We start from the raw sequence: 54,761 nt of genomic DNA, 5'->3' as shown, positions 1-54,761 counted from the left end.
CGAACGCGCAGCAGCCCATGAAGTCCAGGCCGGTGACGTCGACGACGAGGTGCCCGGGCGGGGTCACCACGGCGCCGGCCTCGGTGACCAGGCGGCGCCAGGTGCGCTCGTTGCAGGCGTCGATCTCGCCGCCGGCGTTGATGAGCACCGCGGCGCCGAACCGATCGGTGGTGGCCCGCAGCGTGCTGTGCGGGTCGCCCAGCTCGTAGACGAGCCGCGCGCTGAGCATCAGGTGGGGGGACAGGGGTTCTGCGATGACCGGACTCATGGTGGACTCCTAATCGACCGGCGCCGCGGCGCTGGGATGGATGCCCGTCCTGCAGTCTGAAGACAGACTTTCGCGAAGTGCGAATCTCATTTGTATAACGAGACAGGGCTGTCTGTCTACTGGTCGCGGCCTATGAGTATCGTAAGTCGGGTCATGACAACACCCGATGTCGGGACACCCGCCGCGCCGGCCCGTGAACGCATCTTGAGTGCTGCATACGAGCTGTTCAGCAGGCGTGGGATCCGCGCGGTCGGCACCGAAGAGGTGATCGAGCGGGCCGGCGTCGCCAGGGCCACGCTCTACCGCCACTTCCCGACCAAGAACGACCTCGTGCTGGCCGTGCTGCAGCGCCGCGAAGAGCTCTGGACCCACGGCCTGATCGAGGCGCAGTCACGCGAGCGGGGCGCCACGCCCGAGGAACAGCTGCTGGCGATCTTCGACGTCATGCACGACTGGTTTCAGCTGCGCGACGGCTACGAGGGCTGCTCGTTCATCAACGTGCTGCTCGAGCTGGGCGCGGATCACCCGGCCGGCCGGGCCAGCGTCGCCCACATCGACAACGTCCGCGACATCGTCCGCCAGCGCGCCATCGCGGCGGGCCTGTCCGACATCGAGGACTTCGCGTGGTCCTGGCACATCTTGATGAAGGGCGCCATCATCCTCGCCGCCGTGGGTGATCCCGAGGCCGCCCGGCGCGCCCAGAAGATGGCGCGCACCCTCATCGAGGAGCACCGGCCGGCGCTGGACACCGGTGAGGCGGTCGGCTAGTCCGCGGAGGGTTCACGCGGCGTCGGCGGCGGTCTCTCGTGCCTTGCGCTCGTGCTCGGCCTCGAGTTCGGCGATCGCGCGGGATGTGCGCTCGCGCAACAGGATTGCCGCGGCGAGGCCGACGACGACGGCGACGACGAGCGCGATCCAGGAGAACCGCTCCAGCCATCGTTCGGCGGCCATCCCGGCGAAGTAGACCAGCGCGGTGGTGCCGCCGGCCCAGCAGATGGCGCCGGACACGTTGGCCGCCAGGAAGCGCTGATAGTGCATCTTCAGCGCGCCGGCCAGCGGCCCGGCGAATATCCGCAGCAGCGCGATGAAACGACCGAAGAACACCGCCCGAACGCCCCAGCGGTTGAACAGCTTTTCGGCCAGCGCGACGTGCCCGGGGCCGAAGTGTTTCGGGAAACGCCGGCCGAGCTTGTCGAACAGCGGCAGGCCGAACCGGCGCCCGATGCTGTAGCCGATCGAGTCGCCGACGACGGCGCCGATGACGGCGGCGGCGCCGACGCCGACCGGGTTGACGGCCAGGTCGTGCTGCGAGGACATCAGGGCCGCGCTGACCAGGACGATCTCGCCGGGCAGGGGAACGCCCAGGCTCTCGATCCCGACCACGCCGCCGACGACGAGGTAGACCGCGAGCGGCGGGACCGCGTGCAGCAAGGCCTGAACGTCCATTGGTCAAGGATGCCCGACGACAGGCCGATGCGCGCAGTAATGCGCTGTAGCGTGGCCCTGGCACGCGCCGCACCGACCGGCCGGCGGCAGGAGACCCCGTGGAATTCAATCTCGCCCAGGTGTTCTCGGCGGTGGCCGAGGCCAACCCCGACCGGGACTGCATCGTGTTCGGGGACCGGCGCTTCACCTTCGCCCAGACCCACGAGCGTGCCCGCCGGTTCGCCCGCGCGCTGCATTCGTGGGGGCTGGGCGTGCGCCGGGAACGCGCCGAGCTGGCGGCCCACGAATCCGGCCAGAGCCACCTGGGCCTGTACATGGCCAACTGCAACGAGTTCCTCGAGGCCATGCTCGGCGCCTACCTGGCGCGGGTCGCGCCGTTCAACGTCAACTACCGCTACGTCGCCGACGAGCTGGTGTACCTGCTCGACAACGCCTCCGCCGACGCCGTCATGTACCACGCGCGGTTCGCCCCGACGCTGGCCGCGGTGCTGGGCACGGGCCGGCTGGCGCCGATGCGGCTGATCCACGTCGACGACGGGTCCGGAAACGCCCCACTCCCCGGGGCGGTGCGCTACGAGGAGCTGCTGGCGTCGACGCCCGACGAGCCGCTCGACATCGCGGTGTCGCCCGACGACCTGTACGTGCTCTACACCGGCGGCACCACCGGGATGCCCAAGGCGGTGCTGTGGCGCCAGCACGACATCTACATGAACGCCATGGGCGGCCGGACCTACGGCACCGGCGAAATGGTGACCAGCCTGGACGAGATCGTCGAGCGGTCTCGTCCCGACGGGCCGGGATCGATGACGGCCGCACCGCTCATGCACGGCGCGGCGCAGTGGGCGGCGTTCATCAACCTGTGCGCCGGACGGCCGTTCGTGATGGCGCCGACGACCACCCACTTCGACCCGGCCGAGGTGTGGGCGCTGGCCAGCCGGGAACGCGTCGTGTCGTTGTCGATCGTCGGCGACGCGTTCGGGCGGCCGCTGGTCGACGAACTCGAGTCCGGCGACTACGACCTGTCCGGGCTGCTGGTGCTGGTCACCGGCGGCGCGGCGCTGAGCGCGCCGCTCAAGCAGCGATTCGTCGAGCTGCTGCCGAACCTGACCATCCTGGACGCGGGCGGGTCGTCGGAGTCCGGCTCCCAGATGGGGCAGGTCTCCAGCCGCGCGCAGGGCGTGACCGGGCGGTTCGCGCCGAACCCGGGCGCCGTGGTGGTCAGCGAGGATCTCACCCGGATCCTGTCGCCGGGCGACGACGAAATCGGTTGGCTGGCCCAGCAGGGCCTGATACCGCTGGGCTACCTGGGTGATCCGGACAAGACGGCGCGCACCTTCCCGGTCATCGAAGGCATTCGGCACTCGGTGCCGGGCGATCGGGCGCGCTGGCACGCCGACGGCCAGATCGAGCTGCTGGGCCGGGATTCGGTGACCATCAACTCCGGTGGCGAGAAGATCTTCGCCGAGGAGGTCGAGGCCGCGATCGCGGAGCACCCCGACGTCTACGACGTCGTGGTGACGGGCCGCCCCAGCGCGCGGTGGGGAAGCGAGGTGGTCGCGATCGTGCAGCTGGCCGACGGGTCGCCGCCCGACGCCGACGGCATCCTCGCCGAGGCCGGCCGCCACATCGCCCGCTACAAGCTGCCGAAGGAGATCGTGTTCTGCGACCGGGTGCAGCGCTCGCCGTCCGGCAAGGCCGACCACCGGTGGGCCAAAGCCCAAGTGTCGCAGGGTGGTGCGACGCGGCACCGGCTACCGTGAATCCATGCAGAAGAAGGGTCGGCCGGACCCCGGGGACGCCGGATCGGACGCCGACGCGGGCGCCGGATCGGGCGCCGATTCGCTTGCGCCGCAATATCCGATCGAATCCGTCGACAACGCGCTGAAGCTGCTGCTGCTGCTGGGCGAGCAGCCGCAGATCCGGCTGAGCGAGGCCACCCGCTACCTGGGTGTGGCGTCGTCGACCGCGCACCGGCTGCTGGCGATGCTGGCCTATCGGGGGTTCGTCCGCCAGGACCCGGTGTCCAAGGCGTATCTGCCCGGCCCGTCGCTGACCGGGGTGGCGTTCGCGATCTTCGGCCGCATCGACATTCAGCGATCCGCCACGCCGATCATGCGCGCCCTCAGCGAGCAACTGCGGGAAACGATTCATGTCGGCATGCTCGACGGCGCGGGCGTCCGTTTCGTCGCCGCGGTCGAGGGCCCGGCCGCCGTGCGGGTGGCGTCCCGGCTGGGCCGCACCCTGCCGGCCCACTGCACCTCGACGGGCAAGGTGATGCTGGCCCAGCTGCCCGAGCCGGAATTGCGTCAACTGCTGCCCGACGAGCGGTTGCAGCGCATCACCTCTCGCTCGATCGGCAGCCGCACCGAGCTGGAGGCGGAGCTGTCGCGCATCCGCGAACGGGGATATGCGGTCAACCGCGAGGAGAGCGAGGAGGGCGTCGCTTCGGTGGCGGTCCCCATACCGACGCGGGCGCCCGGGCTGCGCATCGCGCTCAACGCCGCCGCCCCGCAGAATCGCCTCGGCACCGCGCGCTACGCCTCGGTGGCCGCCGCACTTACCAAGGCGGCCAAGGAAATCGGCGATCAGCTGGGCTGAGCGCCCGAACCGCCGCCGCTCCAGTTCACCCACGCTGGAACGCTTAGCTCGCCGCGGCCGCGGCCTCGGCACATCCGCCGGGTGTCGGAAAGCGGATACGAACTTGTGACTTGGCCGCTACGCCTCGTCGCCCAGGCGGGCCACCTCGTGGCGCCAGGCCGCCTCGGCGGTGAACGCCGGCCCCAGGTCCGGCAGGTCGTCCCAATCGGAGTCGGCGATGCCGGTCAGGGTGCCGCCTGCCGAGCGCACCCGCAACGCCATCCGCGCCAGCGCGTCCAGGCTGATCGCCTGCAGCACCGCCTGCGGCACCGTCGCTGCGGCGCTGGTGATCCCGTGGCCGCGGCAGATCACCACCGGCCGCCCGCGCATGGCCGCGACCATCTCCTTGCCCAGCGCCGAGTTCCGGATCAGCACCGCGCGCTCGTAGACCGGCACGCCGCCGCGCGCCAGCCGGGCGCCGGGAATGTCGTAGGCCCCGTAGATCGGCCTCAGGGTGATGCCGGCCAGGTCGGCGGCGACGACGGCCGGCGGGTGCAGATGCGCGACGGCCCGGTGCCGCGGATCGGCGCGCATGGTCTCGACGTGGATCGGCAGCTCGTTGGGAACGCGGTAACCGTCGAGTTCGCCTGCGGCGCCGGGGGTTCCGTCGAGGGTGATCAGCCGAATGTCGGTCGGCCGGGTGAACGCCACCCCGGCGTCGGTGTCGCTGCGGCAGCGGATCAGCAGGCGCTCGTCGTCGACCCGCAGGCCGAGATGACCGAGGATGCCGTCGACCAGGCCGCGGGCCGCGGCCACCCGGCAGCCCTGGGCCACCAGCGCGCGTTGCTCGTCGAGGCTTGTCATCGCGGCGCGCCCAGCCCGAATCCGCCGTCGGGACGGATGGTTTCGCCGGTGATCCCGCGGGACCGGTCGGAGGCCAGGAACACGTAGCTCCAGGCGTGGTCGCGGCCGTCCAGCGCGACGTGCAGCGGATTGCGCGCGGCCACATCGCCGGCCCGGTCGGGGGTGTCGTCGAGGCGCACGCCGTCCAGGCCCAGGCTGGCCAGGCCGCGCAGGTCGGTGCCCAGCGTGCCGCCCGGCGCCACGCCGTTGACGCGGATCTCGGGCGCCAGCTCGTGCGCCAATGCCGTCACCAGGCCGCGGACGGCGAACTTCGACGACACGTACAGCACGCCGCCGCGCCCGGGGTAGAACGACGACGCGGATTCGGTCAGCACGATCGAGGACCCGTTTCCGGCCCGCAACGCCGGAACCGCCGCCTTGACCGACTGCAGATGGCTCAGCACGTTGGTGCGGAACATCTCGTCGAACGCCCCCGCGAGGCCGTCGGCGTCGAGATCGGTTATCCCCCTGTAGAAGTCGAAGACCCCGACGCAGTTGACCAGGACGTCGAGCCCGCCGAGGCCGTCCACGGCGGCGGTGACGGCCTGCTGGTTGGCCTCGCCGGTGACGGCGTCGCCCTCGACCACCGGCACCCCGGGCAACTCCCGCCGCAACTTCTCGCACTTGCCGGAATCACGTTCCAGCACAGCGACTTTCGCGCCCTCGGCGTCGAACGCGTCGACCACGGCCCGGCCTATCCCCGAACCGGCGCCGACGACCAATGCGCGCTTGCCTTCAAGCCAGCCCGTCATCGTCCTCCTCGGCCTCGTCGGGCAGCAGTGGGGCGTTGGGGTTGCCGACCATCGCCGCGAGCGTGCGGGGGTTCTGCCACGTCAGCGCCTCCACCTCCAGCGCGTCCAGGCTGATCGACCGCCCGGTGCGGGGCGCGCTGATCAGCAGCCGCGACCCGTTGCGGGTGTCGACGCGCTGGACGACCACCTCGGTGAATTCGTTTGCGACGGTGATGGGCTCGCCATTCACAGGAACACCGCCAGGTTTTGCATCCGCAGCACCGACTCGTCGGCAATGATGGTGCGCCGGGCCAGTTTCAGTGTCTTTTCGGGTCCGTCGCACCACCGCAAGACGTCCTGGCGCCCGCAGGACACCAGCGCGCTCTCGTTGACGTCCCCGCGGCTGCGGAACAGCAGTTCGGCCGACTCCACGAGCAGATGCTTGTCGTCCTCGCCCTCGAAGCTACGCACGTTGGTGATGAAGTGCCGCAGCCGCGACGGCGGATCCTCGGTCCAGGCGTGCTCGGTGGCAAAGCGCGCGACCCGCTGGGTCAGGGAGTACTTGTCCTCGTCGAAATGCGCCATCTCTGGTTGCGTGTCGAATCCGGCGCCGCGCGCGGTGGTCACGCGGACCGGCATGACGTAGCGGACGTCGTCGGTCAGCGTGTCCAGCCACGCCTCGTAGCTCTGGGCGTCCAACAGGTAGGCCTCGTCCACCAGGAATTGGTGGGCCCGCAGGTGCCGAACGTCATCAAAGGGCAGTGAAGACAGAGCCGTTGTCATGAGAGGTAGTCCGCCCACAGGTTCAGCAGCGCGCGCTGGTTGTGCTCGTTGTAGCCGACCTGCGCGCGGCCCGGCCCGTGGAACGACTCGGCGGTCAGCGGCTCGACGACCGGGCGGTCGTCGGGCAGCAGGCCCATGCGGCTGTTCAGCAGCAGCCGCCGCGCCATCGAACCGCCGGCGGTGGTGGTCAGCGACACCCAGTTCTCCACGTCGTCCTGTTCGAACATGCCGGTCGAGCCGAAGCACATCAAATATGCCTTGTACGAGTCTTGTTTGTACTGCGGGGGAGCGGCGGAGTCCACCGCGAACCACGAGCAGACCTCGGTCTCGTTGGCGCTGATCGGCTGCCAGAGCCGGATCGAGATGAAGGGCAGGACTTCTGTTTTCCGGTCGCCGTTGCGGATCTTGGGCCAGTTGTGCACGAAGCTCAGGTTCGGAAAGCAGGTGGCCGCCGAGATCATGAACCCGTCGTCGCCGACCACCCGCTGCTGGCGCGGCGTCCAGACCTCCTTGATCCGGCCGATCATCTCGTCGGGGTAGCCGACGTAGCGCATCCGCTCCTCGAAGCCGCCGGGCGGCAGCTTGTAGGTGGTGCCGCCGCCGCGGTGCGCCCAGTAGGTGGCGCCGTCCTTGCGCTTCTGGGCCTTCGGCTCGCGGAACAGGCCGAGCTCGACGATCGACGCGTGGGTGTGCGGCGTGTGGTACATGTCGCCGGCGAAGTTCTCGGCGCCGATCTTCCAGTTGGCCCTGATCCGCCACCGTTGCGGCCCGCGCAGCTCGACGCCGCCGGCGCTCTGCTTGGTGTAGTAGTCCAGGTAGAACTTGAAGTCGCCGAGGAAGTCCTCGAGCGGCTCGGCGTTCGGGTCCATGCTGACGAACAGCAGGCCGTTGTAGCTCGCGAAATTCGGTGCGGGCAAAAGGGTTTGGTTCTTGGCGAACCCGTCGTCGCCCCCGTAGGCCTCCCGGTGGAAGGGCAGGCCGGTGAGCCGGCCGTCGTTGCGGTAGGTCCAGCCGTGATACGGGCAGCGGAAGTTGGAGGCGTTGCCCATCTCGGCGCGACAGACCTGCATTCCGCGATGCAGGCACATGTTGAAAAGGGCGCGCACCTTGCCATCCGATCCGCGGGCGATGATGAAGGAGTCGTCGAGGACCCGGCGCACCACGTAGTCGCCCTCCTGCGGGATCTCCGACTCGTGCGCCACGAACGTCCATGCCCGGCTGAACAGCCGCTCGCGCTCCAGCGCGAACAACTCCCCGTCGTTGTAGATGTGGGCGGGGATCATCCCCCGGCGGACGTTCTCCAGAACTCCGGCCAAATCGCTGCGCTGAACTGCCATCGCTCACTCTGCTCTACAGAAATAACTTCCGCTAAGTAGAATCCCGCAGCCCGGCCCGCCGGTCAAACCGCGGCCCCCAGCCGATTCACAGGCGCCCCACAATTGACGATCCGCCGGGTGCCGCTACGGTGGTTCCGGCACCAAATCGCCGTGTTTGCGTCTTTATCGCACGCATAGATCTGTATCTGAGGAAGGACGGGTGGTCATGGCTGGTCGGTCGCGGGATGGCCGATTGCGGAACGTCGGACCGCGGGTGTTGTCCGCCATCGGGCGTCAGGCGTGGCTGGATCGGCCGAGCTATCGGCTGGAGCACCTGCTCAGCTTCGCCTACAACGGGCTCGGCCGGGCCCGCAACACGGTCACCAACGCGCTGCACGGCGTGTGGCTCGGGCACCCGGTTCATCCGCCGCTGGCGTCGCTGACGAGCGGGGCGCTCGGCACCACGGTGGCGCTGGACGCGCTCAGCCTGCTGCCGGGCCAGCCGGCCACCGAGGTCCTGGACGCGGCGCGGTTCGCCTCGCGGGCGCTCGGGGTCGGAATCCTGGCGGGCATCGGCTCGGCCGTCACCGGCGCCACCGACTGGCAGCACACCCACGAGGAGGACCGCCGGGTGGGGCTGGTGCACGGCGCGGTGAACCTGGTGGCCACCGCGCTGTACGCGCAGTCCTGGTGGGACCGCCGCCGCGGGCGTCACGGCCGCGGGATCGTGCTGACCGCGCTGGGCTACGGCCTCACGCTCGGCGGCAGCTACCTGGGCGGCGCCCTGGTGTTCGACTCCGGCATCGGCATCGACCAGTCGGGACAGCGGCTGCGCACCACCGAGTGGACGCCCGTGTTGCCGGCGAGCTCGCTGAACGGCAGGCCGGTGCGGGTCGAGGTCGACGGGGTGGGGCTGGTGGTCTGCCAGACCAGGCCCGGTGAGGTGTCGGCGTTCGGCGAGTTCTGCCCGCACCTGGCGGCCCCGATGGCCGACGGCTGGGTCGATCGCGGGCGAGTTGTGTGTCCCTGGCACGGCTCGTGGTTCGAGGCCGAGTCGGGGGAGGTGTTGCGCGGCCCGGCCGCGGCGCCGCTGCCGTGCTACGAGGCCCGGTTGGTCGACGGAATGGTCGAGGTACGTGCCGAGGAGGTAGGCAAGTGAACGCATACGACGTGTTGAAGGACCACCACGTGGTGATCAAGGGGCTCGGTCGCAAGATCAGCGAGGCCCCGCCGAACAGCGAAGAGCGGCATGCCCTTTTCGACGAGCTGCTGATCGAACTCGACATCCACTTCCGCATCGAGGACGACCTGTACTACCCGGCGCTGGGCGCGGCCAGCAAGCTGATCGCGATCGCCCACGCCGAGCACCGGCAGGTGATCGACCAGCTTTCGGTGCTGCTGAAGACCCCGCAGACCGCGCCGGGCTACGAGGACGAGTGGAACTCCTTCAAGACCGTGCTGGAGGCGCACGCCGACGAGGAGGAGCGCGACATGATCCCCGCCCCGCCGGAGGTCAAGATCACCGACGCCGAGCTCGAGGAGTTGGGCGACAAGATGGCCGCCCGGATCGACCAATACCGCGGCTCGGCGCTGCACAAGCTGCGCACGAGGGGGCGCGCCGCGCTGGTGCGCGCTCTGTAGCTGAGGGCCGAACCGCGGGTAGCCTCACGGCTCATGAACGCCGAGCGCGCCGCGTCGCAGGCCGACATCACGGCCGAGATCGCCCGCATCGCGCGCGCGGGCGGGGGACGCGGCTGCCAGCCGCGCCTGGACTACCCGCCCTACCGCAGCAGCGCGCTGCGCCACCCGAAACAGCCTCCGCTGGTTGTCGATCCCGACGAGGTCGAACGGTGGGCGCCGTGCTTCGGCGACCAAGACGTCGACCCCCACGACGCGGACCTGACGGCCGGCCATCCCGGCGAGCCGATCGGCGAGCGCGTCATCGTGGCCGGGCGGGTCCTCGACGACACCGGCGCGCCGGTGGCCGGGCAGCTGATCGAGATCTGGCAGGCCAACGCCGCCGGCCGCTACCGGCACCGGCTCGACCAGCACCCCGCGCCGCTCGACCCGAACTTCACCGGCTGCGGCCGCTGCCTGACCGGGCCCGACGGGTCATACCGCTTCCTGACCGTCAAGCCCGGGCCGTATCCGTGGCGCAATCACCACAACGCGTGGCGCCCGGCGCACATCCACTTCTCGGTCTTCGGCACCGCGTTCACCCAGCGTCTGGTCACCCAGATGTACTTCCCGGGCGACCCGATGTTCGACCTGGACCCGATCTTCCACTCGATCCTGGACCCCGCCGCGCGCCGGCGGTTGATCGCCGCCTACGACCACGACCTCACCCAGCCGGAGTTCGCGACCGGATACCGGTGGGACATCGTGGTCTGCGGGAGCCGCCGAACCTGGACCGAAGACCGTGCCTGAATCCAGGGCTGAATTGGCTTGCACCCCAGGGCAAACCGTGGGCCCCTTCTTCGGCATGGCGTTGCCGTACCCCGGTGGCAGCGAGCTGGTGGACGCCGCGGATCCGCACGCGGTGCGGTTGCACGGCACGGTGTACGACGGCGCGGGCGCCGGGGTCCCGGACGCGCTGGTCGAGCTCTGGCAGCCCGACGGCGCGGGGCGCGTCCCGCGAGAGGCGGGCTCGCTGCGTCGGGAGGTGAACCGGTTCACCGGATGGGGGCGCGCCGCGACCGACGACGCCGGGCGCTACGCGTTCACCACGCTGCCCCCCGGGCCGAGCGGCGCGCGGCCGCCGTTCTTCGCCCTCGTCGTGTTCGCCCGGGGGTTGCTGCACCGGTTGTTCACCCGCGCCTACCTGCCCGGCGCGGACCTGCGTGCCGATCCGCTGTTGAGCGCGCTCGATGCCGGCCGGCGCGCCACCCTGCTGTGTGCGACCGAAAGCGATTGCGGCCGAACAAGTTACCGCTTCGACATCCACCTGCAGGGCCCGAGCGAGACGGTGTTCCTGGCGTACCGGGACGGGGGGCCATGACGAACCTGCTGTGGCCCGGCGACCACCGGGCCGGCGAGCACATGACGGACGAGGCGCTGCTGCGCTCGATGGTGGCGATGGAGTCCGCCTGGCTGGGCGCGCTGGCCGCGTCCGGCCTGGCGCCCGCCGGGTGCGCCGACGCGGACCTGTCGCGGCTGGTCGGCGCCGACGACCGCGAGGCGCTCGCCCTTACGGCCGAGGACGGCGGCAACCCGGTCGTCGGGCTGGTCGAGCTGCTGCGCCGGCGCTCCGCCCCGACCGTCGCGCCGTGGATCCACCGCGGGCTCACCAGCCAGGACGTGCTGGACACCGCCCTGATGCTGGGCGTGCGCACCGCCGCGGACACCGTCACGGCGCAACTGGCGCAACAGGTTTCGGCGCTGTCCGAACTGGCCCGGGCGCACCGCGATACCCCGATGGTGGCCCGCACCCTCACCCAGCCCGCCGCCCCCACCACGTTCGGCGCCAAGGCGGCCGGCTGGCTGAACGGCGTGCTCGACGCGTGCGAGCGGCTGGGCGCGCTGGCCACCCCGATCCAGCTCGGCGGCGCCGTCGGGACGCGGTCCGCTGCAATCGAATTGGCGACGCTCACCGGCGCGACCGATCCGGTGGCCGTCTCGGATCGGCTGGTGCTGGACACGGCGACCGCGTTGGGCCTCGACGCGCGGCCGCCCTGGCACACGACGCGCACGCCGGTCACCGCGGCCGCCGACGCGCTGGTCGGCTGCACCGACTGCTGGGGCCGCATCGCCTCGGACGTGGTCACCCTCGGCCGTCCGGAGGTCGGCGAGCTCAGCGAGCCGGCCACCGGCAGGCGCGGCGGGTCCTCGTCGATGCCGCACAAGCGAAATCCGGTGCTGTCCATCCTGATCCGGCGGGCCGCCATCGCGGCGCCGCCATCGGCCGCGACCCTGCACACCGCCGCCGCGCTGGCCGACGACGAACGCCCGGACGGCTCGTGGCACGCCGAGTGGGACACGCTGCGGACGCTGGCGCGCCGGACGGTCGTCGCGGGCTCCCAGTGCGCCGAGCTGCTGGCGGGCCTGCAGGTGCATCCCGCGCGGATGGCCGAAAACCTCGGGGCGGCAGATGTTCTCGGCGAACAGCGCGCGATCGCCGAACTGGTGGGAAAGCCGGCGTCGCCGACCTACCTCGGCGCCGTCGGCCGGCTGATCGACGAGGCCGTGGCGCGCGCCGAGCGCGTGCTCGATCGCCGCTAGGCGCTCAGGGCAGCTCGACCTTGCTGGCCAGCCACCGGCCGTCCACCTTCTCCATGGTCATCTTGACCCGGCTGCGGTCCAGCTGTGGCACGGGTGCGGCCGCGTTGCTCACCGACTGATCGATGAAAAGCACAACCTCGACCCTGGCCGTCGTCGCGGACTTGACCGCGGCGTCGACGACGGTGCCGTGCGCGGCCGCCTTGTTGGTGATGAGCGCCTGCCGGAGTTGGGCGCTGGATTTGGTGTACATGTCCTTGAATTCACCCGTCGAGCCGTCGAGGACCGCGGCGAAGTTCTTGTCGACCGCGCCGGCGTCGACGCTTGTCAGCGCAAGGGTGTACCTCGTGGCCGCCTCGAGCGCTTGGGCGGCGGCGACTTCCGTTTGGTGGTGCCGAAACAGCAGCCATCCCTCGAAGCCCGCACCGGCCAGCACGGCGGCCAGTACGGCGGCGCCGACCCAGCGGACCAGCTTGCGGCGCCGGGCGGTGTCGGTGAGCATCAGTCGCACGCCCCTGAGTTCCGCAGCGAGTCGGCCCAGCCGGCCGCCGCGACGATATTTGCGTGGGTCACCCCCGACGGCTCCTTCCTCTTGATGCTCTCGCCGATACGGGACAGCTGAAACGTCAGCTTGGTGATGGCCTCACCGCCGTATATCGGCGAATACGGACCGAAGTTGTCCGGCTTGTTGGTGATGGTCAACGGCTTCGTCCGCGGCGCCAAAAAGGCCGTCGACTGGTCGATGTTGGCGACCACGGCATCGGCATGGCGCTGCAGACCGTTGGCCGAGTAGTCGTCGTGTTGATCTCCGAGGGCGCGGTCGAACTCCTGGATCTGGCCCATCAGGGCGTCGAACCGAGCCTTGAACCACTGACACGCGTCCGACATGCCGCGGGTCATCTCCGGTGTCACCTGATACGTGAACGTGTTGTACGGCCAAATCTGGTAGTTGGGCGACCAGTCCGTCGGCGTCGGGGTGAACGTCGGCAGCGGCGGGGGAGGCTGACCCGAATCGGCGTCGGAGTGACCGGACAGCGCCACCGCGATGGCGAGCACCGGCCCGGCGCAGGCCAAGCCGGCGCCCGCCCGCATCGCCCCCGCGACACCCATTTGCGTCCTTCCCCGGAGCCGGATGCCGGCATGGCGGTCACGACACGGAGAACGCCCTCCATGGTCGTGAAACTGCTATTAACATCACGGCGCTCCGGAAGGGATATTGCCGCGAATGAAACGACACGTCAAGGGATCAACTCGATCCATTTATTGGATTGGTCTTCCCACATGGCCCGAATCATGATTAACATAAGCCGCCGTGGGGAGCAGTGTCGGCGATCGCCCGGGGGGACGGCCCGCGGACACGGCGCGCGGTGCGGCGGTTATCCAGAACTGGAGCGCGGGCTACGTCGCCCGGCACCCCGTCGCCTCGCTGAACACGCTCGGTGAGCAGTACGTCCTGGCAATACGCACCATCCAGTACTGCGTCCTGGACCTGCTCACCGGGCGCTTCCAGTGGGCGGAGTTCGTGCGGCAGGGCGCATTCATGGCGGGGACGGCTGTTCTCCCAACCGTATTGGTGGCCCTACCCATCGGGGTCACGCTTTCCATCCAATTCGCGCTGCTGGCCAACCAGGTCGGTGCCACATCGCTGGCCGGGGCCGCGAGTGGGCTTGCCGTCATCCGTCAAGCCGCCTCGCTGGTGGCCGCGGTGCTGATGGCGTCGGCCGTCGGGTCCGCCATCACCGCCGACCTCGGCTCCCGCACCATGCGCGAGGAGACGGACGCCATGGAGGTGATGGGCGTTTCGGTGATCCGCCGCCTGGTCGTCCCGCGCTTCGCCGCCGCCGTGATGATCGGGGTTGGGCTGACCGGGATCACTTGTTTCGTCGGCTTTTTGGCCAGCTACCTCTTCAACGTCTATTTCCAGCGGGGGGCACCGGGCAGTTTCGTGGCGACGTTCTCGTCGTTCGCCACCACCGAGGACATGATCGTGGCGTTGCTGAAGGCCGTCGTGTACGGCGCGATCGTCGCGGTAATCGCCTGCCAGAAAGGCCTTTTCACCAAAGGCGGCCCGGCCGGGGTGGCCAACTCGGTGAATGCGGCGGTGGTGGAATCGATTTTGGTGCTGATGGTCGTCAACGTCGGGATCAGCCAGCTGTACAACATGCTGTTCCCCAGGACGGGGTTGTGACATGGCGGTCGCCACCTACGTCCCCACCCTCGCGCGGCCGGTGGTCGGCGTCTATCGAGCGGCGGCCGGGCCGACCATTCGCCTGGGGCACATGCTGGTCTTCTTCTTCCGCGCGCTGCTCGCCGTGCCGGTCGTATTGCGGCAATACCGCAAGGAATTCCAGCAGCTGCTGTCGAATATCGCATGGGGCAACGGCTCGATCGTCGTCGGTGGCGGCACCGCGGGCGTCGCCGTCGTGCTCGGCTTCACCGCCGGCGCCCTCGTCGCCGTCGAGGGCTACAACTTTCTGAATCTACTCGGGCTGGGCCCCGCGACCGGCGTCATTTCGTCGCTGGTCAACACCCGCGAGCTGGCACCGATCATGGCCTCGCTGGCCTTCGCGATGCAGGCCGGCTGCCGGTTCACCGCCCAGCTGGGCGCCATGCGGATCGCCGAGGAAGTCGACGCACTGGAGTCGCTGGCAATCCGCCCGATTCCCTTCCTCGTCACCACCCGGCTGATGGCCTCCGTCGTCGCCGTGATCCCGCTTTACGTGGCGTGCCTGGCGGTCACCTACCTCACCTGCCAGATTGTGGCCAGCGTCATCAGCGGCGGGTCCATCGGACCGTACCTGCACTACTTCACGATGATGTTGAGCGCCAAAGACATTGCCTACTCGGTGTTGAAGTGCGTGGTGTTCGTGTGGCTGTCGTCGACCGTGCAGTGCTACTACGGGTTCTACGCCTCGGGCGGCCCCGAGGGCGTGGGTGTGGCCGCCGGACATGCCATGCGGGCCAGCATCACCGTCGTCATCATGGTCAACATGCTGCTCACGATGGCGTTGTGGAGCATCGACGCCGGCGCGAGATTCGGTGGCTAGATGCCGAATTCGTTAGACCTCGACGGGCGCGGGCCCTCCGACCGACAGCTATTGGCATTGGGGGTGGCGGTGCTGGTGGCGGCCGCGCTGATCACCGGAACCCTGCTGTTGAAGTCCACCGGGCGGCTCAACGACTACGTCAAGGTGGTGGCCGAGTTGGCCAACGTCGGCGACGGACTGCCCGCGCGATCCGACGTCAAATACCACGGCCTGCTCGTCGGCGCCGTGGACGACGTCGTCCCGGCGGCCTACGGAAAGCCCAACTACGTCCACATCAATCTCAAACCCGAACACGCCAAGGACATTCCGGGCGCGGTGACCGCCCGCGTGGTCCCCAGCAACGTGTTCGCGGTGTCGTCGGTGCAACTCGTCGACCGCGGATCGAGCGCGAGCATCCGCAACGGTGCGCGCATTCCCGAAGACGGCCAACTGTCGACCGTCATCTTTCAGACCACCATCAGCAAGCTCCGCGACATCCTCGCCGCGACCGGCCGGGGCCGCGAGGACCACAGCGTCGGCATCCTGGCCGCCGTCGCGGCGGCCACGAACAACCGCCGCCCCGCGTTGCTTAACGCCGGCGCGCAGTTGACCCGGGTGCTCAACGAGCTCAACGCCATCGTGGCCACCGATCCCGGCCCGTCCACCGTCTCGGCGCTGCTGGACGCCACCCGCGGCCTGCAATCCACCGCGCCCGACCTCGTCGACACCCTGCACGAGGCGGTCAAGCCGATGCAGACCCTGGCCGAGAAGCGCGAGCAGTTCCGGTCGTTGATCACCGGCTCGCGACACACCTTCGGCGTCAACAGGCAAGCATTCGACAATCACACGGATCAGCTGATCGAGATGACGCAAAAACTTACCCCCGCCCTGGGGGTGTTCGCGCTGAACAGTGACAAGTTCGTGCCGATCTTCACCAGGCTGAACCGCCTGTCGGACAAGTTCTTCGACGAGGTGTGGGATCCCGAGCGCGACACCGGGAACATGCGCGTCAATCTGGCTTTGACACCGACCTACACCTACACGCGCGCCGACTGCCCCCGCTATGCCCAACTGCTGGGGCCGAGCTGCTTCACCGCGCCGACGATGGAGACGCGGCCGGACTTGCCCGACGTGTTGCTGCCGCAGAACTACCATCCCCCGACCGATCTGGCGCCGCCGCCGGGCACCGAGATCGGGCCCGACGGCAACCTGGTCGCGGTCGGGCCCCCGCTGGTCAATCCCAACCCCAGCCTGGAGGACCGCAACCCGCCGTTGCCGTTGCTCGTCCGTCCCGCTCCCCGGGTGCCGGGAACCGCCGACCCCGACGACGCGCCCCCGCCGCCGGGACCGCCCGCCGGGGCCGCGCCATCCTCGTACGGCGGCAACGTCGGGCCGGTCGGTAGCGGGCTCGAGCGCGACCAGCTCGGGCTGATCACCGGGCAGCGCGGTCCCGCGTCGGTGGCCACTCAGTTGCTGCTCGGCCCGGTCGCCCGCGGCACGGCCGTCTCACTGAAACCACTGGAAGTGCCCGCGGGCGGGCCGAAATGAAGGTGCGCGGGCCGGCGATCGGCCTATCGCTGTTCATGGCGGTTGCCGTCGCCGTGACGTGGCTGGTGTACGCCACCCTGCGGCGCGACGTCGCCGGACCGACCACGCCGTACGCGGCGATGTTCAGCGACGTGTACGGGTTGCGCGTCGGTGACGACGTCCGGATGGCCGGCGTGCGCGTCGGCCGCGTCGAAAACATCGAGCTGGCAGGCAAACTGGCCAAGGTCTCGTTCGTCGTGGAAAACGACCAGCGCCTGTACGGCAACACCGTCGCGTCGGTCACGTACCAGAACATCATCGGGCAGCGGTACCTGGGCCTGTCGCTCGGCGAGGTCGGCAACAGGAACCCGCTGCCGGCCCGAAGCGTGATCCCGGTGCAGCAGACCGATCCCTCCTTCGACGTCGGAAAGCTGCTCAACGGCTTCGAGCCGCTGTTCAGCCTGCTCAATCCCAAGGACGCCGACGACCTGACCAAGGGCGTCCTGCAGTCGTTGCAAGGTGATCAGGCATCCATCCCGCTGCTGGTTGAGCAGACGTCGACGATCAGCCGAACCCTGTCCGCACGCGACCAGGCGTTGGGTGATCTCATCACCAGCCTCGCCCGGGTCAGCGACACCGTCGCTGCCCAAGACGACGACCTGGACCGCGCGCTGAGCCAAACCCGGGACGCGGTAACGGAATTCGACGCCCGCCGCTCCTCGCTGCAGGACTCGGTGGGCTCGATCGCCCGCGTCACGCGCCGCCTGTCGGCGATCGCCGACGACGTCTACCCGTCGCTGAACGAACTCGTCACCCGCGAGCCGGGCTTCACCAAGCACCTGGCCGAGATCGAGCCCCAGCTCGCGTTCACCGGCGACAACCTGCCGCTGCTGCTCAAGGGTCTGGCCCGCATCGTCGGCGAAGGCTCCTACGGCAACGCGTACGCCTGCGACCTGAACGCCATCGGCTTCTTCCCCGGACTCAACGACATGACCACGTTCATCGTCAACGCGGCCACGCCCGGCAACGCCAACCCGATCACGCCGAAAAACCTGGGGTGGCACACCCCCCGATGCAGGAACATGGCCAATGGCTGACCCACAACGCATCCGGCGGTTACTGCGACACCCGCTGGAGTCCTACAACAAGGCCTGGCTCGGGCTGGCGGCGCTGGCGGCGGTGGCCCTACTCGTCGCGGCGTCGCTGGGCGTCAAGTTCCTCAACATCGGCTACACGCACTACACCGCCGAATTCCTGCAGGCCGCGTCGCTGCGGCCGGGCAACCCCATCACCATCGCCGGAATCGAGGTGGGGCATGTCACCAGCATGAAACTCGACGGCGATCACGTGGAAGCCGGTCTGACCGTGCGCGACAACGTCGCGCTCGGCAAGGACAGCCGCGCGGTGATCAAGGTGATGACCATCCTGGGATCCCGCTACCTGGAGCTGGTGCCCGCGGGCCCGGGATCGCCACCGGACAAGACGATCTCGTTGTCCCACACCGAGGTGCCCTACGACCTGCAGTCACTGCTGGAGGACGCCACCACCACCTTCGAGCAGGTGGACTCCGACCAATTCGCGCAGTCGCTGGCCGTGCTGGGCAAGCAACTCGGCGGGGTGCCGCCCCTGGTTCCGCAGGCCGTGGCGAACCTGCAAACGCTGTCCACGATCACCGCCGGACGGCGAGACCAGTTGGGCACGTTGCTGAAAAGCACCCAGCGGGTGGTCAGCACGCTGCGCCGCCAGCAGACCGGCCTCGGGCACATGATGGACGAGGGGCAGGATCTGCTCGGCCACCTGGTGGCGCGCCAGGCCACCTTCCACGCCATGCTGGCGGCGCTGACCCAACTCGTCGATCAGCTGGACAAGATCGTCGTCGACGACCGCCCCATGCTCGACGAGTTGTTCGCCAATCTGCACGATCTCACCAATATGATCGGCCAACACGACGACCTGGTGCGCAATCTCTTGCAAGTCGCCCCGGTGGCGCTGCGCGGGATGGCCAACGCCACCGGCTACGGCCCCGTCGTCGAGTTCAATCTGCCCAACGGGCTTGCGATCGACTCGTGGATGTGCGCAATCAGCGGGCGCGCCAAGCAATTCGGCATGATCCAGTACTTCAAGGACTGCAAGTGACGTCCAACAAGCGCAGGGCGATGGCACTGCTCGCCGCCGTCGTCGTAGCGACCGCGGTCGCCGTCGGGGTCGCCGGTCACTACATCAAGTCCCATCTCGACACCATCACGGTCACCGCCCAATTCGACAGTGCCGCGGGGCTTTACCAGGGCAATGCGGTGGCGGTGCTGGGCATGCCGGTGGGAAAGGTCACCAGGGTCACCGCGAAGGGCAGCTACGTCGAGGTCGAATTCACGGTCGACAAACACGTCAAGGTGCCCGCGGCGGTGCGCGCGGTGACCATCAGCACCTCGATCCTCACCGACCGCCAGATCGAGCTGACGCCGCCCTACCGCGACGGTCCGGTGCTGAAGAATCACGACACGATCGGGTTGGCCAGGACCAAGACGCCGGTCGCCTTCGACCGCGTGCTCGACATGCTCGACAAGGTTTCCAAGTCGCTCAAGGGCGACGGGGCCGGCGGCGGGCCCATCGCGGACCTGAGCAACTCGGCGGTCGCGATCACCGACGGCAACGGCAAGAACATCCTGGCCGCTCTCGACGAGCTGTCCAAGGCGCTGCGGCTGTCCTCCGAGCGGGGCGCGACCACGCGTGAGCAGTTGACCGCCATCATCACCGACCTGAGCTCGCTGGTGGAGGCGGAGGCCCGAAACGACGCCAAGGTGCGCCAATTCGGTTCGACGGTAAGGCAACTCAGCCAGATCCTGGCCGACGAACGGTTCGGCAGCGGTTCCACCGGCCGCACGATCAACAAGATCCTCGAGCAGGTCGCCACGCTGATCGACCGGAACCGGGAGAACCTCAAGCAGGCCATCCGCAACGGCGACACCGCCGCCAAGACCCTCGTCGACAACCAGCGCGGCCTCTCCGAGATGCTCGACGTGCTGCCGCTGACCCTGGAGAACCTGTACAACACCGTCGACCAGAACAACGGCGCCATCCGCGTCCACGGCCTGCTCGACAAGGCGCTCACGGACAGCCAGTCCGCCAAGGAACTCTGCAACCTGATGCATCTGCGTCAATTGGGTTGCAGCACGGGCACCTTGCAGGACTACGGGCCGGACTTCGGCCTGACCTACATCCTCGACGGCATGGCGGCGATGGGCCAATGAACCCGGCCAAGAGCAGAGCATTCGCCGTGGCATTGGCGGCCACCCTGGCCTGCTCGGGCTGCGCCACCAACGGGCTGGCCAGCCTGCCGCTGCCGGCGCCGGAAATGGGCTCCGGCGGATACCTGCTGACCGCCGTGTTCTCCAACGCGCTCAACCTGCCCGCACACGCCAAGGTGAAACTGGCCGGCGCCGACGTGGGGCAACTCGAGGCGATGGTGGCGCGAAACTACACCGCGGTCACCACGTTGCGGATCATGGACGGTGTCCGGGTTCCGGTGGGCAGCACCGCCGAGCTGCGGTCGGCCACACCCCTGGGCGACGTGTTCGTCGCGATCAAACCGCCCACCCCGGCGGCACCCGACGCGCCTCTGCTGAAGGGCGGCGACACGATCGGGTTGCCGGACACCCGGGCCGCGGCCACGGTGGAGTCGGTGCTCAGCTCGGCCGCGCTGCTTGTCAACGGCGGTGCGGTCCGCAACTTCACCAACATCGTCAACGGCGCGGGCAAGGCGACCGGCGACCAGGGACGCGCGTTCGGTGATCTGATCAACCGGACGAATGCGCTGTTGGCGAAGCTCAACGCCCGGTCCGATCAGATCGACGCGGCGGTCACCGAAACCGCGGGCCTGGCCGACCGGCTCGACGGGAAAACCCAAGCCATCGACGAGATTCTGCGGGCCGTCGGCCCGGCGACGGACGTGTTGTCCGGCAACGCCGACGAGGTCGCCGATGTCGTCGAGCAACTCGGCGCGACGACGCGGCAGCTGGCCCGGTTTCCCTCTATCGCTGGCACCGACACCACCGGCCGCAGCGTCATCAAGGACGCCAACACCATCGCCGCCGCGTGGAATGACGTCGTGCTGAGCCCGGACACCAGCCTGGCCGGCCTCAACCGGCTGATTCCGCCGTTCGTCAAATCGACCGCCAGCCAAGCGATCTCAGTTCGCGGCAGCTTTGACCGGCTGGTCATCGGGTCGCGTCCGGACCCCGGATTCAAGGGCGATCCGGTCTTCCACGGCCCCATGCGCCCCGACTGGAACAAGTTCGTCGGGTCGATCAAGTACGTGCTGTGGCGCCTCCAAGAGCGCGTCGTCGGGCGCGGCCCCAACACCTCGATGGGCCAGAACCCATGGACTCCGTCGGGCCCACCGCTTCCGCCCGCCCCGGCCGGAGAGGCGCCGCCGGGTCCCCCCGAGCCGGAGCCACCACGGTGATCGACACCGTCAGTCGGCTCATCGTCGGGCTCGTGCTGGCCGGGCACCGGCGTCGCAGCTGGCTGTCCGGCATCGCGCTGGCGCTGACATTCGTCGTCGCGGTGGCCTACCTGATGGTGGGCGCGCTGCGGGTCAACCCGTTGGACTCGACCTATCGGGTCACGATCCGGCTGCCGGAATCCGGTGGGCTGCTGGCCAATCAGGACGTGTCCGTCCGCGGCATCCGGGTTGGCCGGATCCAATCGCTGCGGGCCACGCCCGCCGGGGTCGAGGTCACCGCCGACATCGACGCCAAGGCCAAGGTCCCGGCCTCCAGCGCGGTGCGGGTCTCCGGATTGTCGCCGGCCGGTGAGCAATACATCGACTTCGAGCCGGCATCGAACGACGGGCCCTTCCTCTCCGACGGCAGCGTGGTCGGCCCGCAGGGCGCCACCACACCGGTGCCGTTGTCACAGGTTCTCGCCGACGCCGATGGGCTGCTGGCGCAAACCGATCCGAAGAAGCTCGAGATCGTCAAGAAGGAACTGAGCCTGAGCGGCCAGGGACCGCAGAAGCTCACCGACATCATCGACGGCGCAACGTTTTTGCTGGCCACCATGGACCCGGTGCTGCCGCAGACCGTCAGCGTGCTGAAAACGAGCCGACTGGTGCTGACGACTTTCGCCGACGTGAACGCGGGCCTGGCGGCGACCTCACGCAATGTCGGTGCCGTCATGACCGGCGTCGACAAGATGGACGGCGGATTTCGCAAACTCGTCGATCGGACACCGGGCGTGATGACGTCGGTGGACAAGCTCTTCGACGACAACTCCGACACCATGGTCGGCCTGCTGGCCAACCTGGTGACCACCGCGCGCATCGTCTACGTGCGGGTCCCGGCGTTGAACGCGGTCTTTCCCGACTATCGCGGCTCAACCCTGGAGGCCTTGTTGACCACCATGCACGAGCACGGGCTCTGGGCCACCGCCGACATCTACCCGCGCTACACCTGCGATTACGGCACCCCGCGCCGGCCGTCGTCATCGGCCGACTATCCCGAGCCGTTCCTCTACACGTACTGCCGAGACGACGACCCGGGGGTGCTGATCCGCGGCGCCAAGAACGCTCCACGACCGGGCGGCGACGACACGGCGGGTCCGCCGCCGGGTGCCGACCTGGGCCGAACCGCCGACCCAACACCCAAGGGCCGCTTCACGATTCCCACCCCGTACGGCGGGCCGACGCTGCCGATCGAGCCACCCCACTAGAGGAGAGATCACCGTGACCACCACCGCCGACCAAGAACCCGCCACCACGCAGGACGTCGAAGACCCGCCCGACGGCGAGGCGCCACCCGCCGCTGCGCCCGACCCGGGCCATGCCCGCCGCGCCCGCCGGCCCTGGCAGCGCTACGCGCGCATCGCGGTGGTGATGGTCGTGTTCGCCGGCGCCTTCGGGACCGCCGCCGCGCTGGGCGCCAAGTTGTGGGACGAACACGCCGTAAGCCAGGCGGGGCGGGCCGCCCAGCAGACCGCGATCAACTACGCCCAGGTGTTGACGAGCATCGACTCCGGCCAGCTGGACCAGAACTTCGCCGCCGTACTAAGCGGCGCCACAGGCGAATTCAAGGACACGTACACCAAAGCCAGCGGGCAGCTTCGCCAGTTGCTGATCGACAACAAGGCCACGGCGCACGGCATTGTCGTGGATTCCGCGATCCAATCCGAAACCAGGGACCGGGTGGTCGTGTTGCTGATGGTCGACCAGACGGTCAGCAACACCGCGCGCCCGGACGGCCGCGTCGATCGGAGCCGGATGAAGATGACCATGGAAAGGGTCGACGGACGGTGGCTGGCAAGCAAAGTCGAGTTGCCCTAGTGCCGTGCCCGGCCCGGATCACGGCCATCATGGCGGTGCTTGCGGCCGCGGTGCTGAGGGCACCGGCCGCGTCCGCGTCGGCTCAGGCGTTCTGCGGCGAACTCGGGGGGGACTGGGACGGGCGGTATTGCCACACCGCGGTGCAATCCGAAAGGAAGGCGACCCGAGACATCAAGATGGCCGTGCCCGGCGACCTGGTGGACAACCCCACCACCGGCCCGGTGATTCGCGAATACCTGCGCGACCTGATGAACAACTGGCGAACCAAGGGCGCTTCGATGGTCCAGGACAGCTGGGGGGAGGAGAACTACCAGGTGTTTACGCACGGGCGCGCGCTGAGCGTGGCGGTCCACGAGGACTATCACGCCGACGGGCCGAATTTCAGCAACGCGTACCGCACCTTCACATTCGACATGGCCGGCGGCAAGCGGCTGCAACTCGCCGACATCACCAAGGCCGGCACCGACCCGCTGACGGCGATTCCGCCGCTGGCCGAACCATTCGTCAGGCAGGCGCTCGACCGCGCCGCGTGGCAGCACTCGCCCGGCACCTACCCGTTCACCGTCGATCGTTGGACCCCGGACAAGGTGTTCTCGGGCGGCTACAAGGCATGGGCGCTGACACCCGACGAGCTGATCCTGTACATGCCGGATTATCCGGTCGGCCACGACTCTCCGGTTCAGTACGGTCAGATCGAGCAATGGTCGATGGACGGCGGCACCGTCGAACCGCACATCCCGCTGTCCGCGCTCGGCACGGTCCTGCGCCCCGAGTTCGGCGGGACCTAGCGACGGGGCCACCGGGCGTGAGAAATTACCCCCTACGGAGCGCCCGCACCCGCGTCCGGCTTGCGGGCCACGATCGCGACGGCGGTCAACCGCTCGGAATGCTTGCGGAACGTGCGGCGCATCGTCAGCACCCGCTTGCGGGCGTCGCGGTGGGTGAGCACGTTCTTGGCGAAGCGCAGCGCCCCGAGCAGCCCCTCGTCGGCGATCACCCGCCGCGGCTGCAGCAGCGCCATCGGCGCGGTCGCGACGTGGTCGACCTCCAGCCCGTGGTCGGCCAGCAGCCGCGACCATTCCGCGATGGTCAGCGGGCGCGCGTTCACCTTGATCGCCCGGGCCAGCGCCTGCCGGATGTCGGTGCTGACCTCCTCGGAGACGGTGTCCGGTGTGAGCGCCAGCTCGTGGATCGCGTAGCGCCCGCGCGGCCTCAGCACCCGCGCCGCCTCGGCGACGATGGCGTGCTTGGCGGCGTCGCCCTGCATGGTCAGCATCGCCTCGCCGACGACGACGTCGGTGCTGGCGTCGGGCAGACCGGTGTCGGCCGCGTCGGTCACCCGGACGGACCCCTTACCGGACCCGAATTCCGACAGCACGCCGCGCACCACGTTGGCCGCGTCGGGATCGCCCTCGGCGCCGACGTACGACCGCGGGCCGCGGGCCAGGATCTCGGCGGCGGTGCGGCCCAGGCCCGGCGCCAGCTCGACCACGTCGGCGTCGGCCAGCTCCGCCCGGGACAGCAGCGTGCGGGTGAGCTCGACGCCGCCGGGGCGAAGCACCCGCTTGCCCAGCCGCGCCAGCAGCCAGTGGCCGGCGACGCTGTCGTCGGCGCGGGTCGATGCCGGCAGGGGCTGCGAGCCGGTGCGCTGTCCGGTCATCAGACCGCCTGCCGCGCAGGGCTTTCCAGGAACTGCAGGACCAACGCTTGACGTCGTTTGTGCACGGTGAGGTATCGCAATCCTTCGGGTCCGGCAGCGAACTGCCGGCGCGAGCGTCGTGGCAACCACAGCGGGGCGCCGGGGGAGAGGTCGATCGTATCCGTTTCGGTGGTCAGCCGTCCGCACTCTCTCGTCGATTTCTTGGTTTTCACAACTTGTCTTGTGTAAACTCTAGCGCATGACATACGTGATCGGGAAGCCGTGCATCGACGTGATGGACCGGGCCTGCGTGGACGAATGCCCGGTGGACTGCATCTACGAGGGCGGCCGCGCGCTGTACATCCATCCCGACGAATGCGTGGATTGCGGCGCGTGCGAGCCGGTATGCCCGGTCGATGCGATTTACTACGAGGACGACCTGCCCGAGGAGCTGAAACCGTACTTGGCCGACAACGAAGCGTTCTTCACCGAGACCCTGCCGGGCCGCGACGAACCGCTGGGATCCCCGGGCGGGGCCGCCAAGATAGGCCCGCTCGGCGTCGACACACCACTGGTCGCCGCGCAGCCGCCCGCCGACGACCCCGAAGGAGCGTGAGACGCCGGTGAGCTCGCAGGCCTTTGCCGGGGAATCGGTCGGCCGCCGCCGCGAGGTGCTGCGCGTGCTGCGGGCGTCCCCGCGCCCGATGAGCATCGTCGCGATCGCCGAGGCGCTGGGCGTGCACCCCAACACCGTCCGCTTCCACCTCGACAGCCTGGTCGGCGACGGTCAGGTGGAGCAGGTCGAGCCGGGGCGCAAGGGCCCGGGCCGCCCGCCGCTGATGTTCCAGGCGGTCCGGCAGATGGACCGCGGCGGGACGCGGCACTACCGATTGCTCGCCGAGATCCTGACCGCGGCGTTCGCCGCCGAGCGCGATCCGCGCGCCAAGGCGCTGGCCGCGGGGCGGGCGTGGGGACGGAAGCTGGAACCCCAGCCCACCGACGCCACCAGCGCCGAGCACGCCATCGACCACCTGGTCGACGTGCTCGACGATCTCGGCTTCGCCCCCGAGCGCCGCACCGCCGGCGGGGAGCAGCAGGTCGGCCTGCGGCACTGCCCGTTCCTGGAGGTCGCCGAAAACCGGACCGACGTCATCTGCCCCGTGCACCTCGGGCTGATGCAGGGAGCCATGGAAACCTGGGGAGCCCCGGTCGCTGTCGAGGCGCTCGACGAGTTCGTCGAACCGGATCTCTGCCTGGCCCACCTGAAGGTCGCCGCGAAGTGAGCACCGGACCGGCGATCGCCGTCGCCGTCACCTTCGTCTGGCTCGGCATGGTGCTGGCCATCTCGTTCCTGGAGGCGCCGCTGAAGTTCCGCGCGCCCAACGTCACGTTGCAGATCGGGCTCGGCATCGGGCGCCTGGTCTTCCGCGCGCTCAACACCGTCGAGGTCTGCTTCGCCCTCGTCCTGCTCGCGATCGTGGTGGCCGGCCCCACCCCCGCGCGCGTCGCGGTGGCGTTCTTCGTCGCCTTCGGGGCGCTGGCGATCCAGCTGGTCGCGGTGCGTCCCCGGCTCACCCGTCGTTCCGACCAGGTGCTGGCCGGATCGGAGGGGCGACGCTCGCGCGGTCACTACGCCTATGTCGGACTGGAGGTGGTCAAGGTGGCCGGCTTGGTGGCGGCGGGGATACTGCTACTGACCGCCTGACCCAGCCCGTTCGACGAACCTCGAAGGACCCGCCATGGAATCCCTCTCGCTGACCAGCCTGGCCGCCGAAAAGTTGTCCGAGGCCAAAAACTCGCACAGCGGACGAGCCGCCCACACCATTCACGGCGGCCACACCCACGAGCTGCGGCAGACGGTGCTGGCCCTGCTCGCCGGACACGACCTGTCCGAGCACGACAGCCCCGGCGAGTCCACGCTGCAGGTGCTGCAGGGCCACGTGCGCCTGACGGCCGGCGCCGACGCGTGGGACGGCAAAACCGGCGACTACGTCGTGATACCGCCGGAGCGCCACGCCCTGCACGCCGTCGAGGATTCGGTGGTCATGCTGACGGTGCTGAAGAGCCAGCCCGGCGCCGCCCACTGACCATGCTGTCGACGCCGTGGTCGGAAAGCTTCGGCCTGCGGGTGCCGATCGTCAACGCCCCGATGGGCGGGGTCGCCGGCGGGCGGCTGGCCGCCGCGGTGACGGCGGCGGGTGGCCTGGGCATGGTCGGCATGGGCAGCGTCGCGACGCTGGAGTTGCTGCGGGCCCAGCTGGAGCACGTGCGCGGAACGTTCGGGATCGGCCTGGTGGACTGGGTGATGCGCAACGAGGCGGGGCTGTTCGAGGACGCCCTGGCCGCGCGGCCCGCCCTGCTGTCGGTCAGCTTCGGCACCGACTGGTCGTGGGTCGGCAAGGCCCGCGACGCCGGAATCGCCACCGCCACACAGGTTTACGACGACGTCGGGGCCCGCCGGGCCGCTGACGCGGGCGTCGACGTTCTGGTGGCGCGGGGCGCCGAGGGCGGCGGGCACGGCGACGTGAAGCTCGCGACGCTGCCGTTGCTCGACGCGGTGTTGGACGCGGTGTCGGTGCCGGTGCTGGCCGGCGGCGGGATCGCCTCGCCGCGCAGCCTGGCCGCCGTGCTGGCCGCGGGGGCCAGCGGCGCTTGGGTGGGCACCCGGCTGGCGGCGTGCCCGGAGGCGCTGACCGGCGACGGCAGCCGCCGGGCGCTGATCGCGGCGAGCGCCACCGACACCGCGGTCACCCGGGTCTTCGACGTCGCCCGCGGCCTGCCGTGGCCGGCCCGGTTCCCGTCGCGCGTGCTGGACAACGACTTCGTCGCGCAATGGGCCGGCAAGGAGGAGGTGCTGGACAAGTCGGCCTGCGACGAGCTGGCCGCGGCGACCGCCGCCGACGATCGCCGGATCGCGCCGGTCGACGCCGGTCAGGGCGTGGGGATGATCCGCGACGACGCGTCGGTGGGCGAGGTCATCGAGCAGATGTGCGCGGGCGCCGAGCGTCTGCTCACCGGCTGGGGGCGGCGGGCCTGAGCACGACGCAGCACCGGTCGGGCCCCGGCTGCAACCGGACGTCGGGACCGTGCGGCGCCAGCGCCTCGGCCACGCCGGTGATCAGCGCGTGGTTCATGTGGCAGGCCAGCTCCGTCTGCTCCTGCGCCAGCACGTGGAAGGGGCAATTGGCGAGCTGCACCGCGCCGTCCTCGGCGCGGGGCTCGTAGCCGTACTCGTTCAGCAGCCCGACCGCGCGCGCCAGTGCCGCCGCGGCGTCGGCGGGCGGCCGTTCGGTGGCGGCGATCGTCCGGCCGTAGTCGTGGGCGACCCGCTTGAGCACCTCGGCGACCGGCTCCCCGCTGCCCGCGGACTCCGCGATGGCCTGGGCCATCAGCCGCCCGGCCAGCTCGTACTCCCGTTGCGGCAGGCTGACCGCGATGTCGCGGGGGACCCTGCGGTACACCTTCGAGGTCCGTCCCGCGCCGGGCCCGGACCGGCCGGTCAGGCGCGCGTAGTCGCTCTGCAGCAGCCCCTCGGCGGTCAGCCGGTCCAGATGGAATTTGGCCTGGTGATGGGGTATCCCGACGGCGTCGGCCGCCTGTTCGCGGCTCACCGGTCCCGGCTGCGCGCACACGAACCGATACAGCCGAAGGCGCACCGGGTCCGCGAGCGCCCCGATGCCCGCGGCGTCACGTTCGAGCTCGTTCACTGCGACCGCCGTTTCTAACAGACAAAACTCTTGACGGTACAGTGTACAGCTTCTAACGTACGAATTACTATCCGTTAGAAATGAAGCTGGAATTGGAGGCAAAACCATGACTACGAAACAGGCCGGTGCGGCCCCCGCCCTCGCGGACCAGTTCAAGAATCCGGCGTACTCGGCGTACTTCGTCCTGCGCGCGGTGTTCACGATCGCGCCGATCGTGATGGGGCTGGACAAGTTCTTCAACCTGCTGACCCATCCGCATCACTGGAGCATGTATCTGGCCTCGTGGATCGACAATCTGGTGCCGGGCACGGCCGATCAGCTCATGTACGCGGTGGGCGTGATCGAGATCGTGGCCGGGGTGATCGTGGCGGTCGCGCCGCGGTTCGGCGCCTGGGTGGTCGCGGCCTGGCTGGCCGGCATCATCGTCGACCTGGTCACCGGGCCCGGCTTCTACGACGTGGCGTTGCGCGACTTCGGGTTGCTGGTCGGCGCCGTCGCGCTGGGCCTGCTGGCACAGGGCGTGCACAGCGGCAGCATCACTCGCCGCTGAGGCGACGGGCTCGGCGGGTCACACCCCGCGCAGGTAGCGCCGGGCGATGACCCGCTGGGCCACCGACACCAGCGGCCCGGCGGCCCTGCTCCACCAGGTCGCGGGCCGGGAGAACGCCGACACCTCCGCGAACACCGCGGAGGTGCCCGGGTCGTAGCGCACCACGAAGCGTTCCTCGCCGGACTCCGGATGCCCGGGCAGGGTGCCGTAGGCGAACCCGCGGATGTCCGGCTCGTCGACGACGTACACGACCCGGCACGGCGCGGGCAGGACACCCATTCGCACCACCACCACCGTGTCCACCTCGGCGACCTCCGAGCTGGCCCGCACCCGCACGCCGGCCCCGCGCTGCATGCCCCAGCGCATGACCGCGTCGGCGGCCCGCTCGAAACGCTGCCGGCCCGTGCCGATCTGGCGCTCGGTGTGCAGGTGCCCGTATCCCGCGGGCGGCGGGCCGGCGGCGGTCGCGCCCACCTCCGAATACGTCAGCGGAAGTCCTTCCAGCGCTTCAAGGTCCACGCCCTCAGCGTACGGTCGTACTCGTGACTAGCCAGACTCCTGCCCAAGCATCCGGAACGTTCACCCTCGGCGGCGACCTGACCGTCAACCGCCTCGGTTTCGGCGCCATGCGCCTGACGGGCGACGGCGTGTGGGGCCCGCCCGCCGACCGCGACGAATGCGTGCGGGTGTTGCGGCGCGCCGTCGAACTCGGCGTGAACTTCATCGACACCGCGGACTCGTACGGGCCCTACATGTCCGAGGACATCATCCGCGAGGCGCTGCACCCCTACGACGGCGTGGTGATCGCGACCAAGGCGGGGCTGCTGCGCACCGGCCCGGACATCTGGATCCCGCTGGGCAATCCGAGCTACCTTCGCCAGGAATGCGAGATGAGCCTGCGCCGCCTGGGCGTCGACACCATCGACCTGTTCCAGCTGCACCGCATCGACCGCAACTTCCCGCTGGCCGACCAGGTGGGCGAGCTGCTCGCGCTGAAGAACGAGGGCAAGATCCGCCACATCGGCCTGTCGGAGATCGACGTCGACCAACTCAAGGAAGCCCAGCAGATCACGCAGATCGTGTCGGTGCAGAACATGTACAACCTGACGTCGCGCGGCGCCGAGCCGCTGCTGGATTTCGCGGCCGGCCAGGGCATCGGCTTCATCCCGTGGTTCCCGCTGGCCGCCGGGCCGCTGGCCGCCCCGGACGGCCCGCTGCAACGCATCGCCGGCGAGCACGACGCGACGCCGTCGCAACTGGCGCTGGCCTGGCTGCTGAAACGGTCGCCGGTGATGTTGCCGATCCCGGGCACGTCGAAGGTGGCGCACCTGGAGGAGAACGTCGCCGCCGCCGAGATCACGCTGAGTGACGAGGAGTTCGAAAGCCTGTCGGCGGCCGGGGGTCAGCAGACGGTCTGAGGCCTGGATACGGTGTCCGGGTGACCAGCGAACAGGCCCGGCACCCCGGCGGTGGGTTCAATCCGCCGGAACCGACGACCAAGGGCGGGCCCGACTACGGCCGGTTCATCGACGCCGTGCGCCGGCTGCAGGATCACGCCCGCGCCGTCGACGCGCCCGACGAGGTGATCACCGAGGCCGCGAACCAGCTGGAGAAGGTGTCGGCGCTGCTGAGCCCGTTCGACAGCGACGAATGGCAGGCGCCGTCGGGCCGCCGGATGGACCTGCCGATGCGCGGCAACATCCTGACCATCCCGATGTCGGCGCGTAAGGGTGACGACGGCCGGATCCACGGCTGGGCCCGCTTCGCCCGATTTCACCTGGGCCGCAACGGCGCCGTGCACGGCGGGGCGCTCGGCTTGCTGTTCGACACGGTGCTCGGGCTGACGTCCGTGGTGGCCACCGGCGGCCGCCGTCAGCGCACCGCCTACCTCAAGATCGACTACCGCCACATCGTGCCGATCGAGAAGGAACTACAGATCGACGCCGGAGTGGATCGGGTCCAGGGCCGCAAGATCTTCGTGTCGGGGCGGCTCAGCGACGGCGACACCCTGCTGACCGAGGCCGACGCGCTGTTCGTGCGGCTCAAGCCTGGCCAGCCCTGAGGCGGCCTCTTGAGGCGGCCTGGCCCCGATAGCATGGCTTCGTTATCGGAAGGCCGATCACCTCACCAGACCCTGGAGACCCAACGCGATGAGCGCCCCCGCAAACCCCGCCCCGGCAGGCCCGATCCGGGTGCCCGCCGGGACGACCGCGGCCGCCGCGGTCGCCGAGGCGGGGTTGCCGCGCCGCGGCACGCCCGACGCGATCGTGGTGGTGCGCGACGCCGAGGGAAAGCTGCGCGACCTGAGCTGGACGCCCGGCGCCGACGCCGAGGTGATCCCGGTGGCGGCCAACACCGATGAGGGCCGCAGCGTCATCCGGCATTCGACCGCGCACGTGCTGGCCCAGGCCGTGCAGGACATGTTCCCGCACGCCAAGTTGGGCATCGGGCCGCCCATCACCGACGGCTTCTACTACGACTTCGACGTGGCCGAGCCGTTCACGCCGGAGGACCTGGCGGCGCTGGAGAAGCGGATGCGCCAGATCGTCAAGGAGGGGCAGCTCTTCGACCGGCGGGTCTATGAGTCCAAGGAGCAGGCCCGCCGGGAGTTGGCCGGCGAGCCGTACAAGCTGGAACTCGTCGACGACAAGTCCGGCGACCCCGACGTGATGGAGGTCGGCGGCGACGAGCTCACCGCCTACGACAACCTCAATCCCCGTACCCGGCAACGGGTTTGGGGCGACCTGTGCCGCGGCCCGCACATCCCCACCACCAAGCACATCCCCGCGTTCAAGCTGACCAGAAGCTCCGCGGCCTACTGGCGCGGCGACCAGCAGAACGCCAGCCTGCAGCGCATCTACGGCACCGCGTGGGAGTCGCAGGAGGCGCTCGACCGTCACCTGGAGCTGATCGAGGAGGCCCAGCGCCGCGATCACCGAAAGCTGGGCGCCGAGCTGGACCTGTTCAGCTTTCCCGACGAAATCGGTTCCGGCCTGGCGGTTTTCCACCCCCGGGGCGGCGTCGTGCGCCGGGAGCTGGAGGAGTACTCGCGGCGCAAGCACATCGAGGCCGGCTACGAGTTCGTCAGCACCCCGCACATCACCAAGGCGCAGCTGTTCCACACGTCGGGTCACCTGGACTGGTACGCCGACGGCATGTTCCCGCCGATGCACCTCGACGCCGAATACAACGACGACGGCAGCGTGCGCAAGCCGGGTCAGGACTACTACCTCAAGCCGATGAACTGCCCGATGCACACGCTGATCTTCGCGTCGCGCGGGCGTTCCTATCGCGAGCTTCCGTTGCGGCTCTTCGAGTTCGGCACGGTGTACCGCTACGAGAAGTCCGGCGTGGTGCACGGCCTGACCCGGGCGCGCGGGTTCACCATGGACGACGCGCACATCTTCTGCACCCGCGAGCAGCTGCACGACGAGCTGGCGTCGCTGCTGCGGTTCGTGCTCGAGTTGCTCGGCGACTACGGGCTGGAGGACTTCTATCTGGAGCTGTCCACCCGGGACCCCGACAAATTCGTCGGCTCCGAACAGGTGTGGGAGGAGGCCACCGCCACGCTGGCCGACGTCGCCCGCGAGTCCGGCCTGGACCTGGTGCCCGACCCCGGCGGCGCCGCGTTCTACGGCCCGAAGATCTCGGTGCAGGCCCGCGACGCGCTGGGCCGCAGCTGGCAGATGTCCACCATCCAGGTGGATTTCAACTTCCCCGAGCGCTTCGAGCTGGAGTACACCGCCCCCGACGGGGCCCGCCGGCGCCCGGTGATGATTCACCGCGCGCTGTTCGGGTCGATCGAGCGGTTCTTCGGCATCCTCACCGAGCACTACGCGGGGGCGTTCCCGGCGTGGCTGGCGCCCGTCCAGGTGGTCGGCATCCCGGTCGCCGACGAGCACGTCGCCTACCTGGAAGGCGTTGCCGCCCAACTGAAGTCGCACGGGGTGCGGGTCGAGGTGGACGGCAGCGACGACCGGATGGCCAAGAAGATCGTGCACCACACCGGCCAGCGGGTGCCGTTCATGCTGCTGGCCGGCGACCGCGACGTGGCCGCCGAGGCGGTGAGCTTCCGCTTCGGCGACCGCACGCAGATCAACGGCGTGCCCCGCGACAGCGCGGTCGACGCCATCGTCAAGTGGATAGCCGACCGCGAGAACGCCGCTCCCACAGCCGAACTGGTGAAAGTGGTCGGCAATGAGTGACGAGAAGCGCGCCGAGCGCGCCGACAACACCATCCTCGACAGGGGCGTCGGCCAAAGCGATCACCTGCAGCGGCTGTGGACGCCGTACCGGATGACCTACCTGGCCGAGTCGCCGATGAAGCGCGACGACTCCGGCGCCGAGCAGCCGTTCAGCGACATCCCGCGACTGCCCGACGAGGACGGCCTGGTGGTCGCCCGGGGCGAGCTCGTCTACGCCGTGCTGAACCTGTACCCGTACAACCCCGGGCACCTGATGGTGGTGCCGTATCGGCGGGTCTCCGAGCTCGAGGACCTGACCGAGGCGGAGAGCGCGGAGCTGATGGCGTTCACGCAGAAGGCCATTCGCGTCATCAAGAGCGTCTCGCGCCCGCACGGCTTCAACGTCGGGATGAACCTGGGCACCTCGGCGGGCGGGTCGCTGGCCGAGCACCTGCACGTCCACGTCGTCCCGCGGTGGGGCGGCGACGCGAACTTCATCACCATCGTCGGTGGCGCCAAGGTGATCCCGCAGCTGTTGCGCGAGACCCGCCAGCTGCTGGCCACGGAGTGGGCGCGGCAAGACTCATGAGGCGCTGATGAGCAAGGTGCACTTCCTGTCCCGCGCGGCGTTCACGCGGATCAGCACGCCGGTGGCCAGGGCCTGCCTGCGGATGGGCCTGACGCCGGACGCCGTCACCGTCCTGGGCACCCTCGTCGCCGTCGCCGGCGCGCTCACGCTTTTCCCGATGGGCAAGTTGTTCGCCGGCACGCTGGTCGTCTGGTTCTTCGTCCTGTTCGACATGCTCGACGGCGCGATGGCCCGCGAGCGGGGCGGCGGCACCCGGTTCGGCGCGGTGCTCGACGCGACGTGCGACCGCATCAGCGACGGCGCGGTGTTCTGCGGGCTGCTGTGGTGGGTCGCCTTCGGCCTGCACGACAAGCTGCTGGCGGTCGCGACGTTGATCTGCCTGGTCACCTCGCAGGTGATCTCCTACCTCAAGGCCCGGGCCGAAGCCAGCGGGCTGCGCGGCGGCGGCGGCCTCATCGAACGGCCGGAACGGCTGATCATCGTGCTGGTCGGCGCCGGCCTGTCGGACCTGCCGGGGTACCCGTTGCCGTGGGCGCTGCCGGTCGCGATGTGGCTGCTGGCCGCGGCCAGCCTCGTCACCTGCGGGCAGCGGCTGCACACGGCGCGGACCTCGCCGGGAGCGACCGACCCCATGCCTGCCGGGACGAGCGAGCCGTGATCCCGGGCCTGAACGCGATCGGGGCGCACGCGACCGACTGGGCGTACGCGGCCGGCTGGATGGCGGTGCGCGCGATGCCGGAATTCGCCGCGCGCACCGCATTCGACACCGGGGCGCGCTACGCGGCCCGCCGCGGCGGGCCGCAGCAGCTGCGCAAGAACCTGGCGCGCGTCATCGGCGTGGCCCCGGCCGACGTGCCCGCCGAGCTGATGCGCGCGTCGCTGGCCTCCTACGGCCGCTACTGGCGGGAGGCGTTCCGGCTGCCGTCGATGGACCACGCCGCGCTGGCGCGGCAGCTGGACGAGGCGTTCCAAGGAACCGAGAACCTGGAAAAGGCGCTGGCCGCGGGCCGCGGGGTGGTGCTGGCCCTGCCGCACAGCGGAAACTGGGATATGGCCGGAGTGTGGCTGGCCCAGACGCACGGCACCTTCACCACCGTCGCCGAGAGGCTCGAACCCGAGTCCCTCTACCGGCGGTTCATCGGCTACCGCGAAGGCCTCGGCTTCGAGGTGCTGCCGCTGTCGGGCGGCGACCGGCCCCCGTTCGAGGTGCTGTGCGAGCGGCTGCGGGACAACCGGGCGGTGTGCCTGATGGCCGAGCGCGACCTCACCCGCAGCGGTGTCGAGGTCGACTTCTTCGGCGAGGCCACCCGGATGCCGGCCGGGCCGGCCAAGCTCGCGATCGCGACCGGCGCCGCCCTGCTGCCGGTGCACTGCTGGTTCGAGGACCGGGGTTGGGGCTTCTCGATCCATCCGCCGCTGGATTGCGGCAGCGGCGACGTGCGCGTCATCACCCAGGCGCTGGCCGACAAGTTCGCCGAGGGCATCGCCGCCCACCCGGCGGACTGGCACATGCTGCAGCCGCAATGGCTGGCCGACCTGTCCGACGCCCGGCGGGCCCGGCTGAGGGACGCCTGATGCGGATCGGGATGGTCTGCCCCTACTCGTTCGACGTGCCGGGCGGGGTGCAGTCGCACGTCTTGCAGCTCGCCAAGGTGATGCGCTCCCGCGGGCACGAGGTCAGCGTGCTGGCGCCGGCCTCGCCGCACGTGTCGCTGCCCGACTACGTCGTCTCCGCCGGCCGGGCCATCCCGATCCCGTACAACGGGTCGGTGGCGCGGCTGCAGTTCAGCCCGGCGGTGCACGGCAGGGTCCGAAAGTGGCTCGCCCAGGGCGAATTCGACGTGCTGCACCTGCACGAGCCGAACGCGCCCAGCCTGTCGATGTGGGCGCTGCGGGTCGCCGAGGGCCCGATCGTGGCGACCTTTCACACCTCGACCACCAAGTCGCTGACGCTGTCGGTCTTTCAGGGCGTGCTGCGGCCCTGGCACGAGAAGATCGTCGGCCGGATCGCGGTGTCCGACCTGGCGCGGCGCTGGCAGATGGAGGCGCTGGGCTCCGACGCGGTGGAGATCCCCAACGGGGTCGACGTCGCCTCGCTCGCCTCGGCGGCGCCGCTGGACGGGTATCCGCGCCCGGGCAAGACGGTGCTGTTCCTGGGCCGCTACGACGAGCCGCGCAAGGGCATGTCGGTGCTGCTCGACGCGCTGCCCAGGGTGGTGGAGCGTTTTCCCGACGTGCAGCTGCTGATCGTCGGGCACGGCGACGAGGACGAATTGCGGGAGCGGGCGGGCGAATTGGCCGGGCACATCCGCCTGCTCGGGCTGGTGGACGACGCCGGCAAGGCCGCGGCCATGCGCAGCGCCGACGTCTACTGCGCGCCCAACACCGGCGGCGAGAGCTTCGGCATCGTGCTGGTGGAGGCGATGGCCGCCGGCACCCCGGTGGTGGCCAGCGACCTCGACGCGTTCCGCCGGGTGCTGCGTGACGGCGAGGTCGGCAGCCTGGTGCCGGTGGGCGAGCCGGGCGCGCTGGCCGACGCGCTGATCGAGGTGCTGGACAACGACGTGCTGCGGCAGCGCTACGTGGCGGCCGCCGCCGACGCGGTCCGCCGCTACGACTGGTCGGTGGTGGCCAGCCAGATCATGCGGGTCTACGAGACGGTCGCCGGGTCGGGCGCCAAGGTCCAGGTGGCCAGCTGATGATCTGGCTCACCGCCGCCGTCGTCGCGCTGGTCGTGGTGCTGGCGGTGTTCGGCGCCTGGGCATTTCAGACGGCCAACCGGCTGGACCGGTTGAACGTCCGCTACGACCTGTCCTGGCAGGCGCTGGACGGCGCGCTGGCGCGGCGCGCGGTGGTGGCGCGCGCCGTCGCGATCGACGCCTACGGCGGCGCGCCGGAGGGCAAGCGGTTGGCCGTCCTGGCCGACGCGGCCGAGCGCGCGCCGCGGCAGGCGCGCGAGAACGCCGAGAACGAGCTGTCGGCCGCGCTGGCGATGGTGGACCCGGCGGCGCTGCCGGCGGGCCTGATCGCCGAGCTGGCCGACGCCGAGGCCCGCCTGCTGCTGGCCCGCCGCTTCCACAACGACGCGGTGCGCGACACCCTCGCGCTGGCCGAGCGGCGCCTGGTGCGTGCCCTGCGGCTCGGTGGAACGGCCGCGCTGCCAAGCTATTTCGAGATCGTCGAACGCTCGCACGGGTTGGCCCACGGCGATCACGGCGCGCTCAACCACCGCACCTCGGCGCGGGTGGTGTTGCTCGACGAGACCGGCGCGGTGCTGCTGCTGTGCGGTTCGGATCCGGCGAACCCCGGATTTCCCGACGGGGCCGCGCCGAGGTGGTGGTTCACCGTGGGCGGCGAGGTGCGCCCCGGCGAGCGGCTGGCCGAGGCCGCCGCGCGGGAGCTGGCCGAGGAAACCGGCCTGCGGGTGGCCGCGGCCGACATGGTCGGGCCCGTCTGGCGGCGCGACGAGGTGTTCGAGTTCAACGGCACCCTGATCGACAGCGAGGAGTTCTACCTGGTGTGCCGCACGCGGCGGTTCGAGCCGTCGCTGGCGGGCCGCACCGAGCTGGAACGCCGCTACATCCACGGCGCCCGCTGGTGTGACGCCGGCGAGATCGCGCGGCTGACCGCGGCCGGCGAGCAGGTGTACCCGCTGCAGCTGGGCGAGCTGCTGCCCGCGGCCATCCGGCTCGCCGACGACGCCCACGCCCCCGGCGTGCTCGAGTCGATCCGCTGAACGGGGACGACGAGCGAAACTCGCTTGTCGCGCACCACTAGAGTGGAGGCGCAATGGACAAACAGAGCAAGCCAGTGGAGTCGAACCAGACCGGGACCGCGCGGGTCAAGCGCGGCATGGCGGAGATGCTCAAGGGCGGCGTCATCATGGACGTCGTCACCCCGGAGCAGGCCCGCATCGCCGAGGGCGCCGGCGCCGTCGCGGTGATGGCGCTGGAACGCGTGCCCGCCGACATCCGCGCCCAGGGCGGGGTGTCGCGGATGAGCGACCCCGACATCATCGAGGCCATCATCTCCGCCGTCACCATCCCCGTGATGGCCAAGGCGCGCATCGGGCATTTCGTCGAGGCGCAGATCCTGCAGAGCCTCGGCGTCGACTACATCGACGAGTCGGAGGTGCTGACGCCCGCCGACTACACCCACCACATCGACAAGTGGAAGTTCACCGTGCCGTTCGTGTGCGGGGCGACCAACCTCGGTGAGGCCCTGCGGCGCATCAACGAGGGCGCGGCCATGATCCGGTCCAAGGGCGAAGCCGGCACCGGCGACGTCTCCAACGCGACAACGCACATGCGGGCCATCGGCGGCGAGATCCGCCGGCTGACGTCGTTGTCCGAGGACGAATTGTTCGTCGCCGCAAAGGAATTGCAAGCCCCCTACGAACTCGTCGTCGAAGTGGCCCGGGCGGGCAAGCTGCCGGTCACGCTGTTCACCGCGGGCGGCATCGCCACCCCCGCCGACGCGGCGATGATGATGCAGCTCGGCGCCGAGGGCGTGTTCGTGGGCTCGGGCATCTTCAAGTCCGGCGCTCCCGAGCACCGCGCCGCCGCGATCGTCAAGGCCACCACGTTCTACGACGACCCCGACGTGCTCGCCAAGGTGTCGCGCGGGCTGGGCGAGCCGATGGTCGGCATCAACGTCGAGCAGATCGCGCAGCCGCATCGCCTGGCCGAACGCGGCTGGTAAAAACATTCCGTGGCGATCGAAGAGATCCTTGATCTCGAGCAGCTCGAGGTCAACATCTACCGCGGCAGCGTATTCAGCCCGAAGTCCGGGTTCTTGCACCGCACTTTCGGCGGTCATGTCGCCGGCCAGTCGTTGGTCTCGGCGGTGCGCACCGTCGACCCGCACTACCAGGTCCACTCGCTGCACGGTTACTTCCTGCGGCCCGGGGATGCCAAGGCGCGCACGGTCTTCATCGTCGAGCGCACCCGCGACGGCGGCTCGTTTGCCACCAGGCGCGTCAACGCCATCCAGCACGGGGAAATCATTTTCAACATGGGGGCGTCCTTCCAGACCGACCAGGACGGGATTCACCACCAAGACGCCATGCCGGCCGCGCCGCCACCCGACGGGCTGCCCGGCCTGAACTCGATCAAGGTCTTCGACGACGCCGGGTTCAAGCAGTTCGAGGAGTGGGACGTCTGCATCGTGCCGCGCGATCGTCTGCAACTGTCGCCGGGCAAGGCCGCCCAGCAGCAGGTGTGGTTTCGCCACCGGGACCCGTTGCCCGACGATCCGGTGCTGCATATCTGCGCGCTGGCCTACATGAGCGATCTGACGCTGCTGGGCTCGGCCCAGGTCACCCACCTCGACGTGCGCGAGCACCTGCAGGTGGCGTCGCTGGACCACGCGATGTGGTTCATGCGGGCGTTCCGGGCCGACGAGTGGCTGCTGTATGACCAGTCGTCGCCGTCGGCCAGCGGCGGCCGCTCGCTGTGCCAGGGCAAGATCTTCACCCAGACCGGCGAGATGGTCGCGGCGGTCATGCAGGAGGGGCTGACCCGCTACAAGCGCGGATACCGGCCCGCCGAATCGTGAGCCCCCCGAAGATCGGCGTGCTGGCGCTGCAGGGCGACACCCGCGAGCACCTCGCCGCGCTGCGCGAAGCCGGCGCCGACTCGATGCCGGTGCGCCGCCGCGGCGAGCTCGACGCGGTCGACGGGCTGGTCATCCCCGGCGGGGAGTCCACCACCATGAGCCACCTGCTGGGAGACCTCGGCCTGCTCGAGCCGTTGCGGGCGCGGCTGGCCGACGGCCTTCCGGCCTACGGCGCGTGCGCGGGCATGATCCTGCTGGCCAGCGAGATCCTCGACGCCGGCGCCGGTGGCCGTCGGGCGCTGCCGCTGCGCGCGATCGATATGACGGTGCGGCGCAACGCCTTTGGGCGGCAGGTCGACTCGTTCGAGGGCGACATCGAGTTCGCGGGCCTCGACGGCCCGGTGCGCGCGGTGTTCATCCGCGCCCCGTGGGTCGAGCGGGCCGGCGACGGGGTGCAGGTGCTGGCCCGGGCCGCGGGGCACATCGTCGCGGTGCGCCAGGGCCCGATGCTGGCGACGGCGTTCCACCCCGAGATGACCGGCGACCGGCGCATCCACCGGTTGTTCGTCGACATCGTCAACGGGGAGGTCTGACGGCCTCCGCCGACTGTGGGGGCTATGGACGAATCCAGGCGGATCACGTGCGTAGGGCCCACACTCGGCGCCCACGTAGACTCGTCTGGCGACTTTCCAGAGATAGAAGAGGTGCAGCACACCCATGAGCGGCCATTCCAAGTGGGCCACCACCAAGCACAAGAAGGCCGTCGTCGACGCCCGCCGCGGCAAGATGTTCGCCCGGTTGATCAAGAACATCGAGGTCGCCGCCCGCGTCGGCGGCGGCGACCCGGCGGGCAACCCCACGCTGTACGACGCCATCCAGAAGGCGAAGAAGAGCTCGGTGCCCAACGACAACATCGAGAAGGCCCGCAAGCGCGGCGCCGGCGAGGAAGCCGGCGGCGCGGACTGGCAGACCATCACCTACGAGGGGTATGCGCCCAACGGCGTGGCGGTGCTTGTCGAGTGCCTGACCGACAACCGCAACCGCGCGGCCAGCGAGGTGCGGGTGGCGATGACGCGCAACGGCGGTACCATGGCCGACCCGGGATCGGTGGCCTACCTTTTCACCCGCAAGGGCGTGGTCACCCTCGAGAAGGACGGCCTGACCGAAGACGACCTGCTGGCCGCGGTGCTCGACGCCGGCGCGGAGGACGTCAACGACCTGGGCGACAGCTTCGAGATCATCACCGAGCCCACGGACCTGGTCGCCGTGCGAACCGCCTTGCAGGAGGCCGGGATTGACTACGACTCCGCCGAGGCGGGGTTTTTGCCGTCGGTGACCGTTCCCCTCGATGCCGACGGCGCGCAGAAGGTCATGCGGCTCGTCGACGCCCTCGAGGACAGCGACGACGTGCAGGACGTCTACACCAACGCCGACATCCCCGACGAGATCCTGGCCCAGATCGAAGAGTGAGCGGCCCAGCCGGTTAGCGCCGTTAGTCGTAGCCGTGCCGCATGTCGTCGACGATGCGCGGGTTCTCCAGCGTCGACGGCTCGAGCGGGCGGGGCCCGACGTCCTCGGCGAACACCGTCGCGGCCTCCAGCACCCGCGGGTTGAGGAACCGAAGCGGGGGAGCGTCGGACGGCATGGCGGGTCGCGGCGGGATGTCGCCGCGGCGGGCCAGCGCGAAGCCCCAGTCGCCGAACGTCGGCACGTGCACGTGGTACGGCGTGACCGCGTAGCCGGCGGATCGGATCGTGGAGATGGTGCGCCAGAACGCCGTCCGCGTCGAGAACGGGCTGCCGGCCTGCACCACCACCAGGCCGTCGGGGGCAAGCGCGTGCGCGGCGAGCGTGTAGAACTCGCTGGAATACAGCCGGCCCAGCACGGGCGTGTCCGGGTCGGGCAGGTCGACGATGATCGCGTCGAAGCCCCGCGGCGGGCGCAGCCCGGGGTGCGGCGCCCGCAGCCAGCGCATCGCGTCGTCGATCACGATGGTCACCCGCGGGTTGTCCAGCGCGCCGCGGTTGGCGTCGCGCAGCGTGGTGCGCGCCAACTCGATCACCGCGGGGTCGAGCTCGACCTGCACGATCTGGCCGATGCCGGGCTGGCGCAGCAGCTCGCGCGCCGCCAGGCCGTCGCCGCCGCCCAGCACCAGCACCGAGCGCGCGCCCCCGCCCAGCGCGGGGTAGACGAGGCTCTCGGTGTAGCGGTATTCGTCCCGGGTGGAGAACTGCAGGCCCCCGTCGAGGTACAGCCGGGTGTCGTCGCCGCGGCGGGTGATCACGATCTCCTGGTAGGCGGTGTGCCGGTAGGCGATGATCGGGTCGGCGTAGAGCCGTTGCCGGCTGGTGGTCTCGATGTCGTGGGACCGCACCAGCAGGGTGACCAGCACGGCCAGCGCGGCGGCGAGCGCGCACAGCGCCGTCGCCAGCTGCTTCGCGGAAACGACGCGCCGCAGCAGGAACATTGCCACGACCCCGGCCGCGACCAGGTTGATGATGCCGGTGGCCGCCGCCCCACGGATCATCCCCAGGTGCGGCAGCAGGATGAACGGCCACACCAGTCCGCCCACCAGCGCGCCCAGGTAGTCGGCCGCGTTGAGGTTGGCCAGCGTCCGGCCGGTGTCGGTGGCCGGGTCATCGGCCGGGTCATTGAAGGCGGGCCGCCGCTGCTGCAGCAGCGTCATCAGCAGCGGCACCTCGGCGCCGACCAGGCCGCCGATCAGGGCGGTGCCGACCGCCAGCACCCACGTCGACTCGTCGGAGCCGTCCAGGAAGGCGAACACCGCGTAGAGCGCCGCCGCGGACAGGCCGCCAACGATGCCCAGCAGCGCCTCCACGGCGATGAAGGTGATGGCCGCGCGCGCCAGCAGCGGCTTGATCGCCAGGGCGCCCGCGCCCAGCGCGGCGATGTACCCCGCGACGATCAGCGAGGTGGCGACGATGCCGCCGCCGTTCAGGCTCGCCGACAGCGTCAGCAGCGCGAGTTCGTACACGATGCCGCACGCCGCGCACGCCGCGACGGCGGCCAGCAGCACCGAGCGCCACCGCCCCGGGGACGTCATGACACCGCGGCGGCGGTCACCCCTCCCACCGCCAGCAATATCAGGGCCACCGCGAACGCCCCCGGATGCAGCGTGGGCTCGTCGACGTGCTCGTGGAAGTTGCCGGGGATCAGCAGGTGCATGGTCAGCAGCGCGATCCCCAGCAGGATCACTCCCATCAACCCGTACACGGCCACGCCGATGAGCCCCTGGCCCAGCTGGCTGTAGCTGTTGACGATCGCGGTGATGATGACGACGGTGAGCGCGATGTACATCGCGCCCGCGACGACGACGGCGTTGGGCCGCCGATCAACGAACACCAGTTGGCGCAGCCTGCCCGGGGTCAGCCAGTCGACCATGTAGAAGCCGACGATCAGCACGGCCATCCCGACGGCGAAGTACAGGATCGTCGCGACCGCGCCCTTCAGGACGGGATTGAGGTCGATCGTTCCGATCTCGACGGCGAGGTACATGGTTGTCTCCTTTGCTGTACTTCACTTGGTTCCGCCGGGGCCGCCGGGGGTGCCTCCGGTCCCGTGCGACGGGGACCCGGGGGTGAAACCGGGGCCGAGGAAGATGAACGCCCCGTGGCTGTATCCGGCGCCCAGGCCCTCGACGCGGATGCTGCACGGGTAGTTGCCGTCGGGACCCACGATCACGATGCTGTCGCTGTAGCGCAGGTACTCGCTGTTGCCGCTGTCGGCGCGCGCCTCGGGCGCCTTGTAGTCGGCGAGCGTGTCGGCCACCTCCTCGGGCGATCCGCTGCACTGGTAGCGGGTGCCGTTGGCGTCCCGGGCGTACTCGTGATAGTGGCCGGCGATGTACGACCCGATGTTCTTGTTCAGCAACACGATTCCGAACACCAGCGACGCGACGGCCGCGGCGGCCAGCCCGCCGGCGATCCAGAACAGCGCTTTGCGGCTCACGGGCGCCACCGGCTCGCCGTGTGCACCACCACGCCGCCGGAGCCCGACGGGCGGCGCGGGTACAGGTGCCAGGTCTGCCAGCGCCAGCCGGCGCCGTCGGGCTCGGCGGCCAGCGCGGTCAGCGCGGCGTCATCGCCGGGGAACGTGCCGCCGAGCCACCCGGGTTCGGTGAGGCAGCGGTGCCGAAGCTCGCGCGCGAGCTCGCGAAACGCCGCCTCGTCGCGGCTGTCGGTGCGCGACTCGATGCGATAGCCGGGCGCATCGGCGCGCCCGGGCAGCTTGCCGCCGTGCCTGCGCGCGGTGCAGGAGACCTGCTCGGAGAAGCTTCCGCCCGTGTGCTCGACGGTGACGACGTGCGATGCGCCGAGGACCCCGAGCACCAGCGCGCCGCCGCCGGGATGCTCGAGCGGGTGGCTGGCCAGCGGCCGCGGCGCCGGGGCGTTGAGCGCCAGCCCGAGCCTCTTCCCGGAGACGTCCGCCGGCGTCACGGCGAGCTGATGGAGCGGCACCGGCGTGGCCTAGGGCGACGAGGGCGGCGGGGCCGGGTAGAGGGTGAGCTCGCCGGGTAGGACGGGCTTGCCCGTGGAAACCTCCCACGGCATGTCCGGGGCCCAGCGTTCGAAGGAGAGCAGCGCGCTCTCGTCGGCGTTGGTGCAGTCCACGAATTCCATCTCGCCGCCCGCGGGCAGGCCCGTCGTGCCCTCGGTCGTGTACGAGGCGCGGCCGCGCTCCGACTCGTGAAACATCACGCCGTCGACCACATACGGATCGCCGGGCCGCAGCGGAAGGTCCTTGCGGGTCACCCACATCGCCAGCTCGAGGCGCCCGTCGTCCTCCTCGACGCTGAACCAGATCGGTTGGTCGCCGCCCTCCAGCAGGTGCTCCCACCACACGAAGGGTCCCTCGCGGAAGGTCACCGACCCGCGGACCACGTAGTCGACACCGCCGTAGCTGACGATGGCGCCCGGGCCCAGCTGCCGCGGCCCGAACTCCGGCATCGCGTTGAAGGACAGCGGGTCCTTGCGCCCGCGCGGCCGGGCCGGTTTCTTGGGCCGCCGCAACGCCACGAGGAGCACCACGATCGACGCGATGAACAGCACCGCCGCCAGGACGAGCAGGAGTGTTCCCACGCCAAACCTTCCGTTGCCACACTGCTGGAGCGAAACGTGGGCATAAAGCTAACAGCTTTTGACGGGGCGGGCGCCGCAACGCGCGCCCGCGAAGCCGCCGGGCGGCCGCGTGTCCTACCGGATCCCGTCGGCCCCGCCCGCTAGGCTCTCGAACAGCTGTTCGTACTAAGGAGCGGTAATGCGCGTGATGGGCGTCGACCCGGGACTGACCCGATGCGGGCTGTCGGTGGTCGAAAACGGGCGCGGCCGGGAGGTCGTCGCGCTGGACGTCGACGTGGTGCGCACCCCGTCGGATGCGCCGCTGTCCAAGCGGCTGCTGGCCATCAGCGACGCCATCGACCACTGGCTGGACACCCATCGGCCGGACGTGGTGGCGGTCGAGCGGGTCTTCTCGCAGCAGAACGTGATGACGGTGATGGGCACCGCCCAGGCCGGCGGCGTCATCGCCCTGGCGGCCGCCAAACGCGGGATCGACGTGCACTTCCACACCCCCAGCGAGGTCAAGGCCGCGGTCACCGGCAGCGGCACCGCCGGCAAGGCGCAGGTCACCGCGATGGTCACGAAAATCCTTGGGCTGCAAGCCAAACCGACGCCGGCCGACGCCGCCGACGCGCTGGCTCTGGCGATCTGCCATTGCTGGCGGGCGCCGATGCTGGCCCGGATCGCCGCGGCCCAGGCGAAGGCCCAGGCCATGCTGAAGGCCGCGCGATGATCGCGTCGGTGCGCGGTGAGGTGCTCGAGGTGGCGCTCGACCATGTGGTGATCGAGGCCGCCGGGGTGGGTTACCGGATCAACGCGACGCCGTCGACGCTGGCGACGCTGCGCCAGGGCAGCGAGGCCCGGCTGATCACGGCGATGATCGTGCGCGAGGACTCGCAGACGCTGCACGGGTTCGGCGACTCCGAGACCCGCGACCTGTTCCTGACGCTGCTGTCGGTGTCGGGGGTGGGGCCGCGGCTGGCGATGGCGACGCTGGCCGTGCACGACGCCGCGGCGCTGCGCCAGGCGCTGGCCGACGGCGATGTCGCCGCGCTGACCCGGGTGCCCGGCATCGGCAAGCGCGGCGCCGAGCGGATGGTGCTGGAATTGCGCGACAAGATCGGCGCGGTTGCCGGGTCGGCGCCCACGCCGGCGGTCAACGGCCACTCCGTGCGCGGCCCGGTGGTCGAGGCCCTGGTCGGCCTCGGTTTCGCGGCCAAGCAGGCGGAGGAGGCCACCGACAACGTGCTGGCCGGCGACCACGACGCGACGACGTCGTCGGCGCTGCGGGCGGCGCTGTCGTTGCTGGGCAAGGCGCGGTGAGCCGGTGAGCTCGGACGACGACGACTTCTTCGACCCGGAGGTCCGCGAGGTCTCGGCCGCGCTCGCGTCCGGCGAGGGCGACATCGACGTCAGCCTGCGGCCCCGCTCGCTGCGGGAGTTCATCGGCCAGGCCCGGGTGCGCGAGCAGCTGCAGCTGGTCATCGAGGGCGCCAAGAACCGCGGCGGCACACCGGATCACATCCTGCTGTCCGGCCCGCCGGGCCTGGGCAAGACGTCGCTGGCCATGATCATCGCCGCCGAGCTGGGGTCCTCGCTGCGGGTGACGTCGGGGCCCGCGCTGGAACGCGCCGGCGACCTGGCCGCGATGCTGTCCAACCTGGTCGAGCACGACGTGCTGTTCATCGACGAGATCCACCGCATCGCGCGGCCCGCCGAGGAGATGCTCTACCTGGCGATGGAGGACTTCCGGGTCGACGTGGTGGTCGGCAAGGGCCCCGGGGCGACGTCGATCCCGCTGGAGGTCGCGCCATTCACCCTGGTCGGCGCCACCACCCGGTCCGGCGCGCTCACCGGGCCGCTGCGCGACCGGTTCGGCTTCACCGCGCACATGGACTTCTACGAGCCCGCCGAGCTGGAACGGGTGCTGGCCCGCTCCGCCGGGATCCTGGGCATCGAGCTGGGCGCCGACGCCGGCGCGGAGATCGCCCTGCGCTCGCGCGGCACGCCGCGGATCGCCAACCGGCTGTTGCGCCGGGTGCGCGACTTCGCCGAGGTACGCGCGGACGGCGTGATCACCCGCGACGTCGCCAAGTCCGCGCTCGAGGTCTACGACGTCGACGAGCTCGGCCTGGACCGGCTGGACCGGGCGGTGCTGTCGGCGCTGACCCGCAGCTTCGGCGGCGGCCCGGTCGGGGTGTCGACGCTGGCGGTGGCCGTCGGCGAGGAGGCCGCAACCGTGGAAGAGGTGTGCGAGCCGTTCCTGGTCCGCGCCGGCATGGTCGCGCGCACCCCGCGCGGCCGGGTGGCCACCGCCCTGGCCTGGACCCATCTGGGCATGACCCCGCCGGCCGGGGTCGGCGGGCTGGGCCAGCCGGGGCTGTTCGACCAGCTTTAGCGGCGGTTACGCCGTCCTCGCCGCGGGTACCCGAACCACCAGCAGAAATTACCTGTTGGAGGTGATTCAGATGAGGCACACGTCTCCTGACTACGAAGGCCCGCGCGCCGGGTACATGCCACGGACCCGCGGCGCGGTGACCGGCTTGCTCCTGGTCCTGTTGGGCGCATGGGGCGCATTGGTCCCGTTCTTCGGGCCCGACATCAACTGGGCCTACATGACCGATCCGGCCTGGACCTGGACGGCGGCCAAGGGCTGGCTGGAGGTGTTGCCCGGGGCCGTCACCGCCCTGGGCGGCCTGCTGCTGCTCGCCTCCGGCAACCGCCTGAGCGCCACGTTCGGCGGCTGGCTGGCGGTCGTGGGCGGCGCCTGGTTCGTGATCGGCCGGGCGTTCGCGGCGACGCTGCGAATCGGGGACGTGGGTCAGCCCGCGGCCGCGACGGACCTGAAGCGGGCGCTGCTCGAGGTCACCTACTTCACCGGCCTCGGCGCGCTGATCGTGTTCCTGGGCGGCGCCGCCCTGGCACGCGTGGCGGTCCGGCATGCGCGCGACGTCGTCGTGACGGAGCCCAGGGTGGCGGACGTGCCGGCGGGCGAGCCGGTCGCGGCCGGCGCGGGGCAGCCACACCGGCACCTGTTCCACCGGCGCGCCGGTGAGGGCCTGTTCCGCCGGCACCACCACGCCGGCGTCTAAGGTCACACCCGGTAGTCGAAGACCGGCGGGGCACCTCGCCGTGACCAGCGAGGAGCAGCGATGACCGCGGCCGGATTGGTTTTCGCGGCGCTGGCCGCGCTGCTGCACGTCTACATTTTCACGATGGAGTCGCTGACCTGGACGTCGGCGCGCACCCGCGCCACCTTCGGCACCACGGCGGAGGAAGCCGAGACCACCAAGCTGCTCGCGTTCAACCAGGGCTTCTACAACCTGTTCCTGGCCGTCGTCGCCGGCATCGGCGTCGCCGCGGTTGCCATGGGGCACAAGGCCGTCGGGGCCGCGCTCGTGTTCGCCGGCGTCGGCTCCATGGCCGCGGCGGCCATCGTGCTGCTGCTGTCGTCACCGGACAAGGCCCGCGCCGCGCTGACGCAGGGCGCCTTTCCGGTGGTCGCGGTGGTGCTGCTCGCGCTCGGCCTCCGCGCGTAGCACGGTTCTGTAACGGCCGCCGATTGGTGCGGTTACTTCCGATTGGGTCGGGGTACCCAGGCATCTGCTGAAGTAGCCCGGCGACAACTGAGGAGATCTGATGGGACACGCACTACACGGCCACCCTTTGTGGATGCCGCGCTCGCGCGGGGCAATCAGCGGGTTGCTGCTGGTCGTCTTGGGTGCTTGGGGTGCGTTGATACCGTTCGTCGGTCCACACTTCAACTTCGCCTACACGCCCAACCAGGACTGGGCATGGAGTTCGGCCCGCGGATGGCTCGAGGTGCTACCGGGAGGGGCCACCGTGCTCGGCGGCCTGCTGCTGGTCTTCTCCGGAAACCGCATCACCGCGATCGTCGGGGGCTGGCTGGCGGCGCTGGCCGGCGCGTGGTTCGTGGTCGGCGGCCAGGTCGCCCCGCTGCTGGGGATCGGCTCCGCCGGTGATCCGATCGCCGCGACCGACCGCAAGCGGGCCGCGTTAGAGGTTTCCTACTTCTCCGGCCTGGGCGCGCTGATCGTGTTCATCAGCGGCGTCGCCCTGGCGCGCCTCGCCGTGCGGCTGGCCAGCGACGTCGAGGCCTTCATGGAGCCCCCGGAGCCGGTGGAGCCGGCGGCGATCCCGGCCGGCGAGCCGGTGTACATGTCCGGGCTGGAGGAGCCGTCGGCCGAGGTGTCGTCGGGCGCGCTCACCCAGCCGCGGGCCGCCGGGGACGGGCCGAAGCCCCGGGGTTGGCGCCGCGAGCGGACCGGCAAGCCCGGCCCTGGCGCCGCGTACCTGCGTTGGCCGCATCCCCAGAGCTGAGCTCAGAACCTCAGAGCAGCCCCAGCAGCCGCAGGTCGCTGACGTACTTGGCGATGATCGGCGGCGAGATGTGCGGAATGTCCTTGTCCGGGCCCACTTTCGCGTCCTGGACCGCCGCGCGGAACCGATCCGTCGGCGCCATCGACCCGTTGATCGGCCGTTCGGGCTTCTGATAGTTGTGCAGCAGCGGCAGCAGCGAGGCGTTGCGCCGCTTTTCGGGCAGGGCGCGCAGCGCGGTCTCGAACCGCTGCAGCCAGTCGCCGTAGTCGCCGACGCGCTGGACGGCGCACCCGTCCTCGATCAGCCAGTCGACGAACTCGTCGAACCCGATGCCGTCGTCGTACGGGTTCATTACGTGGTAGGTCCGGAAGCGGTCGGAGCCGTTCCGGGCGCCCAGCGTCGCGATGGCCTCGGCGATGAACTCCACCGGTAGCCCGTCGTAGTGGGCGCGCTGCCGGTTGCCGTCGGCGTCGAGTTCGTAGAACGACTTCGGCGCGATGCCGGTGGCCACCAGGCTCAGGATCATCCGGGTGAACATGTCCGGCACGTTGAGCTGGCCGGCGTAGCTGGTGTCGGCCAGGATCATGTCGCAGCGGAACACCGCGACGGGCAGGCCGCACAGGTCGTGCGCCTCGCGGAGCAACACCTCGCCGGCCCACTTGCTGTTGCCGTAGCCGTTGGCGTAGCTGTCGTTGATCGTCCGCGTTGCGCTGATGGCGCGGATGTCGGCGTCCTCGGTGAACTTGCCCGGCTCGATCTGGTCGCCGACGCCGATCGTCGACACGTAGGTGTACGGCTTCTGCCTGCCGGTCAACGCGATCCGGATCAGCTCGGCGGTGCCCAGCGCGTTCGGCCCGAACAGCTCGCTGTACGGCAGCACGTGGTTGACCAGGGCCGCGGGGTCGACGATGAGGTCGACGGTGTCGGCCAGCCGCTGCCAGGTCGCCGGGTCCAGGCCGAGGTTGGCCTCGCCCTTGTCGCCGGCGACGACCTCCAGGTGGTCGGCGGCCAGCTCCCGGAAGTGCGCCAGCAGCTTGGGGTCGGTGTCGAAGGTCTGGTCCAGCCGCGCCCGCGCGTCCGCGTCGGAGCGGGCCCGCACCAGGGCGATCACCTTGCCGTCGACGAGGTCCATCCGCTCCAGCCAGTCCAGCGCCAGGTAGCGACCCAGGAAGCCGGTCGCGCCGGTGAGCAGGACGGTGCGCACCTCGGCGGCGGGCTTCGGCAGCGTCGGCGCGGCAGCCAGCGTCGCGGCGTCGATGAACTTGTCCAGGGTCAGGTCGCCGGCCCGCACCTCGACGGTGTCGCGGCCGTGCACCGTGGCGAAGGTGGGCCGCTTGCTGCCCTTGCGCTCACCCTCGATGTAGTCGGCGATGGCCTGCAGGTCGTTGGCCGGGCTGACGATGACGCCCACCGGCACGTCGACGTCGAAGATCTCGCGCAGCAGATTGCCGAATGTCAACGCGGACAACGAGTCTCCGCCCAGGTCGGTGAAGTGCGCGTCGGGCGCCAGCTCGGAGGCCGCGCTGCCCAGCAGCGCGCCCGCGGCCCGGCTGACCGTCTGCAGCACCGGCGCGTCGGCCCCGCCACGGCGGAGTTCGCTCAGCTCATTCGCCTGGTCCTCGGCCAGTTCGGCGTAGAGCCGTTCCAGCCGCTCGCCGTAGTGCTGCCGCAGCTTCGGCCACGCCAGCTTGCGGATGCCGGTGAGCAGACCGTTCTCGAGCGTGAAAGGCGTTGTCTCGATGATGAAGTCGCGCGGCACCTCGTAGGACTGCAGGCCGGCCTCCTTCGCCACGTTCTGCAGCGAGTCGGCGATCGCTTGCTTCGACGTGTTCTCCTCGGTGGGCACGACGACCGCTAACAGATACGGGTGCGCGCTGTTGCCGTAGACGTAGATCTGGCGGACCAGCGGGCTGTTGCCGAACACCGCCTCCAGCTTCGCGACGGTGACGAACTCGCCCTGCGCCAGCTTGAGCACGTTGTTGCGGCGGTCGACGTACACCAGCCGGTCGGGCGCGACCTCGGCGACGACGTCCCCGGTCCGGTAGTAGCCGTCGGCGTCGAACACGTCGGCGGTCACCTGGGGCCGCTTGTAGTAGCCGGGGAACATGTTCTCGGTCTTGAGCAGCAGCTCGCCCCGCGGGTACGGCCGGTCGGTGGCGAAGTAGCCCAGGTCCGGAACGTCGACGAGCTTGTAGTCGACCACCGGCGGGCGCTGCACCTCGCCGTCGAACAGGACCATGCCGGCCTCGGTGGAGCCGTAGCCGTCCAGCAGATGCATCTCCAGCAGGTCCTCGACCCACGCCTTCAGCTCCGGGGAGATGGGCGCCGAGCCCGTCATCGCGAAGATGTACCGCCCGCCCAGCAGGGACCGCCGCTGCTGCTCGAGCGCCTCGGCCTCGGGAACCCCGCGATCGAGCTGGCGCAGGTATTCGCCGTAGAGGGTCTCCCAGATCCGCGGCACGAAGTTCAATTCGGTGGGCCGCACCAGGGCGAGGTCTTCCAGCAGCGTCGACAGGTCGCTCTTGGCCGCGAAGTAGGCGGTGCCGCCGTTGCCCAGCGTGCCGTAGAGGATGCCGCGGCCCATCACGTGGCTCATCGGCATGAAGTTGAGGGTGATCGACGCGGCGCTGGGCCCGAACCAGTTTCGGCTCGACCGGCAGAACATCTTGGCGACGTTGCTCTGCGGGTACATCGCGCCCTTGGGGGCGCCGGTGCTGCCGGAGGTGTAGATCAACAGGGCCAGCGGGTCCGTGTCGGGCGCGACGACCGGCTCGGCCGGCCCAGCGGCGTTGCCGCGCGCGACGACGTCGTCCAGCGTCTCCACCGGCACCCCGGTGTCGGCCAGCCTCGTGCGGGCCGCCGCCACGGCGTCGCGGTGGTCGTCGACCTCGGGGTGGAAGTCGAACACCACGAGCCTGGCGGGGGAGTGCCCGGCCGCGATCAAGTCGACGGCGTCGGGCAGCTGGTGCACGCTCGCCGCGATGACGCCGGGCTCGGTCTCGGCCACGATCGGCTGCAGCTGGCCGATCGCCGCGCTGGTCTGCAGCGGCACCGACACCGCGCCGATCTGGCCCAGCGCCATGTCGATGGTGGTGTAGTCGACGCCGGTGAAGCCCAGGATGCAAACTCGGTCGCCGGCCCGCACCGCGTCACCGGACAGGCCGCGCGCAACCGCGCCGATCCGCTCGCCCAGCTCGCGGTAGGTGATGGTGTCGAAGTGGGTGAGCAGCTCCGCGCCGGTGCGCCCCGTCCGCGGGTCGGTGACGAACCGCACGGCGCGCTGCCCCAGCGCGGGCCGGTCCGCGTAACCCTGCAGCACGGTCTGAACGATCTGCGGCAGTCGCAGCCCGGGTCGCTCGAGGGCGGTGGCGACCGCCGGGCTCGGCTGGGCGGCGGCGAACTGTGGATCGGTGGCGGATAGCTCCTCGACGCGGCGGGCGAGCCGCTCTTCGCGACTGATAGTCGGCATGACAGTTCCCCTGTACTGACTGAAAGATGGTCTGAGTGCGCGACATTGCGCCGACCTTCAGAACGTTAGTTTAACTAAAGGTATTCCTCAACGACCGCCGCCCGGCGGACCGTGTGACATGCCCCACGAAGAGCTAGAGGTCGCCCAAGACCCGGGCCAGGATGTCGAGCCCCTCGGCCAGCAGCTCGTCGCTGATGTTCAGCGGCGGCAGCAGCCGGACGATGTTGCCGAACATGCCGCAGGTCAACACGATGACGCCGGCGGTGTGGACGGCGGTGGCCAATCGATCGGTCAGCTCGGGGTCGGGTTCGGCGCTGCCGGATTTCACCAGCTCGATGGCGATCATGGCGCCGCGGCCGCGCACGTCGCCGATCCGGTCGTCGCCGGCCTGCAGGCGCAGCAGCGGCTCGGTCATCAGCCGTTCGATGTGCCGGGCCCGCTCGATCAGGCCGTCCCGCTCAATGGTCTCGATGGTGGCCAGCGCCGCCGCGCACGCGACCGGGTTGCCGCCGAACGTGCCGCCCAGGCCGCCGACGTGCGGGGCGTCCATGACGTCGGCCCGCCCGGTGACGGCCGACAGCGGAAACCCGTCGGCGATGGCCTTGGCGGTGACGATCAGGTCGGGCTCGATGTCCTCGTGCTCGCAGGCGAACATCGCCCCGGTCCGGGCGAAGCCGGTTTGCACCTCGTCGGCGATGAACACCACGTCGTTGGCGCGGCACCACTCGCGCAGCGCCGGCAGGAACCCCTCGGCCGGCACGATGAAACCGCCCTCGCCCTGAATCGGCTCGATCAGAACGGCAGCCAGGTTGTCCGCGCCCACCTGCTTGTCGATGACGTTGATGGCGCGCTCGGCCGCCAGCTCGCCGTCGGCGGCCATTTCCTTGTCCAGCAGCCCGTCCCGGTAGGGGTAGGACAGCGGCGCCCGGTAGATCTCGGGCGCGAACGGACCGAACCCGCTCTTGTAGGGCATCGACTTGGCGGTCAGCGCCATCGCCATGTTGGTGCGCCCGTGGTAGGCGTGGTCGAACGCGACCACCGCGGGCTTGCGGGTATACGAGCGGGCGATCTTGATCGAGTTCTCGACGGCCTCGGCGCCCGAGTTGAACAGCACCGAGCGCTTCTCGCCGGATCCGGGGGTGATGCGGTTGAGCTGTTCGGCGACGGCGACGTACTGCTCGTAGGGCGTGACCATGAAGCAGGTGTGGGTGAACTCGGCGACCTGCGCGCGCACCGCGTCGACGACGCGCGGCGCCGAGTTGCCGATGGTGGTGACGGCGATGCCGGAACCCAGGTCGATGAGCCGGTTGCCGTCGACGTCCTCGACGATGCCGCCGGCGGCGCGGGCGACGAACACCGGCATGGTGACGCCGACGCCCCGCGGCACCGCCGCGGCCCGCCGCTTGGTCAGCTCCAGCGACGCCGGACCTGGGATTTCGGTGACCAGCTGGCGAGTCTGCTCGAGGCCGGCCACGACATCCTCCTCACCGCGGCGCGCCTGTCACGTCGCGAAACCAAAGCCTATCCGCTCGGCCGGGCGGCGGCCGACCGGCGACCTGGGAGACTGAACGGGCACACTGGACCCTTACGAGAGAAATACCGAGACGAAAGACAGGCGTCGATGGAGAGTTTGGTTTTGTTCTTGCCGTTCCTGCTCATCATGGGTGGGTTCATGTACTTCGCGTCGCGGCGGCAGCGACGCGCGATGCAGGCCACGATCGACCTGCACGACTCGCTGCGCCCGGGCGACCGGGTGCACACCACGTCCGGCCTGGAGGCCACCGTCGTCTCCATCGCCGACGACACCGTCGAGCTCGAGATCGCGCCCGGCATCGTGACCACCTGGATGAAGCTGGCCGTGCGGGACCGCATCGAGCCGGAGGACTTCGACGACGAGGTGGCCGAATCCGGCGACCTGGAGGACTCCGACGACCTGGAAGACCCCGCCGACGAACCCCGGGTGACCAAGGACTCCTGACGTGAGGGCGGCACGTAGGCTCTCTCGGGGGTAAGCAACCGATTCTCAAGGAGATACAAGGAACGTGGCATCGTCTTCGGCGCCGGTGCACCCTGCCCGCTACCTGTCGGTCTTCTTGTTGTTGCTCGTCGGCGTCTATCTGCTGGTGTTTCTCACCGGGGACAAGCGGGCCGCCCCCAAGCTCGGCATCGACCTTCAGGGCGGCACCCGCGTCACGCTGACGGCGCGCACCCCCGACGGTTCGCGCCCGAGCAGGGAGGCGCTGTCGCAGGCGCAGCAGATCATCAGCGCCCGGGTCAACGGGCTGGGCGTCTCCGGTTCGGAGGTCGTCGTCGACGGCGACAACCTGGTCATCACGGTGCCCGGCAACGACGGGAACGAGGCCCGGAACCTGGGGCAGACGGCGCGGCTGTACATCCGCCCGGTGCTCAACTCGATGCCGGCCCAGGGCGCCGAACCCAAGCCCGCGCCGAACGGCCAGCCGGGCGGGGCCCCGCCGCCACCGGGCCAGCCGGGCGCGGTCCCGCCGCCGGCCGCGCCGCCATCGGGTGGTCCGCCT

Annotated in this window: 62 protein-coding genes and 2 pseudogenes (1 of these 64 running past the window's edge); 44 read left to right on the top strand and 20 right to left on the bottom strand. The window is 70.2% G+C overall.

The window, feature by feature from the left end:
* A protein-coding gene (locus OQ968_RS18100) for an anti-sigma factor antagonist (RefSeq protein WP_324680350.1) crosses the window boundary here: on the bottom strand, positions 1-268 show its 5' portion. 167 nt of this gene lie to the left of the window's left edge; the window shows 268 of its 435 coding nt (coding positions 1-268); it begins with the start codon at positions 266-268; its stop codon lies off the left edge, out of view.
* A gap of 153 nt (positions 269-421) precedes the next feature.
* Between OQ968_RS18100 and OQ968_RS18095 the strand changes: the two genes are divergently transcribed.
* Entirely contained in the window at positions 422-1,036 is a 615-nt protein-coding gene (locus OQ968_RS18095; protein WP_324680348.1) for a TetR/AcrR family transcriptional regulator, read from the top strand.
* Positions 1,037-1,048: 12 nt separating this feature from the next.
* Here OQ968_RS18095 and OQ968_RS18090 read toward each other — a convergent pair whose 3' ends face one another.
* The gene (locus OQ968_RS18090; protein ID WP_324680346.1) at positions 1,049-1,714 is read right to left on the bottom strand and encodes a DedA family protein; all 666 of its coding nucleotides are present in this window, start codon (positions 1,712-1,714) and stop codon (positions 1,049-1,051) included.
* A gap of 98 nt (positions 1,715-1,812) precedes the next feature.
* Between OQ968_RS18090 and OQ968_RS18085 the strand changes: the two genes are divergently transcribed.
* A complete protein-coding gene (locus tag OQ968_RS18085) occupies positions 1,813-3,474 on the top strand; it encodes an acyl-CoA synthetase (RefSeq protein ID WP_324680344.1) in 1,662 nt (553 codons plus the stop codon).
* A gap of 4 nt (positions 3,475-3,478) precedes the next feature.
* Positions 3,479-4,312 (top strand): IclR family transcriptional regulator, encoded by an 834-nt coding sequence (locus tag OQ968_RS18080; protein WP_324680342.1) that lies wholly within the window; start codon positions 3,479-3,481, stop codon positions 4,310-4,312.
* Positions 4,313-4,429: 117 nt separating this feature from the next.
* On the opposite strand, the gene OQ968_RS18075 is transcribed toward OQ968_RS18080, so the two are convergent.
* From OQ968_RS18075 to OQ968_RS18055, 5 genes are read right to left on the bottom strand one after another with little or no spacing between them, the layout of a single operon-like run.
* Positions 4,430-5,155 (bottom strand): class II aldolase/adducin family protein, encoded by a 726-nt coding sequence (locus OQ968_RS18075; RefSeq protein WP_324680340.1) that lies wholly within the window; start codon positions 5,153-5,155, stop codon positions 4,430-4,432.
* Entirely contained in the window at positions 5,152-5,946 is a 795-nt protein-coding gene (hcaB, locus tag OQ968_RS18070) for a 3-(cis-5,6-dihydroxycyclohexa-1,3-dien-1-yl)propanoate dehydrogenase (protein WP_324680338.1), read from the bottom strand. Before hcaB ends, OQ968_RS18075 begins: the two co-directional genes overlap by 4 nt.
* Positions 5,930-6,175 (bottom strand): dihydrodiol dehydrogenase, encoded by a 246-nt coding sequence (locus OQ968_RS18065; RefSeq protein ID WP_324680336.1) that lies wholly within the window; start codon positions 6,173-6,175, stop codon positions 5,930-5,932. The genes hcaB and OQ968_RS18065 overlap by 17 nt, the downstream gene beginning before the upstream one ends.
* Positions 6,172-6,708 carry a 3-phenylpropionate/cinnamic acid dioxygenase subunit beta gene (locus tag OQ968_RS18060; RefSeq protein WP_324680334.1) on the bottom strand — a complete coding sequence of 179 codons (537 nt, stop codon included), beginning with the start codon at positions 6,706-6,708 and terminating at the stop codon, positions 6,172-6,174. Before OQ968_RS18060 ends, OQ968_RS18065 begins: the two co-directional genes overlap by 4 nt.
* Positions 6,705-8,045, bottom strand: coding sequence for an aromatic ring-hydroxylating dioxygenase subunit alpha (locus tag OQ968_RS18055; protein ID WP_324680332.1), 1,341 nt, complete (start codon positions 8,043-8,045; stop codon positions 6,705-6,707). Before OQ968_RS18055 ends, OQ968_RS18060 begins: the two co-directional genes overlap by 4 nt.
* Positions 8,046-8,250: 205 nt before the next feature.
* On the opposite strand from OQ968_RS18055, the gene OQ968_RS18050 reads away from it, so the two are divergent.
* Genes OQ968_RS18050 through OQ968_RS18030 form a run of 5 tightly spaced genes read left to right on the top strand, consistent with a single transcriptional unit; the run spans position 8,251 to position 12,242 of the window.
* Complete coding sequence (locus tag OQ968_RS18050) at positions 8,251-9,183, top strand: Rieske 2Fe-2S domain-containing protein (RefSeq protein WP_324680330.1); 933 nt, start codon at positions 8,251-8,253, stop codon at positions 9,181-9,183.
* Positions 9,180-9,665, top strand: coding sequence for a hemerythrin domain-containing protein (locus OQ968_RS18045; protein WP_324680328.1), 486 nt, complete (start codon positions 9,180-9,182; stop codon positions 9,663-9,665). The genes OQ968_RS18050 and OQ968_RS18045 overlap by 4 nt, the downstream gene beginning before the upstream one ends.
* 33 nt (positions 9,666-9,698) lie before the next feature.
* Entirely contained in the window at positions 9,699-10,451 is a 753-nt protein-coding gene (gene pcaH, locus OQ968_RS18040; RefSeq protein WP_324680326.1) for a protocatechuate 3,4-dioxygenase subunit beta, read from the top strand.
* A gap of 13 nt (positions 10,452-10,464) precedes the next feature.
* The gene (gene pcaG / locus OQ968_RS18035; protein ID WP_324680648.1) at positions 10,465-11,022 is read left to right on the top strand and encodes a protocatechuate 3,4-dioxygenase subunit alpha; all 558 of its coding nucleotides are present in this window, start codon (positions 10,465-10,467) and stop codon (positions 11,020-11,022) included.
* Positions 11,019-12,242 carry a lyase family protein gene (locus OQ968_RS18030; protein WP_324680324.1) on the top strand — a complete coding sequence of 408 codons (1,224 nt, stop codon included), beginning with the start codon at positions 11,019-11,021 and terminating at the stop codon, positions 12,240-12,242. Before pcaG ends, OQ968_RS18030 begins: the two co-directional genes overlap by 4 nt.
* Positions 12,243-12,246: 4 nt before the next feature.
* Here the strand turns inward: OQ968_RS18030 and OQ968_RS18025 are convergent, their stop codons facing one another.
* Positions 12,247-12,741, bottom strand: a complete 495-nt coding sequence (locus tag OQ968_RS18025; protein WP_324680322.1) for an Mce protein — start codon at positions 12,739-12,741, stop codon at positions 12,247-12,249.
* Positions 12,741-13,349 carry a hypothetical protein gene (locus tag OQ968_RS18020; protein ID WP_324680320.1) on the bottom strand — a complete coding sequence of 203 codons (609 nt, stop codon included), beginning with the start codon at positions 13,347-13,349 and terminating at the stop codon, positions 12,741-12,743. Before OQ968_RS18020 ends, OQ968_RS18025 begins: the two co-directional genes overlap by 1 nt.
* 202 nt (positions 13,350-13,551) lie before the next feature.
* On the opposite strand from OQ968_RS18020, the gene OQ968_RS18015 reads away from it, so the two are divergent.
* Genes OQ968_RS18015 through OQ968_RS17970 form a run of 10 tightly spaced genes read left to right on the top strand, consistent with a single transcriptional unit; the run spans position 13,552 to position 23,899 of the window.
* Entirely contained in the window at positions 13,552-14,427 is an 876-nt protein-coding gene (locus OQ968_RS18015) for an MlaE family ABC transporter permease (protein WP_420715945.1), read from the top strand.
* A gap of 1 nt (position 14,428) precedes the next feature.
* The gene (locus OQ968_RS18010; RefSeq protein WP_324680318.1) at positions 14,429-15,286 is read left to right on the top strand and encodes an ABC transporter permease; all 858 of its coding nucleotides are present in this window, start codon (positions 14,429-14,431) and stop codon (positions 15,284-15,286) included.
* A complete protein-coding gene (locus OQ968_RS18005; RefSeq protein ID WP_324680316.1) occupies positions 15,287-16,813 on the top strand; it encodes an MlaD family protein in 1,527 nt (508 codons plus the stop codon).
* Entirely contained in the window at positions 16,810-17,889 is a 1,080-nt protein-coding gene (locus OQ968_RS18000; protein WP_324680314.1) for an MlaD family protein, read from the top strand. Before OQ968_RS18005 ends, OQ968_RS18000 begins: the two co-directional genes overlap by 4 nt.
* Positions 17,882-18,928 (top strand): MlaD family protein, encoded by a 1,047-nt coding sequence (locus OQ968_RS17995; protein WP_324680312.1) that lies wholly within the window; start codon positions 17,882-17,884, stop codon positions 18,926-18,928. The genes OQ968_RS18000 and OQ968_RS17995 overlap by 8 nt, the downstream gene beginning before the upstream one ends.
* Positions 18,929-18,948: 20 nt before the next feature.
* Positions 18,949-20,040 carry an MCE family protein gene (locus tag OQ968_RS17990; protein WP_420715951.1) on the top strand — a complete coding sequence of 364 codons (1,092 nt, stop codon included), beginning with the start codon at positions 18,949-18,951 and terminating at the stop codon, positions 20,038-20,040.
* Entirely contained in the window at positions 20,037-21,254 is a 1,218-nt protein-coding gene (locus OQ968_RS17985; protein WP_324680308.1) for an MlaD family protein, read from the top strand. The genes OQ968_RS17990 and OQ968_RS17985 overlap by 4 nt, the downstream gene beginning before the upstream one ends.
* The gene (locus OQ968_RS17980) at positions 21,251-22,501 is read left to right on the top strand and encodes an MlaD family protein (RefSeq protein ID WP_324680306.1); all 1,251 of its coding nucleotides are present in this window, start codon (positions 21,251-21,253) and stop codon (positions 22,499-22,501) included. The genes OQ968_RS17985 and OQ968_RS17980 overlap by 4 nt, the downstream gene beginning before the upstream one ends.
* A gap of 13 nt (positions 22,502-22,514) precedes the next feature.
* Positions 22,515-23,111 carry an Mce protein gene (locus OQ968_RS17975; RefSeq protein ID WP_324680304.1) on the top strand — a complete coding sequence of 199 codons (597 nt, stop codon included), beginning with the start codon at positions 22,515-22,517 and terminating at the stop codon, positions 23,109-23,111.
* 29 nt (positions 23,112-23,140) lie between these two features.
* The gene (locus tag OQ968_RS17970) at positions 23,141-23,899 is read left to right on the top strand and encodes a mannan-binding family protein (RefSeq protein WP_324680303.1); all 759 of its coding nucleotides are present in this window, start codon (positions 23,141-23,143) and stop codon (positions 23,897-23,899) included.
* A 32-nt stretch (positions 23,900-23,931) separates the two neighbouring features.
* Here the strand turns inward: OQ968_RS17970 and OQ968_RS17965 are convergent, their stop codons facing one another.
* Both OQ968_RS17965 and OQ968_RS17960 read right to left on the bottom strand, forming a co-directional pair.
* Positions 23,932-24,771 (bottom strand): class I SAM-dependent methyltransferase, encoded by an 840-nt coding sequence (locus OQ968_RS17965; RefSeq protein ID WP_324680301.1) that lies wholly within the window; start codon positions 24,769-24,771, stop codon positions 23,932-23,934.
* Positions 24,771-24,983, bottom strand: a complete 213-nt coding sequence (locus OQ968_RS17960) for a hypothetical protein (RefSeq protein WP_324680300.1) — start codon at positions 24,981-24,983, stop codon at positions 24,771-24,773. Before OQ968_RS17960 ends, OQ968_RS17965 begins: the two co-directional genes overlap by 1 nt.
* Positions 24,984-25,009: 26 nt before the next feature.
* Between OQ968_RS17960 and fdxA the strand changes: the two genes are divergently transcribed.
* From fdxA to OQ968_RS17935, 5 genes are read left to right on the top strand one after another with little or no spacing between them, the layout of a single operon-like run.
* Entirely contained in the window at positions 25,010-25,366 is a 357-nt protein-coding gene (gene fdxA / locus OQ968_RS17955) for a ferredoxin (RefSeq protein ID WP_324680298.1), read from the top strand.
* Positions 25,367-25,373: 7 nt separating this feature from the next.
* Positions 25,374-26,033, top strand: coding sequence for a helix-turn-helix transcriptional regulator (locus tag OQ968_RS17950; protein WP_324680296.1), 660 nt, complete (start codon positions 25,374-25,376; stop codon positions 26,031-26,033).
* On the top strand, positions 26,030-26,455 hold the full coding sequence (locus tag OQ968_RS17945; protein ID WP_324680294.1) for a hypothetical protein: 426 nt from the start codon (positions 26,030-26,032) through the stop codon (positions 26,453-26,455). Before OQ968_RS17950 ends, OQ968_RS17945 begins: the two co-directional genes overlap by 4 nt.
* Before the next feature lie 34 nt (positions 26,456-26,489).
* Positions 26,490-26,837 carry a cupin domain-containing protein gene (locus OQ968_RS17940; protein ID WP_324680292.1) on the top strand — a complete coding sequence of 116 codons (348 nt, stop codon included), beginning with the start codon at positions 26,490-26,492 and terminating at the stop codon, positions 26,835-26,837.
* Between the two features lie 2 nt (positions 26,838-26,839).
* Positions 26,840-27,787 (top strand): nitronate monooxygenase, encoded by a 948-nt coding sequence (locus tag OQ968_RS17935; RefSeq protein ID WP_324680290.1) that lies wholly within the window; start codon positions 26,840-26,842, stop codon positions 27,785-27,787.
* Here OQ968_RS17935 and OQ968_RS17930 read toward each other — a convergent pair.
* Positions 27,762-28,457: a helix-turn-helix transcriptional regulator gene (locus OQ968_RS17930; protein WP_324680288.1), complete on the bottom strand. Its 696-nt coding sequence runs from the start codon at positions 28,455-28,457 to the stop codon at positions 27,762-27,764. The two genes, OQ968_RS17935 and OQ968_RS17930, sit on opposite strands and share 26 nt — an antisense overlap.
* Positions 28,458-28,563: 106 nt before the next feature.
* On the opposite strand from OQ968_RS17930, the gene OQ968_RS17925 reads away from it, so the two are divergent.
* Positions 28,564-29,007 (top strand): DoxX family membrane protein, encoded by a 444-nt coding sequence (locus tag OQ968_RS17925; RefSeq protein WP_324680286.1) that lies wholly within the window; start codon positions 28,564-28,566, stop codon positions 29,005-29,007.
* An 18-nt stretch (positions 29,008-29,025) separates the two neighbouring features.
* Here the strand turns inward: OQ968_RS17925 and OQ968_RS17920 are convergent, their stop codons facing one another.
* The gene (locus tag OQ968_RS17920; RefSeq protein ID WP_324680284.1) at positions 29,026-29,526 is read right to left on the bottom strand and encodes a DUF1990 domain-containing protein; all 501 of its coding nucleotides are present in this window, start codon (positions 29,524-29,526) and stop codon (positions 29,026-29,028) included.
* Positions 29,527-29,549: 23 nt separating this feature from the next.
* Here OQ968_RS17920 and OQ968_RS17915 point away from each other — a divergent pair, with 23 nt between their 5' ends.
* From OQ968_RS17915 to OQ968_RS17860, 12 genes and pseudogenes are all read left to right on the top strand, one after another.
* Complete coding sequence (locus tag OQ968_RS17915) at positions 29,550-30,425, top strand: aldo/keto reductase (RefSeq protein WP_324680283.1); 876 nt, start codon at positions 29,550-29,552, stop codon at positions 30,423-30,425.
* 20 nt (positions 30,426-30,445) lie between these two features.
* The gene (locus tag OQ968_RS17910; protein ID WP_324680280.1) at positions 30,446-31,069 is read left to right on the top strand and encodes a PaaI family thioesterase; all 624 of its coding nucleotides are present in this window, start codon (positions 30,446-30,448) and stop codon (positions 31,067-31,069) included.
* An 88-nt stretch (positions 31,070-31,157) separates the two neighbouring features.
* On the top strand, positions 31,158-33,212 hold the full coding sequence (gene thrS, locus OQ968_RS17905) for a threonine--tRNA ligase (RefSeq protein WP_324680278.1): 2,055 nt from the start codon (positions 31,158-31,160) through the stop codon (positions 33,210-33,212).
* Entirely contained in the window at positions 33,205-33,780 is a 576-nt protein-coding gene (locus tag OQ968_RS17900) for an HIT domain-containing protein (RefSeq protein ID WP_324680276.1), read from the top strand. The genes thrS and OQ968_RS17900 overlap by 8 nt, the downstream gene beginning before the upstream one ends.
* A gap of 7 nt (positions 33,781-33,787) precedes the next feature.
* Positions 33,788-34,436 (top strand): annotated as a pseudogene (gene pgsA, locus OQ968_RS17895) (phosphatidylinositol phosphate synthase); the annotation flags it as partial.
* Positions 34,435-35,355: a phosphatidylinositol mannoside acyltransferase gene (locus OQ968_RS17890; protein WP_324680272.1), complete on the top strand. Its 921-nt coding sequence runs from the start codon at positions 34,435-34,437 to the stop codon at positions 35,353-35,355. The pseudogene pgsA and the gene OQ968_RS17890, both read left to right, overlap by 2 nt.
* Positions 35,355-36,479, top strand: a complete 1,125-nt coding sequence (locus OQ968_RS17885; protein ID WP_324680270.1) for a glycosyltransferase family 4 protein — start codon at positions 35,355-35,357, stop codon at positions 36,477-36,479. The genes OQ968_RS17890 and OQ968_RS17885 overlap by 1 nt, the downstream gene beginning before the upstream one ends.
* Positions 36,479-37,516 carry an NUDIX hydrolase gene (locus OQ968_RS17880; RefSeq protein ID WP_324680268.1) on the top strand — a complete coding sequence of 346 codons (1,038 nt, stop codon included), beginning with the start codon at positions 36,479-36,481 and terminating at the stop codon, positions 37,514-37,516. Before OQ968_RS17885 ends, OQ968_RS17880 begins: the two co-directional genes overlap by 1 nt.
* A gap of 53 nt (positions 37,517-37,569) precedes the next feature.
* On the top strand, positions 37,570-38,481 hold the full coding sequence (gene pdxS, locus OQ968_RS17875) for a pyridoxal 5'-phosphate synthase lyase subunit PdxS (protein WP_324680266.1): 912 nt from the start codon (positions 37,570-37,572) through the stop codon (positions 38,479-38,481).
* Between the two features lie 9 nt (positions 38,482-38,490).
* Entirely contained in the window at positions 38,491-39,336 is an 846-nt protein-coding gene (gene tesB / locus OQ968_RS17870; protein WP_324680265.1) for an acyl-CoA thioesterase II, read from the top strand.
* On the top strand, positions 39,333-39,929 hold the full coding sequence (gene pdxT / locus OQ968_RS17865) for a pyridoxal 5'-phosphate synthase glutaminase subunit PdxT (protein WP_324680264.1): 597 nt from the start codon (positions 39,333-39,335) through the stop codon (positions 39,927-39,929). Before tesB ends, pdxT begins: the two co-directional genes overlap by 4 nt.
* 124 nt (positions 39,930-40,053) lie before the next feature.
* Positions 40,054-40,806 carry a YebC/PmpR family DNA-binding transcriptional regulator gene (locus OQ968_RS17860; RefSeq protein WP_324680262.1) on the top strand — a complete coding sequence of 251 codons (753 nt, stop codon included), beginning with the start codon at positions 40,054-40,056 and terminating at the stop codon, positions 40,804-40,806.
* Between the two features lie 22 nt (positions 40,807-40,828).
* On the opposite strand, the gene OQ968_RS17855 is transcribed toward OQ968_RS17860, so the two are convergent.
* The 5 genes from OQ968_RS17855 to OQ968_RS17835 are packed head-to-tail and all read right to left on the bottom strand — an operon-like array spanning position 40,829 to position 44,435.
* Positions 40,829-42,400 (bottom strand): polyamine aminopropyltransferase, encoded by a 1,572-nt coding sequence (locus OQ968_RS17855; protein WP_324680260.1) that lies wholly within the window; start codon positions 42,398-42,400, stop codon positions 40,829-40,831.
* Entirely contained in the window at positions 42,397-42,852 is a 456-nt protein-coding gene (locus OQ968_RS17850) for a DUF350 domain-containing protein (RefSeq protein WP_324680258.1), read from the bottom strand. Before OQ968_RS17850 ends, OQ968_RS17855 begins: the two co-directional genes overlap by 4 nt.
* A 21-nt stretch (positions 42,853-42,873) precedes the next feature.
* Positions 42,874-43,305 carry a DUF4247 domain-containing protein gene (locus tag OQ968_RS17845; RefSeq protein ID WP_324680256.1) on the bottom strand — a complete coding sequence of 144 codons (432 nt, stop codon included), beginning with the start codon at positions 43,303-43,305 and terminating at the stop codon, positions 42,874-42,876.
* The gene (locus tag OQ968_RS17840; RefSeq protein WP_324680254.1) at positions 43,302-43,814 is read right to left on the bottom strand and encodes a DUF2617 family protein; all 513 of its coding nucleotides are present in this window, start codon (positions 43,812-43,814) and stop codon (positions 43,302-43,304) included. Before OQ968_RS17840 ends, OQ968_RS17845 begins: the two co-directional genes overlap by 4 nt.
* A 9-nt stretch (positions 43,815-43,823) precedes the next feature.
* Entirely contained in the window at positions 43,824-44,435 is a 612-nt protein-coding gene (locus tag OQ968_RS17835; RefSeq protein ID WP_324680252.1) for a DUF4178 domain-containing protein, read from the bottom strand.
* Positions 44,436-44,613: 178 nt separating this feature from the next.
* Here OQ968_RS17835 and ruvC point away from each other — a divergent pair, with 178 nt between their 5' ends.
* The 6 genes from ruvC to OQ968_RS17805 all read left to right on the top strand — a co-directional run bounded on the left by ruvC (position 44,614) and on the right by OQ968_RS17805 (position 48,755).
* Positions 44,614-45,147, top strand: a complete 534-nt coding sequence (ruvC, locus tag OQ968_RS17830; protein ID WP_324680250.1) for a crossover junction endodeoxyribonuclease RuvC — start codon at positions 44,614-44,616, stop codon at positions 45,145-45,147.
* Positions 45,144-45,737, top strand: a complete 594-nt coding sequence (gene ruvA / locus OQ968_RS17825; RefSeq protein WP_324680248.1) for a Holliday junction branch migration protein RuvA — start codon at positions 45,144-45,146, stop codon at positions 45,735-45,737. The genes ruvC and ruvA overlap by 4 nt, the downstream gene beginning before the upstream one ends.
* 4 nt (positions 45,738-45,741) lie before the next feature.
* Positions 45,742-46,812 (top strand): Holliday junction branch migration DNA helicase RuvB, encoded by a 1,071-nt coding sequence (gene ruvB / locus OQ968_RS17820; protein ID WP_324680247.1) that lies wholly within the window; start codon positions 45,742-45,744, stop codon positions 46,810-46,812.
* 70 nt (positions 46,813-46,882) lie between these two features.
* Positions 46,883-47,506 carry a hypothetical protein gene (locus tag OQ968_RS17815; RefSeq protein WP_324680245.1) on the top strand — a complete coding sequence of 208 codons (624 nt, stop codon included), beginning with the start codon at positions 46,883-46,885 and terminating at the stop codon, positions 47,504-47,506.
* A 60-nt stretch (positions 47,507-47,566) separates the two neighbouring features.
* Positions 47,567-47,953 (top strand): DUF1304 domain-containing protein, encoded by a 387-nt coding sequence (locus OQ968_RS17810; RefSeq protein WP_324680243.1) that lies wholly within the window; start codon positions 47,567-47,569, stop codon positions 47,951-47,953.
* A 100-nt stretch (positions 47,954-48,053) separates the two neighbouring features.
* Positions 48,054-48,755: a hypothetical protein gene (locus OQ968_RS17805; protein WP_420715944.1), complete on the top strand. Its 702-nt coding sequence runs from the start codon at positions 48,054-48,056 to the stop codon at positions 48,753-48,755.
* Positions 48,756-48,765: 10 nt separating this feature from the next.
* Here OQ968_RS17805 and car read toward each other — a convergent pair whose 3' ends face one another.
* Together car and gabT are read right to left on the bottom strand one after the other, a co-directional pair.
* Positions 48,766-52,224, bottom strand: a complete 3,459-nt coding sequence (gene car, locus OQ968_RS17800) for a carboxylic acid reductase (protein ID WP_324680239.1) — start codon at positions 52,222-52,224, stop codon at positions 48,766-48,768.
* 133 nt (positions 52,225-52,357) lie between these two features.
* Positions 52,358-53,698, bottom strand: coding sequence for a 4-aminobutyrate--2-oxoglutarate transaminase (gabT, locus tag OQ968_RS17795; RefSeq protein ID WP_324680237.1), 1,341 nt, complete (start codon positions 53,696-53,698; stop codon positions 52,358-52,360).
* A 147-nt stretch (positions 53,699-53,845) separates the two neighbouring features.
* On the opposite strand from gabT, the gene yajC reads away from it, so the two are divergent.
* Together yajC and OQ968_RS17785 are read left to right on the top strand one after the other, a co-directional pair.
* Complete coding sequence (gene yajC, locus OQ968_RS17790; RefSeq protein WP_324680235.1) at positions 53,846-54,202, top strand: preprotein translocase subunit YajC; 357 nt, start codon at positions 53,846-53,848, stop codon at positions 54,200-54,202.
* A gap of 64 nt (positions 54,203-54,266) precedes the next feature.
* Positions 54,267-54,761 (top strand): annotated as a pseudogene (locus OQ968_RS17785) (protein translocase subunit SecD); the annotation flags it as partial.

The organism is Mycobacterium sp. 663a-19, from assembly GCF_035616495.1.
In the GTDB taxonomy this organism is placed as follows: Bacteria; Actinomycetota; Actinomycetes; order Mycobacteriales; family Mycobacteriaceae; genus Mycobacterium.
The sequence above is the reverse complement of the archived record's forward strand: the minus strand, read 5'-3'. Positions and strand labels throughout refer to the sequence as shown.

Bases quoted from the DNA above. Each gene is read 5' to 3' on its own strand.
- OQ968_RS18095 (WP_324680348.1), top strand. From the start codon at position 422: ATGACAACACCCGATGTCGGGACACCCGCCGCGCCGGCCCGTGAACGC.
- OQ968_RS18090 (WP_324680346.1), bottom strand. From the start codon at position 1,714: ATGGACGTTCAGGCCTTGCTGCACGCGGTCCCGCCGCTCGCGGTCTAC.
- OQ968_RS18080 (WP_324680342.1), top strand. From the start codon at position 3,479: ATGCAGAAGAAGGGTCGGCCGGACCCCGGGGACGCCGGATCGGACGCC.
- OQ968_RS18075 (WP_324680340.1), bottom strand. From the start codon at position 5,155: ATGACAAGCCTCGACGAGCAACGCGCGCTGGTGGCCCAGGGCTGCCGG.
- hcaB (WP_324680338.1), bottom strand. From the start codon at position 5,946: ATGACGGGCTGGCTTGAAGGCAAGCGCGCATTGGTCGTCGGCGCCGGT.
- OQ968_RS18060 (WP_324680334.1), bottom strand. From the start codon at position 6,708: ATGACAACGGCTCTGTCTTCACTGCCCTTTGATGACGTTCGGCACCTG.
- OQ968_RS18055 (WP_324680332.1), bottom strand. From the start codon at position 8,045: ATGGCAGTTCAGCGCAGCGATTTGGCCGGAGTTCTGGAGAACGTCCGC.
- OQ968_RS18050 (WP_324680330.1), top strand. From the start codon at position 8,251: ATGGCTGGTCGGTCGCGGGATGGCCGATTGCGGAACGTCGGACCGCGG.
- pcaH (WP_324680326.1), top strand. From the start codon at position 9,699: ATGAACGCCGAGCGCGCCGCGTCGCAGGCCGACATCACGGCCGAGATC.
- OQ968_RS18030 (WP_324680324.1), top strand. From the start codon at position 11,019: ATGACGAACCTGCTGTGGCCCGGCGACCACCGGGCCGGCGAGCACATG.
- OQ968_RS18025 (WP_324680322.1), bottom strand. From the start codon at position 12,741: ATGCTCACCGACACCGCCCGGCGCCGCAAGCTGGTCCGCTGGGTCGGC.
- OQ968_RS18020 (WP_324680320.1), bottom strand. From the start codon at position 13,349: ATGGGTGTCGCGGGGGCGATGCGGGCGGGCGCCGGCTTGGCCTGCGCC.
- OQ968_RS18010 (WP_324680318.1), top strand. From the start codon at position 14,429: ATGGCGGTCGCCACCTACGTCCCCACCCTCGCGCGGCCGGTGGTCGGC.
- OQ968_RS18005 (WP_324680316.1), top strand. From the start codon at position 15,287: ATGCCGAATTCGTTAGACCTCGACGGGCGCGGGCCCTCCGACCGACAG.
- OQ968_RS18000 (WP_324680314.1), top strand. From the start codon at position 16,810: ATGAAGGTGCGCGGGCCGGCGATCGGCCTATCGCTGTTCATGGCGGTT.
- OQ968_RS17995 (WP_324680312.1), top strand. From the start codon at position 17,882: ATGGCTGACCCACAACGCATCCGGCGGTTACTGCGACACCCGCTGGAG.
- OQ968_RS17990 (WP_420715951.1), top strand. From the start codon at position 18,949: ATGGCACTGCTCGCCGCCGTCGTCGTAGCGACCGCGGTCGCCGTCGGG.
- OQ968_RS17985 (WP_324680308.1), top strand. From the start codon at position 20,037: ATGAACCCGGCCAAGAGCAGAGCATTCGCCGTGGCATTGGCGGCCACC.
- OQ968_RS17970 (WP_324680303.1), top strand. From the start codon at position 23,141: ATGGCGGTGCTTGCGGCCGCGGTGCTGAGGGCACCGGCCGCGTCCGCG.
- OQ968_RS17965 (WP_324680301.1), bottom strand. From the start codon at position 24,771: ATGACCGGACAGCGCACCGGCTCGCAGCCCCTGCCGGCATCGACCCGC.
- fdxA (WP_324680298.1), top strand. From the start codon at position 25,010: ATGACATACGTGATCGGGAAGCCGTGCATCGACGTGATGGACCGGGCC.
- OQ968_RS17940 (WP_324680292.1), top strand. From the start codon at position 26,490: ATGGAATCCCTCTCGCTGACCAGCCTGGCCGCCGAAAAGTTGTCCGAG.
- OQ968_RS17935 (WP_324680290.1), top strand. From the start codon at position 26,840: ATGCTGTCGACGCCGTGGTCGGAAAGCTTCGGCCTGCGGGTGCCGATC.
- OQ968_RS17925 (WP_324680286.1), top strand. From the start codon at position 28,564: ATGACTACGAAACAGGCCGGTGCGGCCCCCGCCCTCGCGGACCAGTTC.
- thrS (WP_324680278.1), top strand. From the start codon at position 31,158: ATGAGCGCCCCCGCAAACCCCGCCCCGGCAGGCCCGATCCGGGTGCCC.
- OQ968_RS17900 (WP_324680276.1), top strand. From the start codon at position 33,205: ATGAGTGACGAGAAGCGCGCCGAGCGCGCCGACAACACCATCCTCGAC.
- OQ968_RS17885 (WP_324680270.1), top strand. From the start codon at position 35,355: ATGCGGATCGGGATGGTCTGCCCCTACTCGTTCGACGTGCCGGGCGGG.
- OQ968_RS17880 (WP_324680268.1), top strand. From the start codon at position 36,479: ATGATCTGGCTCACCGCCGCCGTCGTCGCGCTGGTCGTGGTGCTGGCG.
- pdxS (WP_324680266.1), top strand. From the start codon at position 37,570: ATGGACAAACAGAGCAAGCCAGTGGAGTCGAACCAGACCGGGACCGCG.
- OQ968_RS17860 (WP_324680262.1), top strand. From the start codon at position 40,054: ATGAGCGGCCATTCCAAGTGGGCCACCACCAAGCACAAGAAGGCCGTC.
- OQ968_RS17855 (WP_324680260.1), bottom strand. From the start codon at position 42,400: ATGACGTCCCCGGGGCGGTGGCGCTCGGTGCTGCTGGCCGCCGTCGCG.
- OQ968_RS17850 (WP_324680258.1), bottom strand. From the start codon at position 42,852: ATGTACCTCGCCGTCGAGATCGGAACGATCGACCTCAATCCCGTCCTG.
- ruvC (WP_324680250.1), top strand. From the start codon at position 44,614: ATGCGCGTGATGGGCGTCGACCCGGGACTGACCCGATGCGGGCTGTCG.
- ruvA (WP_324680248.1), top strand. From the start codon at position 45,144: ATGATCGCGTCGGTGCGCGGTGAGGTGCTCGAGGTGGCGCTCGACCAT.
- OQ968_RS17815 (WP_324680245.1), top strand. From the start codon at position 46,883: ATGAGGCACACGTCTCCTGACTACGAAGGCCCGCGCGCCGGGTACATG.
- OQ968_RS17810 (WP_324680243.1), top strand. From the start codon at position 47,567: ATGACCGCGGCCGGATTGGTTTTCGCGGCGCTGGCCGCGCTGCTGCAC.
- OQ968_RS17805 (WP_420715944.1), top strand. From the start codon at position 48,054: ATGGGACACGCACTACACGGCCACCCTTTGTGGATGCCGCGCTCGCGC.
- car (WP_324680239.1), bottom strand. From the start codon at position 52,224: ATGCCGACTATCAGTCGCGAAGAGCGGCTCGCCCGCCGCGTCGAGGAG.
- yajC (WP_324680235.1), top strand. From the start codon at position 53,846: ATGGAGAGTTTGGTTTTGTTCTTGCCGTTCCTGCTCATCATGGGTGGG.